Source organism: Pseudomonas sp. NFACC56-3 (assembly GCF_900100025.1).
GTDB lineage: Bacteria > Pseudomonadota > Gammaproteobacteria > Pseudomonadales > Pseudomonadaceae > Aquipseudomonas > Aquipseudomonas fluorescens_AA.
In genome coordinates, this window is record NZ_FMTK01000019.1 from 1 (window position 1) to 57,671 (window position 57,671).

A 57,671-nucleotide genomic window follows, 5' to 3' on the forward strand; every position below is an offset into this window, starting at 1 on the left:
GCTGCCTTGGTGTTGGGGAGCGCTTCCAGTCGATCTGTTTCTGCGTGATAAATCACCAACTCATCTTTGGCGACATCAACACCCACGATCGGCTTTGCGACAGAAACCGGCATTGCCATTGAAAATCCTCCGGGCTAAGGTTTGAACACTTGAAGGGTTCACCCAGAGGCGCAGGCTTGTTCCTATCGTCGGTCTAGGCCAGATGCATTCTTTATCGGCGCTTGGGTGAAAGGAGGAGGGGTGAAATCTCCCACGGTCTGTACTGCGGCTAACAGTCAGAATCGAGCTTTGTCCCTCCTCCCCCCTTCAAGTCCTACCATACAAGCGAGCTTGCTCGCGATGGCGTCAGCCGGAACGCCGCCTTACTTGTCCTGGAACTCCGCCGCGCGCTTGGCCACGAATGCTGCCATGCCTTCTTTCTGGTCCTGCGTCGCAAACGCGGCGTGGAATACCCGGCGCTCGAAACGTACGCCTTCGGACAGGCTGACTTCAAACGCGCGGTTGACGCTTTCCTTGACCATCATGCTGATGGGCACCGACTTGGAGGCGATCAACGCTGCGGTTTTCAGCGCATCGTCCAGCAGTTCATCGGCCGGCACGATCCGCGCGACGATGCCGCAGCGCTCGGCTTCTACCGCGTCGATAAAGCGCCCGGTCAGGCACATTTCCATGGCCTTGGCCTTGCCCACCGCCCGGGTCAGGCGCTGGGTGCCGCCCATGCCCGGCAGCACGCCGAGGTTGATTTCCGGCTGGCCGAACTTGGCATTGTCGCCGGCCAGGATGAAGTCGCACATCAACGCCAGCTCGCAGCCACCGCCCAAGGCAAAACCGTTCACCGCCGCGATGATCGGCTTGCGACGGTTGGCCACGCGGTCACTGTCGCTGAACAGGTCGTCCAGGTAGATCTGCGGGTAGGTCAGCTCAGCCATTTCCTTGATGTCGGCACCGGCGGCGAAGGCTTTCTTCGAGCCCGTCAGCACGATGCAGCCGATCTTCGGATCCGCCTCCAGGCTGTCCAGCGCCTGGTTCAGCTCGCTGACGATCTGCGCATTCAAGGCGTTCAAGGCCTGGGGACGGTTGAGGGTGATCAGGCCGACGCGGTCCTTGATCTCCAATAAAATCGTTTCGTAGCTCATGCAGGACTCCTGTTCAAAGATTGCGCGAAATGACCATGCGCTGAATGTCGCTGGTGCCTTCGTAGATCTGGCAGACCCGCACGTCGCGGTAGATGCGTTCCAGCGGGAAGTCGTTGAGGTAACCGTAACCGCCCAGGGTTTGCAACGCCATGGAGCAGACTTTTTCAGCCATTTCCGAAGCGAACAACTTGGCCATGGACGCCTCCACCAAAGCCGGCTGGCCACTGTCCCGCAGGGCGGCGGCGTAGTGCACCATTTGCCGGGCCACGGCGATCTGGGTCGCCATGTCAGCCAGGCGGAACGCCACGGCCTGGTGCTCGATGATCGGCTTGCCGAAACTGAAGCGTTCCCGGGCATAGTCCCGGGCCGCTTCGAACGCGGCCCGGGCCATGCCCACCGCTTGCGCCGCGATGCCCACCCGTCCGCCTTCCAGGTTCGCCAGGGCGATCTTGTAGCCCTCCCCCTCCTCGCCCAAGCGATTGCCCACCGGCACCTTCACCTCTTCAAAGAGGATCTGGCAGGTGTCGGAGGCATGCTGGCCGAGTTTGTCCTCGACCCGCGCCACGCTGTAGCCCGGCGAATCGGTCGGCACGATGAACGCACTGATGCCACGCTTGCCGGCGCTCGGATCGGTCACCGCAAACACAATGACCACCCCGGCGTTCTGCCCGGAGGTGATGAACTGCTTGCAACCGTTGAGCACGTAATGATCGCCCTCCAAGCGCGCCCGCGTCTTCAGGCTGCTGGCGTCCGAACCGGCCTGGGGCTCGGTCAGGGCAAACGCGCCGAGCATGGCGCCGCTGGCCAGGGGCGTGAGGAATGTCGCCTTCTGCTCTTCGTTGCCGAACTTGAGGATCGGCACGCAGCCCACCGAGTTGTGCACGCTCATGATGGTCGAGCAGGCGCCGTCGCCAGCGGCGATTTCCTCCAGGGTCATCGCATAGGCCAGGTAACCGGTGTCGCAGCCGCCCCACTGTTCCGGCACCAGCATGCCGAAAAAGCCCAGCTCGGCCATTTCAGCGATGGCTTCCCGGGGGAAACGGTGCTCGCGGTCCCATTCGGCGGCGAACGGTTTCAGGCGGTCCTGGGCGAACTGCCGGGCCATGTCGCGGATCTGGGTCTGTTCTTCAGTCGGGAGCATGGTGGTTCCTTAATACAGGCATTCAACGGCCATGGCCGTGGCTTCGCCGCCGCCGATGCAAATGGCCGCAACGCCGCGCTTCAAGCCCTTCTGGCGCAAGGCCGACAACAGGGTTACCAGGATCCGCGCGCCAGACGCGCCAATCGGGTGGCCCAGCGCACAGGCGCCGCCGTGAACGTTGACCTTGTCATGGGCGATTTCCAGCTTGTCCATGGTCACCAGCCCTACCACGGCAAAGGCTTCGTTGACTTCGAACAGGTCGACTTGGTCCAGCGTCCAACCGGTCTTTTGCATCAGTTTCTTCACGGCACCGATCGGCGCGGTGGGAAACAGGCTCGGGGTATCGGCGAACGCTGCATGACCGTGGATCACCGCCAGCGGCTTGAGGCCACGTTGGACCGCTTGGCTCTGGCGCATCAGCACCAGGGCAGCGGCGCCATCGGAAATGGAGCTGGAGTTGGCCGCCGTCACCGTGCCGCCCTCGCGGAACGCCGGCTTGAGCGAGGCGATCTTGTCGATCCGCGCTTTGGGTGGCTGCTCGTCGTGGCGAATGGTCACTTGTTCCTTGCCTGCCATGACCTGCAACGGCACGATCTCGGCGTCGAAACGGCCGTCCTTGATCGCCTGCTGGGCGCGGGTGGTGGATGCAATGGCGAAGGCGTCCTGGGCCTCGCGACTCAGGCCATTGGCCTCGGCGCAATCTTCGGCGAAGGTGCCCATCAGCCGACCTTTGTCGTAGGCGTCTTCCAGGCCATCGAGGAACATGTGGTCAAGCACCCGGCCATGGCCCATGCGATAACCGCCGCGGGCGCGATCCAACAGGTATGGGGCGTTGGACATGCTCTCCATGCCGCCGGCCACCACCACCTCGGCGCTGCCGGCGATGAGCATGTCATGGGCCAGGATCGCCGCTTCCATGCCCGAACCGCACATCTTGTTGAGGGTGGTGCAACGGGTCGACTTGTCGAGCCCGGCCCCCAGCGCGGCCTGACGTGCCGGTGCCTGGCCCTGGCCAGCGGCGAGCACGCAACCGAACAGCACTTCTTCAACCGCACCCGGCGCGATACCGGCCCGCTCCACGGCGGCCTTGATGGCGGCGGCACCGAGTTGCGGCGCGGTGAGGCTTTTCAGTTCGCCCTGGAAACCGCCCATGGGGGTGCGGACGGCACTGACGATGACAATAGGATCGTTGGACATCATGAATCCTCCTTACTTATTTGGCTGCCATACGCAAGGCACCGTCGAGACGGATCACCTCGCCGTTGAGCATGCTGTTCTCAATGATATGCCTGACCAGCGCCGCGTACTCGGAAGGTTTCCCAAGGCGCGGCGGAAATGGCACACCGGCGGCCAGGGAATCACGCACCTCGGGCGTCATGCCGGCCATCATCGGGGTTTCGAAAATCCCCGGGGCAATGGTCATCACCCGGATACCGAAGCGCGCCAGCTCACGGGCGGCCGGCAACGTCAGGCTGGCGATGGCGCCTTTGGAGGCCGCGTAGGCGGCCTGGCCGATCTGGCCGTCGAAGGCCGCTACCGAAGCGGTATTGATGATCACCCCGCGCTCGCCGTCGGCGTTGGCCTCGGTTTCGGCAATGGCCGCGGCCGCCAGGCGCAGCAAGTTGAAGCTGCCGATCAGGTTGACGTTGATCACCTGGCTGAAACTGTCCAGCCCGTGGGGGCCGTTCTTGCCGAGGATTTTTTCGCCGCGCACGATACCGGCGCAATTCACCAGGCCATTCAGACCACCGAACGCCGTGACCGTGGCCTTGACCGCCGCGTTAGCCGCCGCTTCGTTGCTGATATCGGCCACCACGCTCTGGCAACCCAGCTTTTGCGCCTGGGCGGCCACGGCGTCGGCGTTGAGGTCCACCAGCATCACCTTGGCGCCGGCCTTGACCAGCATTTCAGCGGTGGCCGCGCCGAGGCCGGAAGCGCCGCCGCTGACGAGGAAAATCTTGTTGTCGATCTGCATCATGGTTTCCTTGGGTTCAAGCTGAAACGTTCTGCGCCGCGGCTTCTTGGGCCTTGGCGATTTCCTGGTTGCGCAAGATAAAGCGCTGCAACTTGCCGCTTGGGGTTTTCGGCAAGTCGCTGACAAATTCGATTTCACGGGGATAGGCATGGGCCGCCAGGCGCTTGCGCACATGCAGGCGCAATTCCTCGGCCAGCTCCGGTGAGGCGCGATATTGGGGGCTGAGCACCACGAAGGCCTTCACCAACTCGGTGCGCTCCGGATCAGGCTTGCCGATCACCGCCGCCTCCACCACGGCCGGGTGTTCGATCAGCGCGCTTTCCACGTCGAACGGACCGACCCGGTAGCCGGAGGTGGTGATCACGTCGTCGCTGCGACCGACGAAGCTGATGCTGCCATCCGGATTCAGCTCCACGGTGTCGCCGCTCAAGTAGTAGTCGCCAACGAAGGCCTTGGTCGGCGCACCTTCGTAACCGGCGAACCAGCACATGGGCGACTGGCTGCGGTCCACCGCGAGAATGCCCGGCTGGCCCACGCCCAGTTCGCGTTGCTCTTCATCCAACACCACGATCCGGTGGCCCGGCGAGGCGAAACCGGCCGCCCCCAGGTGCACCGGGTGTTCCAGCCCGTGGTGGTTGCACAGCACCATGCCCAGTTCGGTCTGGCCGTAATGGTCGTGGATCACCACGTTCAAGTTGTCGGCGAACCAGCGGATCACCTCGGGGTTCAATGGCTCACCGGCACTGCTGACGATGCGCAGCTTGCCCTTGATCGAGCGGGCAAACTGCTCGCCCCCGGCGATCAACAGGCGATAGGCCGTGGGCGAGCCGGTCAGGTTGGTGATGCCGTATTTGTTGATGATCCGGCAGGTGCTTTCCAGGGTGAACGGGCCATCGTAGAAGGTAATCGGATGCCCCATGGCCAGCGGCCCGGTCACGCCAAAATAAATGCCGTAGGCCCAACCCGGGTCGGCGACGTTCCAGAAGGCGTCTTCAGGGCGCAGGTCCACCGCGTCACGGGTGTAGCTCTGGAACGCCACGATGGCCTTGAGCGGCACCGACAGCGCCTTGGCAGGTCCCGTGGTGCCGGAGGTGAACATCAGCAGGAACGGATCTTCGCCGGTGAGCATCAGCGGTTCGCACTGGCCGGACTGGTTCGCCACTTCGGCCCAGAAACTGTAGTCGCCCCGCACGATGCCCTGGCCCTTTTCGCCGCCGACCGTGACGATGGTGGGGCAACCGGCGACTTCATTGAGCTTGGGACGGTTGACCGCGTCAGTCACGACGATCCGCGCCCCCGAGCTGCCGAGGCGGTGCTCGATGGCCTTGGGCCCGAACGCGGTGAACAGCGGTTGATACACCGCCCCGATACGCCAGGTGGCGAGTACGACGATCAAGAGGTCCGCGGTGCGCGGCAGCAGGCCGGCCACTCTGTCGCCCTTGCCGATACCTTGGGCACGCAGGAAATTGGCGAACCGCGCGGCGTTGTCCTGCAGGTCACAGTAAGTCCAGGTGGCTTCGCTGCCGTCACGGCCCTCCCAGAACAAGGCGATGCGACCCGGCAACGCATGCCGGTCGCAACACTCGACACAGGCATTGAGCGCCTCGAGCGAGCCGTGCAGCGCGGCGTTGACGGTTTGCAGGTAATCGAACTGTGACGTGGCGGACGAATAATCGCGCATGACCAGAATCCCTCTGTACTTTTTATTGGTTGGGGGAACCGTGAAGAGCAGGTAAATACTCGCGCCGAAGGGCGGTGGCGGCAATGGTCAAAGCCATCAAGTTGCTTGACTGGTTTGGCCATGGTTCGAGGGATGTGTTGCCGGTCAGGCCCCTGTGGCGAGGGAGCTTGCTCCCGCTGGGCTGCACAGCAGCCCCAAAGCATTCAACTCAATTAGCCTGACACACCAGGTTGTGCGGTTCTGGGGCCGCTTCGCGCCCCAGCGGGAGCAAGCTCCCTCGCCACAGGGGAGTTTTCAGCCACTACAAAGGATGCGCCCATGTGAACGAATAAACCTTCTCCGGCGCCGGGGACTGGCAGCGCTGGTTGTCCGCGTCAGGCCCCACCAGGAACCATTCGGCCCGCGAGGTATCGCCGACCCGGTGCGCCTTTTGCGGGTCGTAGCAACGCGCCAGGTCCCGCGCGGGCACCAAGGCAAAGGCCTGCGGGTGGCCACGTAGCCAGGTGGCGGATCGTTCCAGGGATTGGCGGTCATGAAAGCCAAAATGCACGATGGGCTGCTGGGCGAACAGCCAATGACCCTCGCGCCACCCGACGAGCACCAACTCGGCATTTGAAGTCAGCCCCGCGACATCACGCATCAAGGTCTGGTGGGGGTTGATGCCTTCGCTGTGGGGCTCGATGAAGCCGCGCACAAACCAGGCGCACAACCACACCACCGTCAACCCGGCGAATACCACCCTGCCCCTCGGACGCCGACTGAACCAGCGTCGCAGCATCCACGGCACAAGCGGTGCCACCAGCAGGATCAAGGCCGGCAACGCGGGAAAGATATACAGCTTGCGCTTGCCACTGCTCAGGCTGAAGAACAACAACACCAGCAGCACCCACCCCAGCAGCACCAGCACGCGACCATCATGCTTGAGCAACTGCCTGCGCCAGGCCGGCACCAGCCATGGCAGCATGAAAAAGATCGGCAGCCAGTATTTCGGTATCACCTGGACGAAGAAATACCAGAAGGGTTCGCGGTGCTCCCAGGCGTTGGCATAACGCCCCGCCGTCTGCTTCAGCAGGATTTCCTGGGCGTACGCCAGGCTGTCGGGGCTGCCCTGCCACACGATCAGCAGCAAAGGCCCAAGCCACAGCGCGATGGCGGCCAGCGCCACAACCAGCCCCAGCCACCAGGCCCCCGCCTTCCCCGGCATGGACACCAGGCCTTTCCAGCCTCGACGCACTCCATAGGCGTAGGGAATCAGCATCAACACCGGCAAAAAACCCACGCCTTTACTGATCACCCCCAGCCCCATCGCCGCACAGGCCACGTAATACCAGCGCCACGCCGGGCCGAGCATCAAATGCCGGCACAAGCCATAGATTCCCAGGATGGTCCAGAGCGCAAGAAAACCATCGATCTGCCCGGTGCGCAGGATGCTGTAGGTCTGGTAAGTGGCGAGAAACAAGAGCGCGGCGATCCTTCCCACGCGTCGCCCCCACAAGCGCCGGCCCAGGTCATACAGGCATGCCGTGGTAACGGCGCCGGCCAACAGCGCGGGCAGGTACAGGGCGACTTTCGGCAGGTGGGTCAATTGCACGAACGACGCCACCGCCCACATGAACAACGGCGGCTTGTCGGCGTAGATTTCCCCGGCGCGGTGGGGAATGAACCATGAGCCGTTCTGCAGCATCTCCAGGGCAACGCCGAGGAAGCGCTCTTCATCGACGTTCATCGGTTGGCGCCAACCCAGGCCGGCGCCCACCATGATCAAGGCCAATACCACCAGCGCCAGAAGCTCCAGTCGCGAGGAAGACAATCGTATCCGCACCGTCTCAGCCCTTCTCGGCCAGTTCGCGGTTTTCCTGCTCGTGGTGCTTGGCGATCAACTGCAAGTTGCGCAGGTAAACGATGAAGCCGAAGGACTGGCCGACAATGAACACCGGGTCTTCACGGTAAATGGCGTAGGCCAGCAACAGCGCGCTACCGACGATGCTCAAGTACCAGAAACCCACGGGTATCACGCTGCGCTTCTTGTACTCGCTGTACAGCCATTGCAGGGCAAAACGCCCGGTGAAGGCCAACTGGCCGCCGAAGCCAACGGCCAGCCATATCGATTCTCTGCCCATGTCACACCTCGGTTTCTTGTGCGTTGATATCCAGGCGGGTGCGTCTTATCAACCACCACACCCCGAACAGATCGACAATGCCCACCAGCGCCCGGTCGAGGTTGCCGTAGTTGGACACCCCGACCCCGCGCTCACGGTGATTCACCGGGTGAACCAGCATCCGGCCGTTGTGCCGACGGATCAGCGCCGGAATGAAGCGATGCATGTGATCGAAATACGGCAGGCGCAGAAACGCCTCGCGCTCGATCAACTTGATGCCGCAACCGGTATCGGGCGTCTGGTCCTTGAGCAGACTGGCCCGCAGTTTGTTGGCGAACCGCGAGGCCCAACGCTTGCTCGCCGTGTCCCGGCGGTTGACGCGATGCCCTGCCACCAGCTTGACACCGGCGAACGTCCCCTCCGAACCGCGCACCAGGTCGAGCATCTTTGGCAGGTCGGCCGGGTCGTTCTGCCCGTCGCCATCGAGGGTTGCCAGCCAATGCCCGCGGGCCACTTCAGCGGCGTGGTAGATCGACGTGCTCTGCCCGAGGGAACGGGCGTGGCTGAGCACCCGCAACTGGCGATAGCCACTGCCTTGCAACGCCCGCAGTTCAGCGGCGGTGGCGTCTGTGCTGCCATCGTCGACCACGATGACTTCGAAGGCCTCGTCCACCAGCGCCGCCCGCACTTCTTCCAGCAGAGGAATGAGGTTGCCGGCTTCGTTCTTTGCCGGAATCAGGACCGACACATAAAGGGTTTCGTGCATGACGCTCCAGTAAAAAAGCTGAGGGGTTAAACGCGGTAATACGCGCGGTACCAATCGACAAACGACTGCACGCCGACGGGCACCGCGACCTGCGGACGAAACCCTATGTGGCCCTCCAGCTCGCGCGTGTCCGCCCACGTGTCGACCACGTCACCCGCTTGCAACGGCAAGAAACGCTTGATCGCAGGAATGCCCAGGGCCTCTTCCAGGCACTCGACGAACTGCAAGAGCTTCACCGGAGCGCCGAAGCCGATGTTGTAGAGCTTGTGGCGCACACCTGTTTCATTGGCCGGCGGCCGCGGCAACAACCGCACCAGGCCTTCGACGATGTCGTCGATGTAGGTGAAGTCCCGCGACATCGCGCCGTCGTTGTAGAGGTCAATGGCGCGACCGTTGAGGATGGCGTCGGTGAATTTGAACGGCGCCATGTCGGGCCGCCCCCACGGTCCATACACGGTGAAAAACCGCAGGCCGGTGGTGGGAATGCCGTAGAGATGCGAGTACGCGTGGGCCATCAGTTCATTGGCGCGCTTGGTCGCCGCATAAAAAGACACGGGCTGCTCCACCGGATCGGTGGTGGCATAGGGCAACTGGTCGTTCAAGCCATACACCGAGCTGCTCGAGGCGAACACCAGATGCGCCGGCCGGTGGGCACGGCAGGCTTCCAACACGTTGAGGAACCCCACCAGGTTGCTTTGCGCGTACAGGTCGGGATTATCGATGGAATGGCGCACGCCAGCCTGGGCCGCCAGGTGGACGACGGACTCGAACGCGTTTTGCGCAAACAACTCCAGCAACGCCGGTTTATCGGCCACATCCAGCCGCTGGAAGCGGAAATTGCGGCATTCGGCCAACTGTGCAAGTCGGGCCTGTTTCAGCTCGACGCTGTAGTAGCTGTTGAGGTTGTCGATGCCGATGACCTGATGGCCTTCGCTGCACAACCACCTGGCGGTATGAAAACCGATGAATCCCGCGGCGCCGGTGACCAATACGCTCATACGCTGCCCAAAACGGTCACGTGCATACATTACCCTGATGGATGGCCCGGCTTTTCCGGCGCCTGCACAGGCTTGTATCAAAGAAGAATGACAGTTTTATGAGCGTGCCAGCTTGCCAAGCGAAAGCCCCTGTGGGAGCGAGCTTGCTCGCGATGAAGGTATGGCAGTCAATGACGAGGCGACTGAACCACCGCTATCGCGAGCAAGCTCGCACACAGGGGGGCTTGGGTAGGCACAAGATTGAAAACCACCCGATGGATCAATCAGGGTCGTTGAGAATCAGGCTGCGATAATGCCCCGGGTTGGACCCGGACCATTTGCGAAACGCCTTGTAAAAGGAGCTGGCATCGGCAAAACCCAGGCGCGAGGCGATTTCGACGAAACTGATGGACGGCTCGGCCAGCCAGGTGATCGCCAGGTCCTTGCGCACGCTGTCCTTGAGGCCTTGGTAAGTCTGGCCCTCCTCCGCCAGGCGTCGGCGCAGGGTCGAGGCGGACACGCACAACTGCTGGGCCAGGGCCTCGGTTTCCGGCCACTGTTCGGCGGGCAGTTGCCGCAGGTCGTGCCGAATGCGGCTGGCCAGGCTTTGCGGGTCGCGGTATTTGACCAGGATGTTGCCCGGGGCCCGGGCCAGGAAGCGCTTGAGCTCGTCAGCGTTGCGCCGGATGGGCAGGTCGAGGCATTCGGCGGCGAAAATCATCCGGGTGCGCGGCCGGTCAAAGCGCAGGTTCTGGGAGAACATCACCCGGTAGTCGTCGCAGAAATCCGGCGCCGGGCAGCGCAGTTCGATGGACAGGATGGGAATGCGCCGTCCGGCCAGCCAGCAGGCGACGCCATGGACGATCATCCAGTAAGTGAAGTAAGTAAAGGCTCGGCGCGGCGCCTGATCGTCTTCCAACAGCACGATCTCCGCCAGGCTTTGCTGGCGCACCCACTGGGCCGGCAGGCGTTCGAGCATCAGCGACAGAAACCCCAGCCCCGCCGTCAAGCCGCTCGCCAGCGTGGGCTGGGCCATCGCGCACTGACAGAGAAACGCCAGGCTGCCGGACTTGAGCTTGCGCGGGTCCATGCCGAAGAACTCGTCATCCAGGCGCTGGGCCAGCAACCGCCAGAGCCGCGCATAAGCCTGGGCCGGGACCCGCGCCTGGGGATCGTCGAGCAGCGCCGGGTCTATGCCGACCTGGCTCAGGACCTCCTCGGTGGCCGCCCCGGGTGCGCAGCTTTGCAGCAACGCCTCACGCACCAGTTGGATGGAGATGGTGTCTTTTTCCGACATGGCGCGGGGGTTCACAGGATCCGGTAAAGCAGCCGTTCTATCCGCACCCGGCTGACCCGCTTCAGGAACCTGGCCACGGCCTCGGGGTAATCCGGCAGGGTTTCCAGGTCCAGGTAACGTTCAATCCGGCGGGTGTGGCAGTAGATCCGCTCAAGCTCGGCCTGGCGCGGCGCCAGCAATTCGCCCTTGGGGTCATCCAGCAACAGCGCGTTTTCCAGGTCCAGGCGAAAGGCCCGCGGGTTGAGGTTGTTGCCGGTCAGCAAGGTGTAGCGCTCGTCGACCCACATGCCCTTGAGGTGATAGGTGTTGTCCCCGTCACGCCACAGGTGCAGGTTCAATTGGCCGCTGTCGATCGCGTGCTGATGCCGTTTGGCGAAGCGTCGCAGGCTGATTTCGTAGAGGTATGGCAGCGCCGCGATGATCTTGAACGGTTCGCTCGGCGGAATGTAGAAGTCGTTGGCGGTCTTGTCGCCGACGATGATGTCGATCTTGACCCCGCGGGCCAGGGCGCGGTTGAGCTCCCGGGTCACGGCCAGGGGCAGGTTGAAATACGGGGTACAGATGGTCAGTTGCTGGCGGCTGCTGGCGATCAGTTCACCGATCACCCGGCTCAGGGGGTTGTTCTTGCCCACGCCCAGCAACGGGCTCACCGACAGGCCGCTCTTGTCGAGGCTGCCGACGCTGGTGTCATAGGTCGCGTATTTGAGACGGCTGCGCAGGTCGCCGATGTCCTTGCGCAAACTGCGGGTGCTGGGCAGGTTCGGCAGGTCCAGGCGATGCACGGCCCTGGAAGTGATCAGGCCATGCTGCACCAAGTGATGCATCGAGTCGGCCAGTGCCGCGTTCTGCAGCAGGTGATAGCGGTCGTAGCGGTATTTGTCGAACTTGTGCAAGTAGACGTTATTCAGGCTGGCGCCGCTGTAGAGCACACAGTCATCGATCACGAAACCTTTCAAATGCAACACGCCGAACAGTTCGCGGGTCTGCACCGGCACGCCATAGATCGGCACTTCGCTGGCATGGGTACGGGTCTGTTCCTGGTACCACGCCGAGTTGCCCGGCTGCTTCTTGGCGCCAATCAGCCCGCGCTGGGCCCGCAACCAGTCCACGACCACGACCACGTCCAGTTCCGGACGCGCCGCTTTGGCGGCATGCAGGGCATCGAGAATTTCCTGGCCGGCCTCGTCCTGTTGCAGGTAGAGGGCGACGATGTAGATGCGCTGGGTGGCCTGGGCGATTTTCTCCAGCAGGCAACGGCGGAATTGGGCAGCGCCATCGAGGATGGTCACCGCGTCGGCGGTCAGTGCAAAGCTGCGCAGCTTGGGCAGCAGGGAGCGTTTGAAGAGCGACGGCATAGGGCTCGCAAAAGGTCGATTCCGAAGAACGGATGAGCTTACACCATGGATGGGTTCGGGTCTTCCTGTCGTCAAGAAAAAAACAACTTGACCAAGGAGAACGATCGTTCTACTTTTACCCCATGAACGAAATCACTGGTAATGAAACACGAGACATCATCCTCGATGTCGCCGAAAAGTTGATCTATAGAAGTGGCATCGCCGCCACCGGCATGGACCTTCTGGTGAAAACCGCCGGCGTCTCCAGGAAAAGTGTCTATCGCTACTTCGCCAACAAGGACGACCTGATCGTGGCCGCCCTCGAGCGGCGGGACGAGCGCTGGATGCACTGGTTCAGCAGCGAAGTGGACAAGGCGCCCACACCGACGGCGCGGCTGCTCAACCTGTTCACCGTGCTCAAGGGCTGGTTCGACAGCGAAGGTTTTCGCGGTTGTGCCTTCATCAATACCAGCGGCGAAACCGGCGATCCACAGGATCCGGTCCGCCAGGTGGCGAAGATGCACAAACAGAAGCTGCTCGATTACGTGACCCGACTGTGCGTCGAACAAGGCGTCGAGAATCCGGACGCCCTGGCCCGCCAGCTACTGATTCTGATCGACGGCGCCATTACCGTGGCGCTGGTCATGGGCGACCACAGCGCGGCTGACCACGCCCAGGACATGCTGAAGATATTGCTACACACCTGACCGTTGAACCCTGCGTCATTCATCAACTTATTGGAGACTCGCCATGTCTGCCTCTTCTGAAGTTCGTCCGCCGTTGCCGCCGTTCACCCGTGAATCGGCGATCGAGAAAGTTCGCCTGGCCGAAGACGGCTGGAACTCTCGCGACCCGCAAAAAGTATCCCTGGCCTACACGCTGGACACCCAATGGCGTAACCGCGCCGAATTCGCGCACAACCGCGAAGAAGCCAAGGCGTTCCTGACCCGCAAGTGGGCCAAGGAATTGGATTACCGGCTGATCAAGGAACTCTGGGCCTTCACCGATAACCGCATCGCCGTGCGTTATGCCTACGAATGGCACGACGACTCGGGCAACTGGTTCCGCTCCTACGGCAACGAAAACTGGGAGTTCGACGAGCAAGGCCTGATGTACAACCGCTACGCTTGCATCAACGACATGCCGATCAAGGAAAGCGAGCGCAAGTTCCACTGGCCACTGGGCCGCCGGCCGGATGATCATCCGGGGTTGTCCGAGTTGGGGTTGTAACCCTCTCGGCTGACCTACCGTTATCGCGAGCAAGCTCGCTCCCACAGGAGGTTGAGGTCGGGCACAGCAGTTGTGTGCGCTGAAAATCCAAATGTGGGAGCGAGCTTGCTCGCGATGACGGCGGCAAATCCAACAGGCGTGCAAACTGACCCACCGCTATCGCGAGCAAGCTCGCTCCCACAGTACTACAGGCCGCGCCAGACCAGCGGCCCCTCCAACAGGCTTGACCCACATGCCGCCAGGTATCACATTGCCCAGGCTGGCGATAAGCTCGCTGTTTCGTTGTGCAGCAGACTTTGTGGAGCTCATGACCGCGTCGATCCCGATCCGTCCCCCCTGCCCGCCCGGCGTCTGCGATTGCGGGCGTGATGCCTTGTTGCAAGCGCCTGGCAGCGACCTGCGCATCCTGTGCCTGAATCGCCAGGAAGAAAAACGCCTGCTCGAGCGCCTGGAGAACATCCAGAGCCTCGACGAACTCCAGCGCCTGCAACAACGCCTGTATGAAAACCTGGGGATCCGCCTGCGCGTCGAGCCCGGCTACAACGAAGTGCGGACCATGCGCGGCATCGCCATCGAATTCCAGGAACAGCCCGGCCTGTGCCGCAAGATTCGCCAGTCGATCCCCGCCGCCATCCGCCGCGGGCTGGAAAAACGCCCCGAGATCGCCTGGCGACTGCTGGATGCCCACGACCTGTTTCGCGATACCTGAACCTGGGCCGCTCCCTCCCTGGAGCGGCACTTCGGCCTAGAAATCAACGGTCGCGGACAGCAGGTAGGTGCGCGGGGTCGACAGCGTCAAGCCCGGTTCACTGTCATCCGATGCGCCGGCCGAACTCCAATAGCGCTTGTCGGCCACGTTTTCGATGTTGGCCCGCAGGGTGATGTGTTTTTCGTCGACCTTGAACGCATAGCGAGCCCCCACGTCGAAACGCGTCCAGGCGTCGATTTCCTTGGTGTTGGACTGGTCCAGGTACTGCGAGCTGGAATAGATGCCGCGACTGGTCAGGGTCAGGCCCTGTACGGTTGGCACGTCCCATTCGGCGCCGAGGTTGACGTTGTACTTCGGCGTGGCCGGTGCGCGGTTGCCGTCGAAGGTGCTGTCGGTGGTGTCAGTCAGTTCACTGTCGATGAACATCACGCCGCCGAGCAAACGGATTCCCTTCAGCGGTTCGCCGAACACACTCAACTCCACGCCGGTGTTTTCGCGCTTGCCGTTCGGGCCGAAGACACGTGTCGTGGCATCGGTCGCATAGGCAGGCTGCTTGATTCGGAACACGGCGGCGGTGACGGCGAACGGGCCAGCGTCATACTTGGCGCCCACTTCGACCTGGCGACTGATGAACGGCGGGAAAATCTCATCCTCGTTAATCGACGTCGATGGCGCGATCTTGCCCTGGCTCAGGCCTTCCATGTAGTTGGCATACAGCGACAGCTTGTCAGTCGCCTTGAACAGGATCCCGCCCGACGGCGAAACCTTTTCCTCATCGTAGGCGGTGTCGCCCTTGACGCTATTCGTCCAGTCATCGACCTTCACCCGTTGCCAGCGAGCGCCGAGAGTCAGCAGCAAGCGATCCTCGAACAGCCCCAGGGTGTCGGACAAGGCCACGCCGCTGAAGCGGTTCTCGGTATAGACCTTGTCGTCCTGTCGGGTCGGATTGCTCGGCGTCGGGGTCTGTACCGGGTCATACAGGTTGCTGCGACCGTTGGCGTAACGGGCGCCGCCATTTTCGAAGTCCATGTAGAAATAACTGGCCGCCAGGTTCACCTCATGGCTCACCGGACCGGTATGGAACCAATTGCGCACCCCGGCCGTGGCCGTCCGGACATTTTCCTCACGGGTAAAGTCACGGGGCTGGACAGTGAAGTCGCCCGCGTCATTGGTGACCGAAACGTTGTGCCGAAGGAAGTCGTGGTCGCTTTTGCGCGCGCCGACACCGCCATACAGCATCACCGAATCGCTGACATCGAACTCAGCGTTCACCGTGCCGAAGGTATCCTGGGTGCGCGCCTTGGTCCACGACTGGGCGTAGTTGTCGCGCACATCACTGGCGTGAGGGACCTGGGCATTGGCACCGACCTGCACGCGTTCCTGGGGCGCGTCGGTGCTGCGTTCGGTGTGGCCGATGTCCGTCGAGAGTCGCAAGCGCTCACCGCGAAAATCCAGGCCCAGCACCGCCATCTCGCGGTCCACGCTCTGGTGATCCCACTCGGTGTCGCCCGCCTGCTTCACACCATTGAAACGAATACCGAACTTGTCGTCTTCACCAAAGCGCCGACCAACATCCACCGCCCCGCCAAGCTGATTATTGGAGGCATAGCTGCCGGTGAACGAGGTGATGGGCGTGTCGGTGGCGCGTTTGGGCACCACGTTGATCCCGCCCCCCACGCTGCCCCGCGGCGAGATACCGTTGATGAGCTGGCTCGGCCCCTTGAGGATGTCGACGCGTTCGGCCATCTCCATGTCGATCGTGTACGTCGGCAGGATGCCGTAGAGACCGTTGTAGGCGACATCGCTGTTGAACAGGCTGAAACCGCGAATGGTGAACTGCTCGAAGCGTCCGCCCGCCGGGTTGGTGGTGCGGACCGAGGGGTCGCTGGCGATCAGGTCGCCCAGGGTGCGCGCTTGCTGGTTCTTGACCGTCTCGCTGGTGTAGGTGGTCATGCTGAACGGCGTCTCCATGAAGTCCCGCGAGCCCAGCAGGCCTTGCGAACCACGCCGTGCCACCTGGCCGCCGGCGTACACCGGGCTGTCCGTCGAAGCCGTGGCGCCGAGAATCGAGGTAGGCGCCAGTTGCAAGCTGCCGCCTTCTGGCGCCGGCATCAGGGTGTAGGCCTGCTCCCCCACCGGCTGCAACTGCAGGCCCGAGCCCCGCAACAGCCGGGCAAACCCCTCCTCCACCCCGAATTCCCCCGAAAGCCCGGCGCTGTCGCGTCCGCTCACCAAGGCCGGATCCACCGACAGGTTGACCCCCGCCAACCCGGCAAACCGGGTCAACGCCGCGCCGAGGCTGCCGGCCGGCACCTGATAACTGCGCCGGGCGGCTTCTTCGGCCAGGCTTGACGACATGAAAAACGGACTGGCACCCAGGCTCAGCATGAGGCTCAGGTTCAACAGCGGACGCCGGCCGGCAAAGGCCGGGCGCAAACGCAAAGGTACAACTGCGGACATTGGAAAGCGCTCTCGTTTTTGTTCAGTTGCCTTGAATGACAAGCGAGACAAAAAAAGGGGACAGGCCCAACCGGCCTCAGGCCATATTCTTGCGAAGCGTCAACGTGACCCAGTAACGGGTGCGCATGTGCACGTCCAGCGGCAGGCTGGCCGCCAGCAGCGCGAGGATCCGATCGGTGTTGTCCAGGCGGAAGCTGCCGGTGATTCGCAGCGGTTCCAGGGTTTCGGCCCAGCGCAGCACGCCGGGGCGATAGCGGCTCAGTTCCCGCAGGAAATGCCCCAGCGGCTGGTCCTGCGCCACCAGTACCCCATCACGCCAGCCCAGCTGTGCCACGTCGAACACCTGCACCGGTCCCGCGCCCGAGGCCTGGACGTTGACCTGCTGGCCCTCTTCCAGACTCAGCGAGGGTCCCCGCAGGGGTTGCAGGTACGCCGAACCGCTGACCACCGACACCCGGCAGTCACCCTCGCCCAAATGCAGGCAGACTTCGCCACGATGGATCGTGACAAGCCCATAGGGTGACTGAACGGACAGCGGCGTGCTCCCGGCGAGTTTGAGGGCCATCTCACCGCGCAGCAGCACCAGGCGCCGTGCCTTGAGGTCCAGGTCGACGGCACTGTCGGTGTTCAGCTGCAGCGCACTGCCATCGATCAGCGACCAGCGCCGCTGCTCGCCCGTGGCGGTGTGCAAATCAGCGCGCCAGACCTCCAGCGGCAGCTCCCGCCCCAGCAGCCAGGCGGTCGGGACCAACGCGGCGACGCCCAATGCACGCTTGAGCACCGCGCGCCGGGCCAGCGTCGGACGGTCCAGGGTTGCCATGCCCAGGGACGCGGGCACCCCGGCAAAACGCTGGCGCAATCGCTGGGCCTTCTGCCAGGCCGCCTCGTGGTGAGCGCTACTGTCGCGCCAGCGTTGCAAGGCCGCCGAGTCGAATGCATCCCCGTCGAACTCCATCAGGGTCAACCAATGGGCAGCCGCCCGTGCCGCTTCACGAGCCTCGGGTGATGGTGCCGATGGCATCAGAAGTCCACCAACAGGCAATGCTCATAGGCCTGGGCCATGTAGCGCTTCACGGTGCGCTCGGACACTTGCAAGCGCTCGGCAATCTCGCGATAGCCCAGGCCTTCGAGCTGGCTCCATAAAAAAGCCCGCCGCACCAAGGGCGGCAGGCCATCCAGCAATTCGTCCAGGGCTTGCAGGGTTTCCAGCAGCAGCCAACGCTGCTCCGGAGACGGTGCGCAGGCTTCAGGCAGGTTCGCCAACGCGTCGAGATACGCCTGTTCCAGATTGCGGCGGGTATAGAAATTGCTCAGCAGGCGTTTGCCGACGGTCAGCAGATAGGCGCGGGGTTCTTGCAGGTCCGTCAAGGTCTGGGAGCTGGCAAGCACCCGCAGGAAAGTATCCTGGCGCAGGTCCGCCGCATCCCAGGCATTGCCCATGCGCCGTCGCAACCAGCCTTCCAGCCAACTCCCGTGGTCACGGTACAACGCATGGAGGGATCGCTCCGTCGGCGTAACTGCATCACACATGTCCAGAAGCCTGCGCAAAGTCTTAAATGAGACTGATTCTAATTAATGTTCGCACAGGAATCCAAGTTGTTTATGCAACGTGAGTCTAAAGGAACCTGCTGGAAACCCGGGCGCTCTATAAAGCGTTGCGCGAGTTGATCCCGTCCCAGCCGATCGAACTGTTGCGCCAGCACCGTTCCGCCGCCGCCCTTGCCTAGTCTGGCGGCCGTTTCATCGAGGCATCGAAGCATGGAAGTCACCGAACGAACATCGGCTAACGGCCTGCAAGGGCACATTCGCGGCGAACGCCTGGCCACCTCCGACGGCGTATCGAGCAAGGATATCCTGGTGGAGATCTTTGTCCGTGAGCGTTGCGAAGCCCACATCGTCGTGCCAGCGGTGGCCGAGCCGTTGCTGGTCTGGGTGTTGTCCGGGCAAGCCATTGTCGAGGAGCGCACCGCCCACGAGCCTTGGGAAGCGAACATGGTGGTCCGCGGGGATTTTTTCCTGACCACCTCCCCTGTGCCTTATGAAATGCGCTGGCAAGTGACCAGTCCTGAGCCGTTCGTGGTCATGCATGTGTATTTGGGCCTGGCGTTGCTGGAGCGCGCCATCGCCGAAGCTGGCGGCGGCGCGATCCAACTGCGGGAAGTCTCTGGCGGGCGGGATGAAGGGCTCTCGGCCTTGCTGGAACAGATCCGGGTGGAACTGACCCGACGCGGTGAAACCAGCGCCTTGCTGGTCCAGGGCGTAGCGCAATGCCTGGCGGTGCACCTGGCGCGGCATTATGTGGATGCCGGGGCCGAAGACATGTCCGGCCGCAACGCCCTGCCCGCCTTCAAACTCAAGCGGGTGATCCAGTTAATGGAACAACACCTGGCCGCCCCCTTCAACCTCGGTGACCTGGCCCGGGCCATCAGCCTGAGCGAATACCACTTCAGCCGCCTGTTCAAGCGCGCCACCGGGCGTTCGCCCTCGCAGTACTTCATCCAGCTGAGAATGGCCCGGGCCCGGCAACTGCTGATCGAAACCGAGCGCAGCATCATCGATATCGGCCTGGATGTCGGCTATGGCAGCGCCAGTCACTTCTCCCAGGTATTCCGTCGCGAAGTGGGCGTGGCGCCGAGTCATTACCGCAAGTAAAGGCCTGATAGCGCCACAATGTGGCCGCACACAAACCACTGTGGGAGCGAGCTTGCTCGCGATAGCGTCAGCCCCGTCAACATTGATGGCAACGGGTCCACCGCTATCGCGAGCAAGCTCGCTCCCACAGGTATTTTCTGCCAGGCCTGTATTCATTTGATCCGGGAGTGAAAGGAATCAGCGGGGTTTAGTGCCCGCGAATGTAGTGTTCCAACTGCCGGATCAGGTCGGCCTGCTCGACAATCGCCTCTTTCACCAGGTCGCCAATGGACAGCAGGCCGATCAACTGCCCGTTATCCAGCACTGGCAAGTGCCGCAAATGACTGTCGGTCATGACTTCCATGCAACGGTCGATGCTCTGCTGGCTGTCGGCGGTGACCACCGGGGCGCTCATGATGGTGCGCACCGTCGTACCCACCGACGACCGCCCCTTGAGCACCATCTTGCGCGCGTAGTCCCGCTCGCTGAACACGCCTACCACCTGGCCGTCCTCGATCACCGGCAGCGCGCCGACATTTTTTTCGGCCATGATCCGCAGGGCTTCGAGCACCGTCTGCTCTGGCGCGACGCTATGGACCTGCTGGTTCTGCACACTCTTGAGTCGCACCAGTTGGGCAGCGGTCTTCATGTTCATCCTCACAAATCTAAAGGCATGTTTGAACCCAGGCCTGTCAGTCAGGCATCACCCTGTGGGAGCCGAGCTTGCTCGCGATAACGTTGGGTCAGCAGCCTCAGGTTTGACTGGTGTACCGTTATCGCGAGCAAGCTCGCTCCCACAGGTTTTCATGCAGTTTTTCAACTCACTCGCAGGCGCGGTTCAGTCCTCGCCAATCTCCACCACATCGCCATTCAAGCGCACCGGCCACACCCGCAGGCTTTGCTCCGGGTACTCCAGGCAATGGCCGTCTTCCAGACGGAAATGCTGCTTGTACATCGGCGAGGCAATCACCAGGTCACCCTTGATGCTGCCCAACAAGCCGCGGCCGATGACGTTCGCACCGGACTTGGGGTCGCGGTTGTCGATGGCGTACAGCGGCTTGTCCTCCTGTTCCGGCAGATAGAGCAACGCCACTTGGCTGCCATCGTGCCAGGCGACCACGCCGGAGTTGGGCACCAAGTCGGCGCGGCTGCACAGGGCACGCCATTGCATGGCTTCTTCAGTGATACGAACGACGTTTGACTGGCTCATCAGAGCACCTCCTCGGTGACGGGAATCAGGTGGAGTTCATGGGCGTGAACCGGCCGACGCTGGCCGCGCTCGCGGACGAAGTGAACGTCCGGATCGCCGCGCTTGTCGTTGACGAAGGTACGGAAACGCTTGAGCTTCTCCGGGTCCTTCAAGGCGTTGGCCCATTCGCATTCGTAGCGGTCGACCACCCGTTGCATCTGGGCTTCAAGCTCGGCGCCCAGGCCCAGGCTGTCGTGGATGATCACGTCCTTGAGGTAGTCCAGGCCACCTTCCAGGCTTTCGCGCCAGACCGAGGTACGTTGCAGTTTGTCGGCGGTGCGGATGTAGAACATCAGGAAACGGTCGATGTAGCGGATCAGCGTGGCGTCATCCAGGTCCGTGGCGAACAGCTCGGCGTGACGGGGACGCATGCCGCCGTTACCGGCCACGTAGAGGTTCCAACCCTTCTCGGTGGCGATCACGCCGACGTCCTTGCTCTGGGCCTCGGCGCACTCGCGGGTGCAACCGGACACGGCGAACTTGAGCTTGTGCGGCGAGCGCAGGCCTTTGTAGCGATCTTCGAGGGTCAAGGCCATCTGCACGCTGTCCTGCACGCCGTAGCGGCACCAGGTACTGCCCACGCAGGATTTCACCGTACGGGTGGACTTGCCGTAGGCATGGCCGGTTTCGAAACCGGCTTCGATCAGCTCGGCCCAGATGTCCGGCAACTGGTGCAACTGGGCGCCGAACAGGTCGATGCGCTGGCCGCCGGTGATCTTGGTGTAGAGGTCGTATTTCTTGGCGACCACGCCGATGGCGATGAGTTTGTCGGCGGTGATTTCCCCGCCGGCGATGCGTGGCACCACCGAGTAAGTGCCGTTTTTCTGCATGTTCGCCATGAAGGTGTCGTTGGTGTCCTGCAGCGCCACCAGGGACGGGTCCATGATCGGCTGGTTCCAGCACGACGCCAGGATCGAGCCCACCGCCGGCTTGCACAGGTCGCAGCCGGTGTGACCGCGACCGTGCTTGGCCAGCAGTTCTTCGAAACTGATGATGCCTTCCACCCGCACCAGTGCATACAACTCCTGGCGGGTGTAGGCGAAGTGTTCGCACAGGCTCTTGTCGACACTGACGCCGCGGGCAATCAATTCGTGCTCGAACACTTGCTTGACCAGGGCCGCGCAACCACCGCAACCGGTGCCGGCCTTGGTATCGCACTTGAGCTGGCCGAGATCGGTGCAGCCGCCGTCGATGGCCGAGCAGATCGAACCCTTGGTGACGTTGTGGCACGAGCAAATCGTGGCGGTTTCGGGCAACGCCGCCGGGCCCAGGGTCGGGGCGCCTTCGGACGATGGCAGGATCAGGCTGGCAGCATCCTTGGGCAAAGCGATGCCGTTCTGCATGTATTGCAGCAAGGTGTCGTAGTAGCTGTTGTCCCCTACCAGCACCGCGCCGATCACGCGCTTGCCGGCGGCGTCCACCACCAGCCGCCGGTAGCTGGCGCTGGTTTCGTCGATGAACTGGAAGCTGCGCGAACCTGGAGTGTTGCCATGGGCATCGCCGATGGAGCCGACGTCCACGCCCAGCAACTTGAGCTTAGTGGACATGTCGGCACCGGTGAAGGCCTCAGCGCTTTCGCCGCACAGCCGGGCCGCAACGCTGCGGGCCATCTGGTAGCCCGGGGCGACCAGGCCGAAAATGCTGCCGTTCCAGGCTGCGCATTCGCCGATGGCGTAGATGTCCGGATCGCTGCTCTGGCAATGATCGTCGATCACCACGCCGCCGCGCGGGCCGATCTGCAGGTCGCTCTGGCGCGCCAGGGCATCCTGGGCGCGAATACCGGCGGAAAACACGATGAGGTCGGTTTCCAGGAAATCGTCGTCGCCGAAATTCATCCGATAACGGTACTGCTCGCCGGCGCTGATGGACTGGGTGCCCTTGGACAGGTGCACGCCGACGCCCAGGCTTTCGATGCGCGCCTTGAGGGCCAAGCCACCCTGGGTGTCCAACTGCACCGGCATCAGCCGTGGCGCGAATTCCACCACATGAGCTTCAAGGCCCAGGGTCTTGAGGGCGTTGGCCGCTTCCAGGCCCAGCAGGCCGCCACCGACCACCACGCCGCGGCGGGCATGGCTGGCAGCGGCGCGGATCGCATCCAGGTCTTCGAGGGTGCGGTAGACCAGGCAAGAATCCCCCTCGGCGCCCTGGATCGGCGGCACGAACGGGTAGGAACCGGTGGCGAGCACCAGTTTGTCGTAGCTGAGGCGCTCCCGGGCAGTGACGACCTGGCGCGCCTGGCGGTCGATTTCCAGCACGGGTACGCCCAGGTGCAGCGTGACGCCGGGGGTCTGGTACAGCGACGCTTCGCCCAGGGCCAGGGACTCGGCATCACGCCCGGAAAAGTACTCGGACAGATGCACGCGGTCGTAGGCACGCATCGGCTCTTCGCTGAACACATGCACGTGGTAATGATTGAGGGCACCGCGTTCGATCAGTTGCTCGACGCAGTGATGGCCGACCATGCCATTGCCGATCACGATCAGCGTTTGCAGCTTGTTCAGAGAAGCAACGTTGGAATTCATAAAAAGCACCCGACAAAAGCCCATCACGATTTTGAAAGCAAAAAAAAGACGCCTGAAACCTTGCGGTTCCAGGCGTCTTTGCCTGTTCTGTGCGGTATCGGCCCGGCGACTGCGCCCTGACCTACCGTTGTCCCCCGGCCTGCTGGCGCTCGATCTTCGTTGACCGACGGGGCTGCCCACTCGGCTGTGTTCACGGTGGGCCTGAATAGTCTCTTGCAGCGAGCGTGCCAAACCTCATCCGCAACCTCGAATTCGCCGACGATCCCCTGTGGGAGCGGGCCTGGCCGCGAAACGCCGGCTCAGTCACCGCAAGCTGACCGGCCTCCTGCGCCGTTTCGCAGGCACCGCCAACTGCCTTGCGATGGTGCGATCACCCCGCCTACGGCTTCATAAAAGTGCAGTCGTTCGAACCCGTCGTTCACCGTCAGACCGTCATCGCGAGCAAGCTCGCTCCCACATAGGGTTGGGCTCAAGTTTGGAATCCACCGCAACTCCCTTGTGGGAGCGAGCTTGCTCGCGATAGCGGTGGATCAGCTCGAAGGGTTATCAGCGGTCCTGGTCACCATCGCCACGATACTGGCCAACAACTCGGCCTTCGCCTCATCAGCGCTGATTTCCCCAGTGGAGGCCGCATCGGACAGTGCTTCCGCCGCTCCCAGCATCGCCCGCAAACCGGCCTGGGTGATGCCCTTCGTGCCGGCGAACGGCTCCAGCACCGCGCGGCACTTGTCGAGAAAAATACCCTCGTATTCGCGCTTGATACGTTCCAGCTCCGGCGAGCTGGTCAACGCTGCAATCACCCCTGGAATCTCTCGCCCTTGCAACAACACACATTCGACGTAGGAAGAAGCGATCACCGCCGCCCGGCTTTGCAAGGTGGCGTCACTGGCATCCAGGGCCGCCTCCATCAGTGCGGTCTGACGGGCATCGAAATCCTGGTAAAGCGCCGCCAGCAGCCCAGACCGGGTAATGAAATGGTTGTAGACGATGGGTTTGGTCACCCCCGCCTGGTCTGCGAGCCGGGCCAGGGTCAGGGCGTCGCTGCCCTCCTCCCGAACCAGTCGCCAGGCGGCATCCAGCAATTGGCGCTGCCGGTCGAGCCGGGATAAACGACGACGAGGTGAAGCCTGCGAATGTTCGTCAGTGCTTGACATGCTAACTTTACCAACCGTAACTTACTAAGCGTAACTTAAGCATACCTGTCATCACGACCTCGTGACCAGAAGGAGTTTCGCCATGCATGCACTCATCGTTGTGGCCCACCACGATCCGCGCTCCCTCACCCACAGCCTGGCCGGGAAAATCGCCGAGGGCATCACCCGCGCCAACCCTGCCGATACGTTCGAGATCGCCGACCTGGCTGCCGAAGGCTTCGATCCGCGCTTCAGCTTCGCCGACCACGCCGTGCACCATCGCGAGGCCTTGCCGCCAGCGGATGTGCTGGCCGAGCAAGCCAGAATCGACCGTGCCGACGCGTTGGTGCTGGTCTATCCGATTTATTGGTGGTCCATGCCGGCACTGCTCAAGGGCTGGATAGACCGGGTGTTCTCCAACGGCTGGGCGTTCGATTTCAGCCTCGACAAGCCGTTCATTCCGAAACTGCAGCACTTGCAGGTCCATCTGGTGGGGGTCGGAGGCGCCGATGCCGACAGCTTCCAACGCCACGGCTACGGTGAGGCGATGACCACGCAGATCGACCATGGCATTTTCGGTTATTGCGGCGCCCGGGTAGTGAGTTCCCAGCGTTTGCTCGACTCGGAAACCGCCGATCCGCAACAGCATTTGCAAGCCGCCGGCGTTATCGGCCAGCGGTTATTCGCAACGCTCGACGAAACCACCCAGGCGCCCGCGACCGCATGCGCCTGAGCTCAGAGCGCACGTCCACGGGCGGCCGACAGCGTCGCGTCACGCCCGTAGATATCCGGGACGTACACCGCCTGGCCCTGGCTGTCCGCTTGTGCCGTCCAGTAGCCCAGCAGGATCGGCACGGGCCGGGCCAACCTGAACTCGTGGGTCGACTCACTGGCCAGCAACGTCTCGGTGCGTGCGCGTTCGGCCGGGCTTACCAGCAGGTCGCGCAGGTGCATCACTTGCTCGATCCGCACGCAGCCTGAACTGAAGGCTCGTGGGCCTTTGCTGAACAACGCCTGGCTCGGTGTGTCATGCAGGTACACCGAAAACGGATTGGGAAAACGGATCGCCATTTTGCCCAACGGGTTGTTCGGACCTGGATCCTGACGCAGCATGAGGTTGCCCGGGTGCTCCCAGTCGATGTCTTCCGCCAGCAACGGCAGGCCATCGCCATCGAGAATCCGCAGGTTGTGGCGGCTGAGAAACTCCGGATCGCGGCGGATCTCGGGCAGTTTGTCTTCGCGCATGATGGTCGGCGGAATGGTCCAGGTCGGGTTGAGTGTCAGTCGGGTGACGTGGGATTTGAGCAGCGGCGTCTGCCGTTGCGCACGGCCCACCTGGGTGCGGGTTTGCCAGACCGGCGCGCCGCCCTGGTAAACCGTCAACTGGGCCGCCGCCACGTTGACCAGAACGCTGTCGGTCTCCACGTCCTGGGCCAGCCAGCGCATGCGCTCCAGGTTGATGCGCAACTGCTCGCGGCGCATGGCCGGGCTGATGTTCAGCTCGGTGACGGTCCACGGCCCCACCACGCCATCGGCCTGCAACGAATGCTGGGCCTGGAAGCTCTTCATCGCCTCCACCAGCATGGGGCTGTAGTGCTCGTCGCTCACCTGCGGCGGCGTACTCAGGTAACCCTCGTTGAACAGTCGTTGGGCCAGGGCGGGTACGCGGGCGTCCTGTTTGTCCGGTTGCAGCAACGGCCCGCCCGGCACCGCTTGCCATTCGGCCAAAGGCTGTTGCCGCAGCCGGGCATAGAGGCCGCGCAGGTTGCGGTAGAGGTCCAGGTTCGGCCGTGCCTGTTCAAAAGCGTCGGCCAGGTTCTGCAGGCCCAGCCCGGCGATGGCCAGCACCACGGCCGGGTGGTCCTGTGGCGGTGGGTTGGCCTTCCACACCGGTTCCAGCCGGTCTTGCGGCAGGTAGCCGAAACGCAGGTCATGCAAGGCTTGCAGGTAGCGTCGGCTGATGGCGATGTCGGCACAATGAGGGCCTTGGGTCGCCCCCTCGCCCGGCAAGCCATAGCGCGCGGGATCGAGGCCGTCATCGGCCAGTTGTTGTAACTGGACCTGCAGCGCCCCCCGTCGTTCGTCGTCCGACCAGACTTCCTGGCCTGCGTTTTGCTGATAGAACGCTTGCAAATCGAGCAATGTCGGAAAGTCGACACCCACCGCGATGTCCGGGCACGCGACCGCCAATTGCGCCAGGGTGGTCTGCACCAGTGCCGGATCGCTGTCTTCGGCTGTGGCGACCAATGGCGCAGTGAGCAATAAAAGGCTCAGGTAACATGCGGACTTTTTGAACAACTGCTTTACTCCAATCCATGGCCGTCTCGTTGACGGTGAATTTTGCGACAGGTACGACCCGCCATCATGCAGACAAACGAAATCGGACGGGATGCCGCGAACGAACACCACGTTGGAACCCCTTCGCCTGTATCGGGCTTTTTGCGCCGATTCTGCCTGGTCATGCTGGGCCTGGGCATCATTTGCAGCCCGGCACTGGCTGAAAAAAAAGCAAAGTCGCAGACGCTTTACCACAGCCTCGCCCAGGCCGCGCCGGAACTCAATCCCCTGGCCCTCAAAAGTGCTTTGAGCGCCATGCAATGCGCGGTCGCCAATGGCGCCGGCCAGGCCCGTCACCTGGCGGTGATCGACTACTCGCAACCGTCCACGGCCCGGCGCCTGTGGATCTTCGACTTGCGCCAGAAAAAACTGGTGCTGCGTGATCTGGTGGCCCATGGGCAGAAATCCGGGGAAAACTTCGCCACGCAATTCTCCAATCGCCTGGGCAGCTATCAGTCGAGTCTGGGCCTGTTCCGTACCCAGGAAAGCTACCAGGGCACCCACGGCTATTCATTGCGCATGGACGGCCTGGAGCCGGGCTTCAATGACCAGGCCCGTGACCGGGCGATCGTGATCCATGCCGCCGACTACGTGAATCCGCTGTGGAGCGTGCGCCAGGGGCGTATCGGCCGCAGCCAGGGTTGCCCGGCCGTGCGTCCGCAAGTGGCGCGGCAAGTGATCGACAAGCTCAAGGGCGGCCAATTCATGTTTTCCTGGTACCCGGACCCGGGCTGGCTCAAGCGTTCGGCCTATCTCAACTGCCAGCCGCAACAGGTGGCGAGCATTCTGGCCACCAGCGGCGGCTGAACAGGACGTCGCTGCGTAACTGAGCGGGAGCAAGCGGCCTCGCCACAGGTTAAAATGCCGGCCTTTCGAATCGCTGGCCTTGCCTGATGACCCCTCAAGTTCTACATGACCTGCAGACCCATTTGCTGACAGCCCTGGCGTCCCCGCCGGAAGAAACCCGCCGCTTGTTCCATGGTCGCGGCCGTTGCTGGCCGGGGCTGGAGCAGATCACCGTCGACTGGCTGCAAGGGATTGTGCTGGTGTCGTTGTTCAAAGAACCGGAGCCAGCGCAGTTGGATGATCTGATGGCCATGCTGCTCGCCCTCGCCGCCTCGCCCCTCTGGAAAAACAGCGGCGCCCATACGCTTGCCGTGCAACACCGCTACCTGCCCCAGAGCCTCACCCAATGGCTGGTGGGCGACCCCATCGACGAATGGACCCTGACCGAAGGTGGCCTGCGCTATCGGATCGACTTGGGCAGGAAACAGAACAACGGCCTGTTCCTCGACATGCGCTACGGCCGTGACTGGGTTCGAGCCAATGCCGCCGGCAAGCGCGTGCTGAACCTGTTCGCCTACACCTGCGGCTTCTCGGTGGCGGCCATCGCCGGCGGTGCGCGGCATGTGGTCAACCTGGACATGTCGCGAGCGGCCCTCAGTCGAGGCCGTGACAACCATCGCCTGAACGGCCATGACCTGGGCCAGGTGAGTTTCCTCGGCCATGACCTGTTCAAATCCTGGGGCAAGGTGATCAATAGCGGGCCGTATGACCTGGTGATCATCGACCCGCCGACCTTCCAGAAAGGCAGCTTCCTGCTGACCAAGGACTACCAGCGGGTCCTGCGCCGGCTGCCGGAACTGCTGACGGCCGACGGCACGGTCCTGGCCTGCAGCAATGATCCGGCCACCGGCCCGGACTTCCTCATCGACGGCGTCACCCGCGAAGCCCCCGGCCTGACGTTCGAGCAGCGCCTGGCCAACCCACCGGAGTTTCCCGATGCCGACGTGCAATGTGGCCTGAAGGCGCTGGTCTTCACAGCGGCTGCACCGGCCACCAGGCGATAACCAGGCTCCTGGTCACCCGGCGCACCAAGGCCTCGACCTCCCGGATCTTGACCGAGCGGTAGATGGCCATGGTGCGGCGCAACTGGTCCTCGTTGAGCGTCACCGGCTGGCCGCCCCTCCAATCCACATCGGCGACGGCTTCGAGCCCCGCGCGCCGCCAGACGATCCGCTCGCCTTCGGTGACCGGCTCCAAGGGGCTGGGTAATTCGGGGTCCGGCAGGACCAGGTTATCCAGCATGACCTGGGGCCAGCGGGACGGATCGATGGGCTCGCTGAAGGCATTCACCAGGTCGTCATCCACCGTCTCCCAGATCGCCAGTCCTTCGGGCCAGTCGCGGGACATCAACCCCAGGTAAGGTCGCCAGGTCATCTCGCCGGTTCGCGGGGTTTGATCGTTGCTGTCGAAGGTATCCTGGGCGTCGCTGAGCCATTCGATGAACGCCTCCCGGCTCATCTGCGCATGACGCTGCAAGGGATCGATATAGCGATCCATCAGCGCGAAGTCCCAATGGGAGAGGTGTTCGGCCAGGAAACTCGCGAACGGCGCCCCGTCCCGTGACAGTCGTGCGCGCATCACCGACTCGAACATCGTGAAGTGCACCTCCAGCTCGCCGATGTCCGGCTGCTCCCGGTCCTGGCTGCGGATTTGCAAACGCGTGCGCAGTTGGCGAAGTTGCACATCGAAATCGCCAATCAAGGTGGGCAGGCGGCCATAGACGTTTCCATAACCGATGAAGTGCTGCAGAACCTCGCCGGCCCTCTGGCGAACGCTAAACGACAGGCCGGCGGGGGAGTCTTCGTCGGCTTCGCGGACGCGGCCAGAAAACCAATCGATGAAACCCCGCATCCCGGGATCGTCACGGGCGACTTCCAGTGCCCTTTGGAGCGAGGCAGAAATATAGAGCCACTCGTCGACGGTGTAGTGAAACGCCTCGGGAAACACATTGCGCAGGGCATTGATCTGGGCGCTGGGCAAGGGATTGTCGTCAAGCCAGACCCCAAGTGTGTCAAGGCTCGGCAAACGGTTGAGCGCCGGGAGCAGGTCATCCTGGATGGTGGTGATACGGTTGCCGCTGAGATCGACGACGAACGTATCGGAGATGAACACATCGGAATGCCTGGCCAGCACCGCCAATGCCAACGAGGGCACCCGATCCAGGCCGGTCCTGCCCAGCTCCAGCGTCATCAGGTTTGCAAGCTCGGGGAGCTCCGGCAGGTCCCGGCAGTTGTTTCCACTCAGGCGCAGCTCCTGCAAAGCGGTGGCGCTGCGCAGGAAGGCGCTGCCCTCCTCGTCCAGCCGCAAACCACAGCGCGCCAGGTTCAGCGCCCGCAGGTCGGGCAATGTGGCCGTCAGGGCCTGCAACTGCTCGGGCGTGAAATCCAGGTTGTCGGTCCAGATGACTTCACGCAGGGACGGTAGCGAAGCCAGGCTGCCAATGGCGGCAAGCACCTCGGCGTTGGTGCCCGAAGCCGCGCCACTGCTGATCCCGGACACGTCCAGGGTCCATAACGGGATCGAAGGATCATCGCCCAGCAGAGGGGCAAACAGGTCCGCGTTCAAGTGCAACGGGTTGCGAGCCAATGACAGATCCACCAGCGCCCGCAACTCACCTACCGCTACGGGGACGGTCGTGAGGTGATTGCCCCGCAGGTTCAGCGATTCGATGCCGGGGAACATGCGCAGGAAGTCTGAAGGATCTTCGACCAGATCCAGGTTGGCCAGCACCACTGATTCGATGTGCTCGAAACGAACCGGGATCGGGGGCAGCCGGCCGACGTTGAGGTTTTCTATCCGCAATACCAACTCCGTGCCCTCCCTGCCCGGGTCCGGCGCGCGCTGCCAGGCCCGGCGAATTTCCCTCGCAATGACCTGGCGCTGCGCGACGAGCGCCTCACGGTTCAGAACCTGTTCGGCGGGGTGGTGAAAGCCTTCCTGGTCGACCCATTGGCGCAGCCCCTCGTCCAGGGTGGTCCATTCGTGCTCCAGGCGGGTGATCACGTCGTTGAGGCTGATGCCCTCGAGCCCGGCCTGTTCGGTCAGGCTAAGCTGCAGCCGTTCCAGTGCATTTCCCGCGTGGGCGGGATAGAGCCGCTCCAGGCGCTGACGCAGGCTGCCTTGCCACTCCTGCAACGGCAGCCGGCCACGGCCACTGAGCGGGTAAACCAGGTGTCCGTTCAGCCATTGCGGACGAGACCCGAGGCTGCCCAGGCGACGCATCGCCAAGTACGGACGCAGGGCTTGCCGGTCTTCCAGGGCCCGTGTCAGCAGTTGGCTGCGCAGCCGCTCCGCCTCCCAGATATTCAGGCCCAAGGCGCTGCGAGCTTCGTCCGGCATGGCCCTTAGCAGCGCAGCCTCCAGGGCCACGGCGTTCGCCAGTTCTTCGCCGGTTTCGTCGAAGGGGCGATACAGTTCGCCTTCCTGGCGGATGACTTTCAGCGGCCCGGCGTCCCCCAATTCGACCGGATCCGCCAGTTCGCGCAACCACAGCCGCAGGTGCAGACGCCCGCGGAGACTGGGCATATCCGCCAGCAGGCCCATGACGACGCGATCCCGATCGGCGCTGCTTTCGCCACGTTCCAGGGCGCGTAGCGCACGGCTCAAGCGCAGCTCACGCAACGCTTCGGCCGCCTGCCTGCCGAGCTGCCCGGCCACCCGCCCCTCGAGCAAGCGCAGCCGGTCTTTGCCTGTCACGTCGCGAACGAGCTCGTTGGCGATGGATTCAGGCAGGCTCGGGAATGCCTGGACCAAGGGCACTGCCAGCGGATCGAGCCGGGTGGACCTGCCCATGGCCATCGTCACCCGCCTGGCGTCACGCTCCAGGCGTGCGGCCCAACGGCCGGCCAACAGGCGACTTCGCTCCAGCGGTTGCAAACCGATACTGCTTTGCCCCAGCAGTACGGTTTGCTCGTCGCTGCTCAGGCCTTCCAGGATGCGAGCGGCCCAGGCGTCATGGGCCAGGTCGGTTTTGGTCAGGAGGATGGAGCGGGTGTCGGCCGTATCGCCTACCGGGTACAGATTGATGCCATCGTGGTAGCGCAAGGTCATGTCTTCCGGCCAGCCCGGCAACTCCACGAGGGTCTGGACAATGCGAAAATGCGTTCCTTGCGGTGCTTCGCCACGGCGCAGGCGTTCGATGGTGTGCCGCACCCATTGCCAGTTCCGTGCCTCGTCCAGGGCGTCGGCCAATATGGCCGGCATCGGCCGCGCCTCCACTTGGAGGTAGCGCAGATGCGCTTCGCCGATACCGACCTGGCGTTGCACGGCCAGGATCGTAGGGTCGTCGAGTTCGACGGGCGTCTCGGGGAAGGTTCGCAACAGCTCCAGGCCACTTCGCTGCAAGGGGTTGCGGTGCGCCCACTGCCAGCCTCGCGTTCGGTTCCATTCCAGCGGCGGTGCAACGCCTCTATGCCCGGGAGGCAGGCGCAGATTCATGTTGTCCTGCGTACCTTGCACTTCGAAGTAACGATCCTCGATTCGCACCCAAGCCTCGTCCGCCGTGCGCCAGACACCCCAGGCGTCCTGCTCGGCGTCAATGGGAGGCAAGCGCTGTGCTTCAAAGGGGCGCACGTCGCCATTCCACAACCGGGTGGTGCCGTCAGCCACGGGCATGGGCTCGATGGCTGCGCCGATGAAGCCCAGGTAAGCGCCCTGGGCAACCCCGAACAACGCGTTGAAGATATGCTCGATACCTTCTTGCGCGTGACCTTCATTGAACGCCTGGATCCCTTCGAAGATTTCGTACACCAGACGCACCCCGCCGACCGCGGCGGCCACCATGCCGACGGGCGCGCAGAACGGGAAAAAGGTCGCGGCGATCATCAGTGAACGCTCGACCAGGCTTTCCCAGTATTCGAGGCGAGCCAGCAGCGCCCGCCAGTCCTGATCCCGGGTCGGGACCATCAATGCCGAGGCATTGGCCAAGGTATGACCGCGCCATTCATGATAGGTGGCGTGCCAGGGATCCTCGCGCAGGTCATCCAGGCCCCAGGCCACCTTGGGCGTGGGGATCCGAATGCGTCGAGGGTTGCCGTCCTCGCCTCGCTCGCCCTCGCGCCAACCAGTGATGCGGGCATGTATTTCCTGGAAGAGATTGGGGTTGTCCGTGACCTTCCACTCCACCTGATCGTGCAGGGCCGACCCCAGGCTGGCCTGTAGACGCAGCGGCAGATAACGCAACAGGGTCTGGCGGTAACTGCGTTTGCGGACTCGCTCGGTCAGCTCGGCCGACAGAGCCTGCAAGCTGGGAAACTGCTTGAGCGGTGCCACTGCGTCATGGGGCATGTGCAGCACGATCGGGCGAACACCCTTGGCATCCCCTGCCAGCCCCCAGTACACCCGTGCGCCGAACAACGGCGCGGACAGCAACGCCAGGGCCTTGACCTCGCAGGCCAGCGGCGCCACGGGTCGATCTTCCAACTGGACGCCGACGTGGGCCAACAAGCGCTCACCGGTGTGGTCCAGACGTCCATCCAGCTTCGCCTCGTAGGCGTCATAGGCGAGCTGGCTGCGTGCATAGGCCATGTAGGCCGTGGCGACGATGGGCACCTGATGGCCGATACGCGGCAGCCGCCATTCGAGCGAGCCCCGATAAGCCCCGCCCACATCCACACTGCGACACAGGCGAGCAAAACTGGCCGGGGTCATGGGCAGCGGCGTGGTGTCCGTCGGGGCGCCCCAACGATAGAACTCCCCGGGCTTGCCCTTGATGAAAAGCTCGCCTTTTCGATCGAACACGCTGCCGGTGACTGCATCGTCGGGAGGATAGTTGCGCATGGCCGCCTCGACGACCGATAGCGAGGGATCCGTGATGAACGAGCTGCGCCGGACCCTTGCCCGACGTAGCGCATCCGCGACATCGCCGCGGCCGTTGACCGGGCTCCAGCCTTGCACCTGCGGCTGCACCTTGAGCAGATCGAGGGTAAAGGCATAGGGCGTGGGCAGGTCCTTGAGCAATGCGTTGAGGGCATCGCTGTCGCGCTGCAGTTGTCGGGTGAGCGCCCTGAAGCGCTCCTGCCGGGGCCGTGGGGCTCGTTTCAGCCAGGCGGGCAGCCTGGCCTGGATAAACTCGACATGGGTATCGAGGGTAGACATGGTGAACCTCCTTCCTTGGGGGCGATTGAGTGCGTTGACGTGGCCGATGCTCTCCAAACCGATCGTTTTTTGAAACCGCTCAACCGTTGCAAGGGGTTGCGGGCGTCAGCGCAGCAAGCGCTCAGGCGCTACCTTCCCGCCGCGGCCTGCGTGCGCAGCAGATCAATGAACAACCCCAGCTCCCGGCTCACCGGCTCCCCCTTGCGCCGCAACAAGCCAAACGGCGCCAATTGCACGTCCAGCGCCACCGGTAGCGCCACCACCAGGCCCATCTTCAGGTAATCGCGCAAGGCGGTTTCCGAGAGCACCATGATCGCGTCGGTCAGTTGAATCAGCTGTTGCATGGAATACACCGAGCTACATTCGATGATGTCTGCGGGCGTCGGCAGCGCAAGACGTTGCAACGCTTGATCGAGGCCGATGCGCGCCGGGCTGGTTTCCGGCTGCAGGATCCACGGCCAGTCGCTGACCAGTTCGGCCAGGTCCAGTTTTTTGCGCCGAGCCAGGGGATGGCCGGCGTGGACCACCACCAGCAGTCGTTCATTGCCCAGTTGCTCGAAGTCATAGTGCTCGCTGTCGGTGGAGGCGTTGCGCCGGGCGATGGCCAGGTCGATGCGGCCTTGCTCCAGCAACTGGATCACCTGGTCGCTGGTGTCCCCCATGATGCGGATCCGCAGCTGCGGATTGAGCGCCTTGATCCGGGCGATGGAGTCCATGACCAGGTCCGGCGCCGCCCCCATGATGGTGCCGATGGACAGGTAACCATAACCGCCCTGCTGACGGGCCAGCAGGTCTTCGGCGCAGCGGTCCAGGCCGCTGAGGGCCAATTCGGCGAAGCGAATCAGCTCCTGGCCCAGGGCGGTCGGGCGCATGCCCCGGGGCATGCGCTCGAACAGGTCGCAACCGAACATGTCCTCGATCTCGTGCAGCATCCGGGTCGCTGCCGGTTGCGACATGTTCAGGCTCTGGGAAGCCCGGTGCAGATTCTGGCTGGCGTTCAAGGCCACCAGCATGTGCAAGTGCTTGTAGCGCAGGCGGTTGAACAGACTGCGCGCCGAGACTGGATGAGTCATGGATAGCCCCTGATTACCGATACCTTAAAGGTATCGATTGTTAGCGAGATTCGATTTGTAACGCATCAATCGCCCGCCGTACAGTCCAGCCCATAAGAACAAATACCTGTTAAAGGACTCCCGCGATGAAGACTCTTCCTGTGTCTGTGCTGGCCAAGATTTCCTGGCGCCTGCTGCCCTTCCTGCTGCTGATGTACATCATGGCTTTTCTCGACCGGGCCAATGTTGGCTTCGCCAAACAGGCCTTCCAGGCCGACACCGGTATAGGCGATGCCGCATTCGCGTTTGGTGCGGGCGTGTTCTTCGCCGGTTACGCACTGCTGGAAGTGCCCAGCAACCTGATCCTGCACCGCGTCGGTGCGCGGTTGTGGATGTGCCGGATCATGGTCACCTGGGGCCTGGTGTCGGCGGCCATGGTCTTTGCCCACAACGAAACCAGTTTCTACGTGCTGCGCTTCCTGCTGGGCGTGGCCGAAGCCGGATTCTTCCCCGGCGTGATCCTCTACCTCACCTATTGGTTCCCCTCGGCGGCCCGGGGCAAGGCCATGGGCTTCTTCTATTTCGGTGCGCCGCTGGCGTTCATTTTCGGCAGCCCGCTGTCGGGACTGTTGTTGGAGCTGGACGGTTTCGTCGGGGTTCACGGCTGGCAATGGCTGTTCGCCGTGGAAGGCCTGATGGCGTCGGCGGTAGGCGTGTGGGCCTACTGGTACTTGGACAACCGCCCCGCCGATGCGAAATGGCTGACGCTCGAAGAGCGCCGCCAGGTCCAGGAACTGCTTGATGCCGAGGACCAGCACAAACAATCCCATGGCCGCAGTCTGCTCAGCGTGTTGTGCCAGCCTTCGGTGCTGTACCTGTGCCTGATCTACCTGCTGATCCAGGCCAGCGTCTACGGCGTGGTGTTTTACCTGCCGACCCAAGTGGCCGGGTTGCTGGGCAGCAAGGTTGGCTTGTTGGTGGGCCTGGTCACGGCCATTCCGTGGGTCTGTGCGCTGTGCGCGGCCTACCTGATTCCCGGTTACAGCGACCGCACTGGCCAGCGCCGCCGCACGGCTGCGTTGACCCTGTTGATGGCCGCTGCCGGGATCGCCTGCTCGGTCAGTGTGTCCAGCCCACTTCTGGGCATCATCGCCCTGTGCTTCGCCGCTTCCGGCTTCATCGCCGTGCAGCCGGTATTCTGGACCTTTCCCTCCAGTTACCTGGCTGGCAGTGCCGCTGCGGCGGGCATTGCGCTGATCAACTCCTTCGGCGCCCTCGGCGGCTTCATTGCCCCGGTGCTGAAGAATTGGGCCGAAGGCGCCCTCCACTCTCCTGCGGCCGGCCTTTACCTGCTCGCCGCCACCACCGTCATCGCCGCGTTGCTGGTGCTGGGCATCCACTTCCCCGGCCAACGCGCTTCGAACACACCGGCCACGGTTTAACTCAAGGAGCTGCACAATGGGTATCCCCACTATCAAACACGTCCGCGCCTTCGTCCTGCGAGGCGGCGGCGCGGACTACCACGACCAGGCGGACGGCCACTGGATCGACGATCACATCGCCACACCGATGAGCAAATACCCGGACTACCGCCAGAGTCGCCGCAGCTTCGGCATCAATGTACTCGGCACCCTGGTGGTAGAGCTCGAGGCCAGCGACGGCACGGTCGGGTTTGCCGTGACCACCGGCGGCGAGCCGGCGGCCTACATCGTTGAGAAGCACCTGGCGCGATTCGTCGAGGGAGCCCGGGTCACCGACATCGAAAAGATCTGGGACCAGATGTACCAATCGACGCTCTACTACGGTCGCAAAGGCCTGGTAATCAACACGATTTCCGGCGTGGACCTGGCACTCTGGGACTTGCTCGGCAAGATCCGCCAGGAACCGGTGCATCAACTGCTCGGCGGCGCGGTGCGCGATGAGTTGCAGTTCTACGCCACCGGTGCACGGCCTGACCTGGCGCAGAAAATGGGCTTCATCGGCGGCAAGATGCCTTTGCATCATGGCCCGGCCGAAGGCGAGGAAGGCCTGCGCAAGAACCTCGAGGCACTGGCGACGATGCGCGAGCGGGTCGGTCCGGACTTTTGGCTGATGCTCGATTGCTGGATGAGCCTGGACCTCAACTACGCCACCAAACTCGCGATCGGCGCCCATGAGCACGGCTTGAAATGGATCGAAGAGGCCCTGCCGCCCGACGATTACTGGGGCTATGCGGCGCTGCGCAAAAACGTACCCAAGGGCATGCTGGTGACCACCGGCGAGCACGAGGCCACCCGCTGGGGCTTCCGCATGCTCCTGGAAATGGGCTGCTGCGACATTATCCAGCCCGACGTCGGCTGGTGTGGCGGGCTCACCGAGCTGGTGAAAATCTCGGCTTTGGCCGACGCCCACAACGCGCTGGTGATCCCCCACGGCTCTTCGGTCTACAGCTACCACTTCGTCGCCACTCGGCATAACAGCCCGTTCGCCGAGTTCCTGATGATGGCGCCCAAGGCGGACGAAGTGGTGCCGATGTTCCACCCGCAATTGCTGAGCGAGCCGGTACCGGTGCAAGGCCGCATGCGCCTGTCGGTCCTCGATCAGCCCGGTTTCGGCGTGACGCTGAACCCTGAGTGCCAACTGCATAGGCCTTATAACCGCTAGAAGAGGAGCCCGCCATGACCATGCCCCACAACGCCTTCAAAGCCGCCCTGGCCTCCAAGCCTACGCAATACGGCATCTGGGCCGGTTTCGCCAGCGGTTACGCCGCCGAAATCGTCGCTGGCACCGGTTACGACTGGATGCTGATCGACGGCGAACACGCCCCCAACACCGTGCCCAGCGTGCTCAGCCAACTTCAGGCTGTGGCGCCCTATGCCACCGCGCCAGTGGTGCGAGCGGTGACCGGCGATGCCAACCTGATCAAGCAACTCTTGGACGTCGGCGCCCAGACCCTGATGATTCCCATGGTCGAGACCGCCGAACAGGCCCGGGCCCTGGTGCGCGCCATGCGTTACCCGCCTCACGGCATTCGTGGTGTGGGCGGGGGCCTGACCCGCGCCACCCGCTGGGATGGCGTCGCCAACTACCTCACCACGGCCCATGAAGAGCTGTGCCTGATCGTCCAGGTGGAGTCGCGCACCGGGGTGGAAAACGTCGAAGCCATCGCCGCCGTCGAGGGTGTGGACGCGGTGTTCATCGGCCCCGCCGACCTGTCCATCGGACTTGGCCATGCAGGCAACCCTGGTCATCCCGAAGTCCAGGAGCGTATCCAGTTCGCGGTCAATGCCACCCTCGCGGCCGGCAAGGCTTGCGGCATCCTCGCACCCAACGAAGAAGACGCCCGCCGTTATCAGGGCTGGGGCTGCCAGTTCATCGCCGTGGCCATCGACATCAGCCTGCTGCGCCAGAGTGCCATTGCCACCCTTGCCCTCTACCGCGAACCCGCCACCGCTCAAGCGCTGTCGCGCACTTACTGAAGGACACCGCCATGTCATCCGTTCCTGTGTTCCAGAACTTCATCAACGGCCAGTTCACCCACAGCGAGGCGCACCTGGATGTGTTCAACCCCGCCACCGGGGCGCTGCTGTCCCGTGTCCCGGCTTCCAACGCCGCCGACGTCGATCAGGCCCTGGCTGCCGCCCGCTCCGCGCAGAAAGACTGGTCGGCCAAACCGGCCATCGAACGCGCCGGACACCTGCGCCGCATTGCCACCAAACTGCGGGAAAACGCCGCCCACCTGGCGCGCACCATCACCCTGGAGCAAGGCAAGATCAGTGCCCTGGCCGAGGTGGAGGTCCATTTCACCGCCGACTATCTCGACTATATGGCCGAATGGGCCCGGCGCATCGAAGGCGAGATCATCACCAGCGACCGCCCCGGTGAAAACATCTTCCTGTTCCGCAAGCCCCTGGGCGTGGTTGCCGGGATCCTGCCGTGGAATTTTCCGTTTTTCCTGATCGCTCGAAAGATGGCCCCGGCGCTGTTGACCGGCAACACCATCGTCATCAAGCCCAGCGAAGAAACCCCGAACAACTGCTTCGAATTCGCCCGGTTGGTCGCCGCGACCGACCTGCCACCCGGCGTGTTCAATGTCGTATGCGGCGACGGCCAGGTGGGCGCTGCCCTGAGCGGTCACACAGGTGTGGACATGATCAGCTTCACCGGCAGCGTCGCCACCGGCTCACGGATCATGACGGCGGCGGCGCCGAACATTACCAAGCTCAACCTGGAACTGGGCGGCAAGGCCCCGGCCATTGTGCTGGCGGATGCCGATCTGGCGCTGGCGGTGAAAGCCATTCGCGATTCACGGATCATCAACACCGGGCAAGTCTGCAACTGTGCCGAACGCGTCTACGTGGAACGCAAGGTCGCCGATCAATTCATCGAGCGGATCAGCGCGGCGATGTCTGCCACCCGCTATGGCGACCCGATAGCCGAAGCCGACGTGGAGATGGGCCCGCTGATCAACCGCCAGGGCCTGGACAGCGTTGAACGCAAGGTTCGAACCGCCCTCAGCCAAGGCGCCAGCCTGGTGAGCGGCGGCAGCGTGGCGGACCGCTCCAGCGGCTTTCACTTCCAACCCACGGTACTGGCCGGTTGCAACGCATCAATGGACATCATGCGTGAGGAAATCTTCGGTCCGGTGCTGCCGATCCAGATCATTGACGACCTGGACGAGGCCATCGCCCTGGCCAACGACTGCGACTACGGCCTGACTTCTTCGATCTACACCCGGGACCTGAGCCGGGCCATGCACGCCATTCGTGGCCTCGACTTTGGCGAGACCTACGTCAACCGCGAAAACTTCGAAGCCATGCAGGGCTTCCATGCCGGCGTGCGTAAATCCGGGATTGGCGGGGCCGATGGCAAGCATGGGTTGTATGAGTACACCCATACCCATGCGGTGTACTTGCAAAGCTGATCTGCGATAGAGCCGAACGGGCCGGGATACCATTGTGGCGAGGGAGCTTGCTCCCGCTGGGGCGCGAAGCGGCCCTGAAACCTGGCGACGCGGTGAATCAGGTTGATTGAGCAGGCCTTGATCGGGGGCTGCTTCGCAGCCCAGCGGGAGCAAGCTCCCTCGCCACAATGTTTCTTTCCGGTCCCTCAGACCACCAACGTCGCCCATGCCGACACCAGCAACAACACCGCCATGGTCCGATTGAACCGGCCCATCGCCACAGCGGAACGGCAGAACCGGGCAGCGCCGAGGCCCAGATAGGCCCACAGGGTCATGCACGGAATGGAAATCGCGAAAAACGCGAGGGATAGCCAGAGCACCCGCACGGTACGGTCAGCCTCGGCTCCGGCAAACACGCTGACCACCGCCAACGCCATCATCCAGGTTTTCGGGTTCACCAACTGCAATCCAGCCGCTCCCGCCAGGCCCAGTCGCGGGCCCTCAACCGGCCTGTCCGGGTCAATGGCCTGGGCCGGGGCGCTGAAAATCTGCCAGGCCATCCAGCTCAACCAGGCAATGCCGGCCCATGAAAGCACGGTCTGCAGCGTGGCGTGGCGCGCCAGCACGTCGCCCAATCCGGTGCCCACCAGCAACACCAGCAAAGCCGCCGCGGCGCAGGCCCCCAGGATGATCGGCAAGGTGGTGGCCAGGCCAAAGCGCGAGCTATGGCTCAGCACCAGAATATTGGTCGGGCCCGGGGTGATGGAGGCGACAAAGGCGAACAAGGCAAACGGCAGTAACTGGTCCATGGAGCAACTTCTCGGTGAATGATCGTCACTCGATCATCCCCACGAAGGCCCGCTCAGTCTGGAACAATTGAGCAGCGTTTGCGGTAGTCCGCCGGGCTCAGGCGATAGGCACGCTGGAACCAGCGCCCCAAGTGGCTCTGGTCGGCAAAACCGAGCATGGCCGCCACCGTCCCGGCACTCTCGCCAGAGGCCAGCAAGCGCCGTGCGCGGGCCAGGCGCAATTGGATCAGATAGGCATGGGGGGCTAGGCCGAAAGCAGCCTTGAATGCACGGCTCAGGCGAAAACGATCCACACCGGTGACCCGCGCCAGGTCGTCCAGACCGATGTCGTCGCTCAGGTGGCTGTGCAGATAATCCCGGGCCTGCTGCGCCACCAATGGCAACCGCGGATCCGGGTTGATCCGTGCCCGCCAGTGCAGGTGTTGGGTCAGGTTGGCCAACAAGGTATCGAGGGCCGTCTGGCGCACGATGCGGATTTCCTGCTCATGCAGGCTCTGGAAGGCCAAGGCCGTGGCACTCGCCAGCCGCGCATCGTCGGTCAGGGTGGCGGCGAATCCCAATTGGGCGTTGTCCGGCGCCCCGTCGAACAAGGAACGCAACTCACGCTCCAGCCATTGAGGTTCCAGGTACAACGTGCGGTAGGTAAAGCCGTGGTCGTGGGGCGCGTTGCCGTCATGCAATTCGCCGGGCTCGAGCAGGAACACCTTGCCCGGCGTGCTGTTGTGCTGCTGGCGGCGGCAATGAAACTGCTGCACACCCTGCTCGGTCACGCCAACCAGGTAGGTGTCATGCCAATGGGGATCATAGGCATGCCCCTCGAAATGCGCGCGCACGGTCTCGATACCGGACGTGGCGTCCTGCTTGAGATCGATCCAGTTGCGCGCCGTCATGAGCCGCCTCGTTTTGTGTATCCGACCGAAGCAGATTAACCGCTCGTAGGGATGACGTCTGGAAGATTTTGTGCAATTCCCGGTGGGAGCGGGCTTGCTCGCGAAGACGGTGTATCAGCCAACCCAGGCATCGACTGATACACCGCCTTCGCGAGCAAGCCCGCTCCCACAGATTATCAGCCTCGTCCTCAGCGTCAGGCTTGCGGGGTGATAGGCAGCACCGCCTCCACCGCCAGCCGCGCCAATTCCGCATCCTGCTCGGCCTTGACCCCGGACACCCCGATAGCGCCGACGCACTGGCCCTCGTGGCGGATGGTCACCCCACCTTCAAGCATGCCCTGCAGGTGCGGAGCGCTGAGAAACGCGTAGCGACCACCATTGATCATGTCTTCGAAAACCTTGCTGTCGCGCCGGCCCATGGCGGCCGTGCGGGCTTTTTCGGTAGCGATATAGGCTGATAACGGCGAGGCATCGTCCAGGCGCAACAGCCCGAGGGGATGGCCACCGTCGTCCACCACGCAGACCGAAACGGCCCATTGGCGCTGGTGCGCCAGTTCCTTGGCCGCCACCAGCAATTGCGCAACGTCCTGCTCAGTCAGTACCGCTTTGGTCTTCATGAATCACTCCGTGTTGTGTAGCAGCAACCCCGCAAGACAATCAGACACCCGCCCGGCAGGTCCAGGAATACTTCGTTCTGCGAACCATAGCGCACCCGCGGCCGTTCAATGAAGCCCCGGGCGCCAGCGACCTGCGATCGTCCATCGACCCACCAATGGATCCACTAAACAAGCCAATTATCCATTTATCCCGCAAAACCGTTGACAACGAAATTAGTTAAGAGAGTTAATGGATCCACAGACAAGAACAACATCCGCCTGGAGATCCATCATGTACCCCAAAAACGCCTGGTACGTTGCCTGCACCCCCGATGAAATCGCCGACAAACCCCTGGGCCGGCAGATTTGCGGTGAAAAGATGGTTTTTTACCGGGGGCATGAAGGTAAGGTCACGGCCGTGGAAGACTTCTGCCCCCATCGCGGCGCCCCGCTGTCCCTGGGCTACGTCGAAAACGGCCACCTGGTGTGCGGCTATCACGGCTTGGTGATGGGCGGTGATGGCAAGACCGTCGAGATGCCGGGGCAACGGGTACGGGGATTCCCCTGCAACAAGACCTTTGCGGTGCGGGAACGGTATGGCTTCATCTGGGTCTGGCCCGGTGACCAGGCGCTGGCCGACCCGGCACTGATCCATCATCTGGAATGGGCTGAAAGCGATGAATGGGCCTACGGTGGCGGCCTGTTCCATATCCAGTGCGACTATCGCCTGATGATCGACAACCTGATGGACCTGACCCACGAAACCTACGTCCACGCCTCGAGCATCGGCCAGAAGGAAATCGACGAGGCGCCGCCAGTGACCACCGTCGAAGGCGATGAAGTGGTCACCGCCCGCCATATGGAAAACATCATGGCTCCGCCCTTCTGGCGCATGGCCCTGCGCGGCAACAACCTGGCCGACGACGTACCGGTGGACCGCTGGCAGATCTGCCGCTTCACCCCGCCCAGCCATGTGCTGATCGAAGTGGGCGTGGCCCATGCCGGCAAAGGCGGTTATCACGCCGCGCCACAATTCAAGGCGTCGAGCATCGTGGTGGATTTCATCACACCGGAAACCGAGACCTCGATCTGGTATTTTTGGGGCATGGCCCGGCACTTCCAGCCGCAGGATGAAGCCCTCACCGCGTCCATTCGCGAAGGCCAAGGCAAGATTTTCAGCGAAGACCTGGAAATGCTCGAACGCCAGCAGCGCAACCTGCTGGACCACCCGCAGCGCAACTTGCTCAAGCTCAACATCGATGCGGGCGGCGTGCAGTCCCGGCGGGTGCTGGAGCGCTGGATCGCACGGGAGCGCGAACCTCAAGCCGGCTTGATCGCCAGCAGCCAGCAGCCACAGCTGGCGGAGCAACGACCATGATCGAAGTCCAGGTCACGGCGCGACACAGCGAAGCTCTCGATATCTGCAGCTACGAGCTGACCCGCGTCGACGGCGAGCCGTTGCCGGCCTTCACCGCCGGCGCCCATATCGATGTGCACTTGCCCGACGGGCTGATTCGCCAGTACTCGCTGTGCAATCATCCCGAGGAACGGCATCGCTACCTCATCGGCGTGCTCAACGACCCGGCGTCCCGCGGTGGCTCGCGCAGCCTGCATGAGCGGATCCAGCCAGGCACGCGCTTGCACATCAGCGAACCACGCAACCTGTTCTCGCTGGCTCCCCACGCCCGGCGCAGCCTGCTGTTTGCCGGAGGCATCGGCATTACGCCGATCCTGTGCATGGCCGAGCACCTGGCCCAGAGCGGTGCAGCGTTCGAGCTGCATTACTGCGCCCGCTCCCGAGACCGTGCTGCCTTTGTCGAGCGCCTGCGCCAGACCCCGTACGCTGACCGGGTGTTTCTGCATTTCGATGAAGAACCAGAAACCCTGCTGGACGCCGCCAGGGTGCTGGCCGCACCCGATAACGACCTGCACCTCTACGTGTGTGGGCCCAGTGGTTTCATGCAGCACATCCTCGACACCGCCAAGGGCCAGGGTTGGCAGGAAGACCGCCTGCACCGCGAATACTTCGCCGCCGCCCCTACCGACACTCGTGCCGACGGCAGCTTTTCAGTCAAGCTCGCCCGCACCGGCCAGGTGTTCGAGGTGCCGGCGGACCGCAGCGTGGTGCAGGTGCTGGAGAGCCATGGCATCGAGATCCCGATCTCCTGCGAACAAGGCGTGTGCGGCACTTGCCTGACCCGCGTGCTGGAAGGCGTGCCGGAGCATCGGGACATGTTCCTGACCGAGGCCGAACAGGCCAGCAACGACCAGTTCACACCGTGTTGCTCCAGGTCGAAGACGCCGATGCTGGTGCTGGATCTCTAACGCCGAATACTGTGGGAGCGAGCCTGCTCACGATGGCGCCGCCTCTGCGGCATGGATGGCGACTGACACACCGCTATCGCGAGCAAGCTCGCTCCCACAGAGATCGAGGTCGACATAGCACTTGTGGGCGCTGGAATCCAAATGTGGGAGCGAGCTTGCTCGCGATGACGGCGGCACCTCCAACAGGTGTGCAAACTGACCCACCGCTATCGCGAGCAAACTCGCTCCCACAAGGAATCTGGGCAAGAGGAAATTTTGACGTTACCTGCGACCGGGCGAGTTACTCAGAACGCAGAATCACCGTCATCCGCTCGTCAGCCAGCGTCGAGCCGAACACTTCGGCGTAACGCAGGGTCGCATTGGCATGCTCACGCATGATCGCCTCGGCACGGCCGCTCTGGCGATTGATCAGTGCGTCGAACACCGAATGGTGTTGCATGTGGGCATAGTTGAAGCGGCGAAACTCGCCGGCCATGTTCTGGCGATCCACCGCCAAGGCGGTGACTGAAGCGAAAGGCAGATGATCGTTGCGAGCCAGGGCGTCGGCGATCGCCGGGTTGTGACTGCCTTCGACGATCACCTGATGAAAGCGCATGTTGAGGTCGTGATAGACCTCCAGGTCATCCTCGGTCACATAACCTTTGGCGAACAGTTCATCCCCCTGCACCAGGCATTGCTCGAGTATCGCGCGCGCTTCTTCAGACAAACCATGCTCGGCCGTCTGCCGTGCCGCCAGGCCCTCCAGCACGCCACGTACCTCCACAGCCCCGGCGATTTGCTCGGCACTGACCGAACGCACCTGAAAACCTCGCCCGCCAAAGCGCACCAACAGCCCTTCCTGCTCCAGGGTGCGGAACGCCATGCGCACCGGCATGCGCGACACGCCGAACAACTCGGCCGTGGGAATTTCCATCAAGCGCTCGCCAGCGGCCAGCTCACCCGAGGCGATCATCTTGCGCAGCGCAACCAGCACCGTTTGGCCGGGCTTACTCATCCAGGCGATTCCAGAGAAAAGAAGCCCTCATAGTAGAAGGCTTGGTGCAACGTGTCACGGCAAGGCACGGGGGCAAGGCCTTGATAAAAGCCGGTGGTTCAAATGCCCGCCAGTTCCCGCAACTGCGCCAAAGTCTGTTCGTCCAGGATAATCCCCTGCTCATTGGCCTTGCTGCGCTCGCGGTGTCGACGGTCTCCCGGCAACCGCCGCAGCCCGACGCCGTGCATCTGCCTGACCAGTTCCCGGCTGCGTTCGGCGAAGTCTTGCCCGGCGGACTTGCTGGGGTCGATCACGATCAACAACTGGCCAGTCCACGGCGTCTTGGCGCCCGGATGATTGTTCCAGTCGAATTCGAAGGAAAAGTTACCCCCGGTCAGGGCCGCCGCCAGCAGCTCGACCATCATCGACAACGCAGAGCCCTTGTGTCCGCCAAACGGCAGGAGCGCTCCGCCTTCGAGAATCGCCTTGGGGTCGCGGGTCGGTTGGCCGAGGCTGTCCACGCCCATGCCCGGCGGCAACAACTCCCCCTTGCGTGCAGCAATCTGTACGTCACCGTGGGCGATGGCGCTGGTGGCCAGGTCGAAGACAATCGGCTCGCCGTCGGCCCGTGGCGCGGCGAAGGCAATGGGATTGGTGCCGAACAGTGGACGATCCGCGCCATGGGGCACCACACACGTCATGCTGTTGACCACGCTCAACGCCACCAGGCCTTCGTAGGCAAACGGCTCGACATCCGGCCAGAGCGCCGCGAAGTGATGGGAGTTGCGAATAGCCAGGACGGCGATACCGGCGCTGCGGGCCTTTTCCACCAGCAATGGCCGCGCGGCAGCCAGGGCTGGCTGGGCAAAGCCATTACCGGCATCCACCGCGACGAACCCTGACGCCACGTCTTCGACCACCGGCACGGCCTTGCCGTTGACCCAGCCGCTGTTCAGCGTCGAGACATAACCGGGGATGCGGAACACCCCATGGCTATGGGCACCGTCGCGTTCGGCCCCGGCGCAGTTTTCAGCCAGGCACCGGGCGACTTCGGTCGACGTGCCATGACGCAGGAAAATCTTCTCCAGCAAGCTCACCAGAGCATCGAAGGACAGGGTGCAAGAAGCGGCATGATCGGATGGTGCAGACATCTGAAGCTCCGGAATGATTGTTGGAGGTAGCAACAGCGTGAAGGACCCGCCCGGTGATTAAACACTGTTTCAGGCGCGCACTGTCAATCCTTCCCCACTGCCGACCGAAGAAGCCCGGTGTGCAATAACTATGTACCACCCTTGCCCATGCATCGCTGCCTAGTCTGAGCGCTTGCGCCCCATTCGCGGCGCCTTGATCGAGAAGCAACGATGACCACTGAAACCACGCCACTGCTATTTCCCGAGGTATTGAACGCCACTCGCGTGGACGAATTGACCGCTCCCCACCGGCTGACCCAGGCCGACCTCGACTGGTTGCACCATGTCTCCCTGCCCAGCCATGCGCAACGCGCGGCGCAGATGCCGCCGATGTCCGCCGAAACGATCCTGCTCCAGGCCAAGAACAAAGCGCCGATTCCATTGGCCGGCTGCTTTACCCTCAAGGCCCTGCCAGATACCGACGCAGCCGACCTCAAGCCTGCGTTCCTTTACACGCCGGACAAGGGGATTACCCGGTTCAGCAACCCGCAAGCCCTCGAAAACAAGATCGATGAAATGCTGCAGGACGCCGCGGGGCGCGACGATCTGTTTCGCTACCTGTCGATCTCCCAGCGCAGCGAACTGAACAGCACGACCGACCTCACACAAACCAGCCGGATCATCGACGAAGACGTTTTCAAGGCGCAGATCGAATCCATCGAATACGCCCAGCGCCTCAATGCCCAGGCCATGGTGGATGAGCTGATCAAACTGCCCACACTGACCTCGATGCTTGACCAGGCCTTGAACGAGCGGCTTCCCGACTTCGATCAACGACAGGCCCGCGTCGCCTTGCGCAAGGGTGTCCCGCTGGGCGCTACCCATGCAATTCCGGTCACTGAGAGCATCGCGCTGAGCGACGCCGTATTGGTGTACTTTCATCATCAGGGTTGGCCTGCCGGGCATGACGTCGACCTGACGCACCCCGGCACGAGCGCACACACCGCGCAACAATGGGAAGGCATCATCGAGGCCACGGCCAGGAACCTGATCCCCAAGCTCAGCCAATGCATCGATGCCTACTGGGAGGCGAACAGCCCCTTCCACCTGTCACGCCGCCGCTTTCTTGCACGCGTCATTCGCGATGCATTGCAGGCCGCGATCCTGATCGAACGTGAAAAAGGGCAACTGACCCAGGCCCAAAGCCAGGAGCTGCTTCGACTGTTCAGGCCTTCGCGCCGGGAAGAGCCACTGCTGTTCATCGAAACGATTCGCCTCTGGGAATATGCGCCGCGTTTCGTCGAACTGGCGGGTTCGTTGATGATCAGCGGCAAGGATCATTATCTCTACACCCCCAGCCATGGCCTGCAGAAGGTCGCCAACTACCGGGGTTTCAAGGATGCGCTGTTCAAGCCCCCCGCCACAGTCGAGCCCGGACAAGCGCTCTACAACCTCTTGAGCCTGGAAGAACGCAACCGTTTTCTGCGCTTCGACCAGCCGCAAGTGTCGGGCGAATCGGTGAACCTGCCAGTGGCCGAGTCCCTGGCTGACGCGATCATTACCAAACAGCTGGACAACCTGCACTACGCCTTGGAAATGTCCCGCCAGGGCGACGTCAACCTCCATTCACTCATCGACAAGGCGCTGGATATCCGCACTTTGATCAACAAAAACCTGTTGGATCAGAAAACCAATGGGCATTGGGGCACACGACCGGCGTTTTACGGAGACTTGCGACCATCCAACTTCATGGCCGACCAACTGGAGAGGAAGATCAAGAGCTACACCGATGTCGAAGACGCTTTTCACACCCACTTCATCAAGCTGCCGCCCGCCAACACGGCCTCGCTGCACAGCGGGCTGGACAAACTACTGCCTGAACTGACCAACGTTTTCTCACTGGGCCTACGGGCCGAGGCCGAACTCAGAGAACGTGACGCAACGCTGCCGGCCGCCGCCCATGACTTGATCAGGAGCGTTTTCGCCTACGACGCCGACTACCCGGACCGCACGCAGCGCCCGGGTGTCAGAGGCTTTCAACCCGATGTCTATTCGTTGAAGCTGACATGCCGTACCGAGGAGCGCGTGACTTCCCTACGCCTGGCCAACTGTTTTTTAATGACCGAGCGCGGCGGCCTGGATACCCCCTACTCGGGCATGGCCATCCTTTGGTCCCCCACCGGCGGCCTACAGGCTTTTGCGAACGTCGAGCTGGCCACGGAGCAATTGAACAAAAACCTGCTGGACACTCGAAAACGCTTTGCCTGGCTCTCGAACCTGGCGCCCACTCAACGCATGCCCCACGGACGCTACCAACTCCAGGCCTATGAACTGCTGGAAGACAATGTGCTGGTGAATCGGATGAATTCGTTCATCGAACAGTTCAAGACCGAGCGCAATTACTTGAGCACGTTGAAGATCGGGGATTGGAAACTCAGCGGATCGGCGTTGCGCAACAGCCTCGACGCCTTGCTGGCCAAAGGCGCGCCCACCAATCTGAAGCGCGCGGCGGACATCGCCCGAGCCAACAGGCGAAAACAGACACTGCCCGCCTGGCTCGGTACGGCATCCCTGGAAGATCAACGCCTGCATATCGAACTGCTGGAGCAGTACAAGAACAGCGTGGTCGATGCCGATGCCAAGGACTATCTCGACGGTATCGAGCCATTGCGCACCTACGTGCATAAAAAGCTCAAAGCATTACTGGACGCACGCTTCCCTGGAAAAAACCTCGATCCCGACACCCTCCAGATCACGCCGAACCTTGCCGTCGTGGGGCCGGCCAACGCTTTGACCGACTTTGCCTTGCATCATGTCGATGTGACCCGAAACGGCTTCAAGGTTTCGTCAACCTCCACGCACAAACTGCCTGACGGTTTGAACGAGATGGCGGTCAGGCAAATATTATCGTCATTGGGTATTTCCACCGCCTATAAAGCACAGGTCATGGACACGCTGTCCGGCTCTGCCGCGCCAGCCTTGCAAAGCAAGCGACGGTTCCGCCGACAACTCCCCTGGCAACTGCTGCAACATGCTCACGCCCGGCACCTGCAGCAACAGCTCTCCAGCAAGGCATTCGACCTGATTCGCCAGGTACTGGACATGCCGGACGCCATCGCCCGTAGCGCGGTCGAAGGCGCCAGCGCAGTGTTTCGCCCAGTGGAACTGATCAAGACCGGCGGCGCGGCAGCGGTCAAGGCCCTTGGGCTTTACCTGGTGGGTTCGAGCGCCCAGGCGACCAATCCTCTTGTCCTGTACTCCCCTTATCATTCAGGTCACTGCTTTACCGAGTTCAAGGACGAAGCGAGTGTGGTCGCGGCATTCAACACGCCGGGCGCGCTCCAGGACTTGCTGATCCGCCGGCTTCCCGAAGACCAGCAAGCCCTCTTCAAGAACCTGTTCGCTTCGACACTCGGGCAGCTTTCGGAAATCACCCTGGGTTCCAACCCTATCCGCACAAACCTGCTCGACACGCTGTTCGATGACAACACGAAATTGCTGGCAGAACTGTTGGGTTCCCAGGCACAGGACAAGCGTCAATTCGACTGGAGTACCGTCTTACACCTGTTCAGCTCGGGCATCCGGCTAGTGGGAAGACAGTTGCCGGGCAAACTGACGTTCATAGAAACGCTGTGGGAAAGCTACCAGGACTTCAAGGCGTCTTCCGAGGCCCTGCAAGCGCGTGACTGGAAAACCGGCTTGCACAACTTCATCGCCGGCGCCGCCGAGATGGTCTCGCTGGGCCTGCTCAATCGCGACGATACATTCGGTCTGCTCGATCCCGTTGAACCCGCCTTGCCAAGTGTCCCGTCGACGCTCGACTGGAAGGACATCGCTTCCACCGGCCAACTGCGTACCGACCTGGGCGTCTTCGAAGCCACGGGCGTCAGCCTGTCCAACCTGCAAAAAAACCTGGTTGATGGAACCTACAAGGCCATGGAAAACGGCAAGCTTTATATCCCCTTGGCCGGCAAAGTCTTTCAAGTGGCAAAAGCCGGCCAAACCTGGCGAATCATTCATGAACACAGCGAGGGGCCGTTATTGAAAAAGTCCCCGGATGGCCGGACATGGGAAATCGACCCACAACGCCAAACCATCCGCTTTGGCAAGGCCGGGTCGAAGATGGCCATTACCTATAACGACTTCAAAGCCAAAGGTTCATTGAATATTGAAGCGCGAGGCATGGCTGAGATACGCCGGAAATATCCGCACCGGGCAAATGCAATCGTGCAAGCGCTGGAGACTGCGCGGGTCTACTCGTTCAATGCCCTCCACAACCTCCATCAACTCAAGCAACAGGTTGTTCCGGGCTCTCGACTGGACAACTACCTTAGATTGTTTTTTGGTGTCAGCAGTGTCGACGCCAGTCTTATCAGCAAAATAGAGACGGCGATCTCGCCGATATGCCAGGCATTGGCCGATCCTTCCTGGGAACTGCAAAATGCGAACCGCATCGTTGTCGGCCACCTCAAGAACCTGGAGGACAGAGCCACTGCATTCGTGCTCGAACCGGCTGCCGTTGAAAGAATCTATCTCACGCAGTTTTTCTTCGACATGGGATTGGATGGGTACAAGGCCGTCGTCCCCGACACCTTTAATGTCGACGCCCACGCCCAGGCAGCGACCTTCATCCATGAAGTCTCCCATCAGCTATTCGCTACCCTCGATATCATCTATCTGGACGCGGTACTGCCATTCCTCGACTTGATTTCAACAGCGACTCATCCAGGGCAAGTGCAATACGCCAAGCAAAAGGACCTGCAACTCAACGGACTTTCGTTGACCACCCCAAAATCCAAACTGTTCATGCACTGGGACAGCGCAGACAACGCCTACAAGAAGTTTGAGCAGCTGCCTTTGTACAAAGAAACAACCCGGGAGATCCTGAAGATCACTGGCGCCAAAACCATGGATATTGCCCGCGATGATTTTCTGGATCCGATTTTGCCGGGCAAGCGCATCGACGTCATACTCCGCAACGCCGACTCGCTCACACTGTTGATTTGTGAATTAGGACGGCAACTCGATGCGAGTCCTTCCCGGCAACTTGCCGTGCCGTGAGCTGCACGAGAGGGGGTATTGATCTTTTTTTCACGCAAAGTATGCGACGGTAGGCTACGACTGTTGTTTGAGCGAAAAAAACAGGCTCATTGATGCGCAAACGCCATGACGGCAGTTCTCGGCAGCTCATGCCGAAGGTTAGAATGCGGCAAACCAGGACGAATCAATGACCGAACATACCCTCTCGGAAGCCGAATACGACGCCATTACCGATGCCGCAGCCCATTGGTGCATGCGATTGCATGCCGTCGACTGCACCGATGCCGAACGGCAGGCATTCAAGCAGTGGCACGATGCCGATCCCCTGCATGCTTTCGAATACGAAGCCATGCTGGAAATCTGGGATGTCGCCGATCATCTGCCGCGCGTCGAGGCCATGGCCGCCACTCCAGCGTCCAGGCCCCGGTCGCGCTGGAGCCGGTTGGCTGTCGCGGCCGCAGTGTTCGTCGTCGGCCTGCCCCTGGCTGCCTACACCGCCTGGAACCTGGACTGGATCGCCAATTCCTACCAGCGGTTCGAAGCCGGCACGAGCGTGAGCCATGTCACCTTGAGTGACGGCAGCCAGGTGGAACTCAACCTGGGCAGCGAGCTGACCTTCGCCAACTACAAGAACGAGCGCCGGGTAACCCTGGAAAAGGGCGAGGCGTTTTTTGATGTCAGCCATGACAAACAGCGTCCGTTTGTCGTGCGCGCGGGCCAAGGCCAGGTGCGTGTGACCGGTACTCGCTTCAACGTCTGGATGTACCAGGACCAGGTGCGGGTCACGCTGGTGGAAGGCTCGGTCAGGGTCACCAGCAACCAAGCGCTCACCCGTAACGGCCTGCAACTTTCGCCGGGCATGCAGGCGAGCTACAAGGCGGGCGACTATCAGCCCCAAGTCCGCGAGACAGCCGCGAACGACAGCTCGCTGGCGTGGCGCACCGGCAAGCTGGTGCTGGATGACCTCGCCCTGAGCGATGCGCTACCGCTGATCAACCGCTACCTCGAGCGTCCCGTCATGCTCGCTGACAACAGCACCGGCGGCCTGCGTGTCGGCGGTGTCTACAACATCAGCGAAGTACAGAACCTTGTGGCTTCGTTGCCCAAAGTCCTGCCGGTCTACCTGACCCAGAACAAGGACGGCAACCCGGTGCTCAATCCCATCGGGCAGCGGCCGGTCCATAACTGAAAGCCTCCCCTGTAGGAGCAAAGCTTGCTCGCGATAGCGGTGAATCAGCCTGACTCGTTCTTGAAGTACCGCCCCCATCGCGAGCAAGCTCGCTCCCACATTGGAAGTGTGGTGGACTCAGGTTATGTGAATGCCGCAACACCCTTGTGGGAGCGAGCTTGCTCGCGATGACGCCTGCAAGCCACAACAGCGGTTATTGCGTCGCCACCCTGCCCGCCTCATCACGCTCACGGATAATCACGGCCTGATAATGCGGATCGGCCTTGATCTGCTGTTCGGTGAAGGGCAGCACACTCCACTGCTTCTGCGAAAACGCCTGGGTCTGGTCGGCCGAATACGGCGAAGCGGGGTCGCTGGAAATGGAGAATGCCAACAATCCCTGGGCTTGCGGACCTTTACCGTCAAACGTCACCACTTGCAGGTAACTGGTACCGCTGACCACCTCCCGCTTGCCGTTCGCCCCCGGCACGCTCTGGATCGCGTTATAGATGCCCAACTCCCCGGGGCCGCCGTGGATCGGCGTCTGTCGGCTGCCGCTACTGGCCACCTGGACGTCCTGCCATCGGCTGTCCTTCGACAACCCCGCAACCTTCACCGCCGCCACCGAAGCCAGCATGGCCTCGCGCACAGCCTTGAGCACCGGCGGTCGCTCGATCGCCAGGCCGCGCGGGGTGCGTTGCGGGTCTTTGGGATCGAACGCAACGCGCCATGAGTCCGGCACCGCCTGCAGCCGTTCCATGATCTGCTGGAAGTACACCAAGCCCAGCCCGCTGTTCAGGCCGGCCTTGCGATCCCAGGCCTTGAGGCTGGCACAGGCTTCGGCCAATGCCGACGCATCGCCCCCCAGGTCACCGGCGCAAACGCCGAGCAGGTCCGGCATCACCTGGTCAGCCAGGTAAACCTGATCGTCCATGACCATGCGCTGCAAATCCTCCACCTTCACCGGTCCATCCTTGGCCAACTGGCCCACCCGCTCCAGCGCAAAACGCGCCCGCAGGCCCAGCGGCTGACCTTGCTGGCTGATCACCGGGGAAAAACCGGACAACGGCTGCGCAGGATTGACCATCCAGGCCGAATCGTTGGAGTTCTGCACATAATCTCGGCGCAGCAACTGCGGGAGCTTGTCGGCGGCATAGATGCCCTTTTGCACGGCGTTGGAATCGCTGCCCCAGGCACATTCGCTGCGACTGCCATCCAGCACGATCAGTTGCAACCCGGCCCTGGGATCGCTGCACCGGGCCAGTTTGTCGGCGTCGACGTTCGGCACCACCGACACGTTCATGTAGAGGCTTTGCCCCTGGTCGTCCACCGCCAGGGTATTGACCCAGGGAATGCCTTGGATCTTATGGACAGCGTCCTGCAAATCCTTGAGGGTGACAGCCTTGTTCATGGCGTACCACTGGGCCAGCACGCGATCGTTTTCCAGGTTCGCGTCCCGCAGGCTGTAGGCGAACCGGTTGTCCCAGTCCAGTCGGCCGGGCCATTGCACGATCGGGCCGAACTGCGAGCCATAGACCACGCGGGAAACCGTCTGCACCTGGCCGTCGGGTTGCTTGATGTCCACCGCGACCGTCTGCTGGCTCATCGGCACGGATTTGCCATCGAGCAGGTAGCGGGTCGGATCTTTCGGGTCGAGCTGCAGCCGGTACAGGGTGAAATGCTTGGAACTGTCGACGGTGTGGGTCCAGGCCAGGTGCTGGCTGAAACCGATATTGATCATCGGCAGGCCTGGCAACGCCGCGCCCATGACGTCCAGCTTGCCGGGAATGGTCAGGTGCATCTGGTAGAAACGCATGCCGCCCACCCACGGAAAATGCGGGTTCGCCAGCAGCATCCCGCGACCGTTGAACGAACGTTCACTGCCGATGGCCAGGGCATTGCTGCCACGCTCCAGGGCAAAACGCTGCTGCCGGGTTGCGGCGACGGCGAAACCGGCGACCGGGGCGTCCGCGCGTGCCGTCGCCTGGGGCGGTTGCGCCCCAGCCAGGGCTTCGGCGAACTGGCCGACGCCACCTTCCACCAACAACCGACGGGTCAATTTGACCAGGTCCAGCGCGGTGATCGGCCGCACCCAATCGCTGGCGCATTGCTCGGGCAGGCCCTTGGCCTTGCGCTCGGCCAACGTGCGGTTGTAACCCGCCGCATAGCCTTCGACCAGCTGCTGCACCTGAGGCGTCTGGGCCTGCCAGAAACCGGAGACCGCTTGCGGCGTGTTGAGCCAACTGAAAAACAGATCGCTGACGCGGTTCTGTCGCTGCTCGATCGTGACCTGCTCGGGTCCGAAATAACGCGAACGCTGGGCATTGACCGTGACGATCTCATTGGCCAGCAGACACAGATTGTCCTGAGCGTAGGCATAACCGATGCCATAACCCAGCCCACGCTCGTCCTGAGCCCGGATATGTGGCACGCCAAAACGGGTGCGACGGATCTCGGCACTGGCCTGTTGCCCATCGTCCTGTGCACTGACCACGGGGCTGAGCCCGAGGGCGATCCCTAGAAAAGCGCCTGCAAGGCCAACCCTCGATAACTGCCCGGACATTCTCACGTTCACTCCTGATGAAAACTGCAGAAACCAGAACGGCTACCGGTGCGCCAGTAAACAAGCACTCGGCCCGCCTGGGAAATCACACGCCGCGTGCTGAACCGGAATGTGCCTACCTTGAAAACGAACCGGATGACAAAAAATTAATGGCCGCACGCCGCTTGAATACGGGGGTTTGACGAAGCAGGGGCAATTTTTTCACATCACCGCCCTCATGATTGCGCATCCTCGTTCGTCCTATAACAGGAGAGCATTCGTGACCTTTTCTGATCTGGCTGGTAAGGAGTTTCTGCATGCGTAACGCGCAACTGCCCATGGAGGGCAAGCCAAGGCCGACCGGCGTCCCGCTGAGCGCCACCCACCGTGAATTCGAGAAGCCGCCAGAGCGCGGCGGCAATGACCATATCAGGCGCCTGCTCAAGAGCTTCGGGCTCAGGACCAGCCTGATTCGCCTCAAAGTCATCGACGCGTTGCTCAAGGCCGCCCACGAAAACCGCTGCCTGGGCGTGCGTGGTGTGCACAGTCAGTTACTGGGGTTGGACATTCCGTTGTCCTTTCTCAGCGTGCGCGAGGTGTTGAAGCGCCTGTGCAGCGAGGGTGTCGTGACCCTCAACCCCGATAAAAGCTACCGCCTGCACCCCAGCGCGCTGGCCGTGCTCGAGGCCGAGGAATGAAGCCGGCGCTCAGGGCTTGACCTTGCGCCGCATCACGCCGTTGATCACCACCACGATGACCGCCACGGCAATGGCGATGTATTGAAACAGCTGCTCGCTGATCATGCCCTTGCCCTGCATCCAGGACAGCCCGAGCATGATTGCCAGGACGACGAGGACGATCAGAATCGAGTATTTCAAACGTTGCGAATGAGTCATTGCCAATTTCCTGAATGTATCCGTTCTGTATCCGAAGGCTTGCCGATCCATACCTCATCTACCGGAATGACGACTCACCAACGGGGCTCCATGGTACAGCCGAAGGCGTGTCTTCGTGCAATCCGCTCGTTTTATCCCTTGGCTGACTGACATCTAAAGCTGCGCCCCCTCAGGCCGATATATACGGAACTGCCCATCCGCCAGCTTCAGAAATCGCCTTCGTGCAAGGATTCCCCGTATGCCCTCACTCCGAACGATCCAGGCTCGCTATACCCTGTTTCTGGTTGTTTTCATGCTGGTGGTGTCCCTCTTGACCGTGGTGGGCATCAGTTACCTGGTCGCGCCCAAGCTGCGCCAGACTGAAGAGGAAGTGGCACTTAACCGCATCGCCGAGGTTGCCGAGCAGATCCAGGGCGAACTGAACAAGGTGCAGGCGCAGCAACGCAGCATTACCCAGACCATCCCGCTGCTCGACAGCGATGCCATCGACAAAGTGTTGCCGGGGCTGGTGGATCAGTACGGCGAGCTGAAAGTCTTCGGCGGCGGGATCTGGCCCTTGCCCAACCAGCGGGCCGAGGGACGCAGCAAATTCAGCACGTTCTGGCATCGCGATGCGTCCGGCAAACTGGTGGTCAATACCTTCTGGAACAGTGACGCCGCGCCCAACTATTACGAACAACCCTGGCACAAGGGCGGCATGGCCACTCCACCGGGCAAATGCGCCTGGGCCGCGGCCTACAAAGACGACGCCAGCGCCGAACCACGCACCAACTGCGCCATGGCCATCCAGAAAAACGGCGTGCCTTACGGCGTTTCCACCATCGACGTGACCTTGGGCTTTTTCAATGAGCTGGTGGCACGCAAGGAAGCCGAGCTGAGCGCCGAGATGCTGATCGTGGAAGGCGACGGCAAGATCATCAGCAACAGTTCGCGCATCAGCGGGCCGATCGTGCTGAAGAACATCAGCGAACTGGCGGCCACCTCGCCATTCGCCGCCCAGGTCAAGGCGGGCCTGGCCAAGCGCGACCAACCGCTGCAACGTGTGGAGTTCGACAACAAGGGCGAGGCCAGTACCTTCTTCATGCGCCCTATCGAAGGTTCGCCGTGGTTCCTTGCCACCGCATTGCCGACCCGCCTGATCACGGCCCAGCGCGATGACGTACTGAGCACGCTGAGCCTGCTGCAGATCCCGATGGTGATCCTGTTGGTCTTGATGCAGCTGTACGCGATCCGTCAGTTGACCCATCGCATGAAGGTCCTCAAAGGCAACATCGACGCCCTGTCCACTGGCGATGCCGACCTGACCCGACGCATCACCATCCGGGCCGAGGATGAATTGGGCGCAATCGGGCACTCGGTCAACCGCTTCATCGCTTACCTGCAAGGCATGATCGGTGAAGTCACCCAGGCCACCGGCGCCATGGCGTCGAGCCTGGGCGATCTGCAGCGGACCTCGGCCCACACCAGCGAAATCCTGATGCGCCACGCCTCGGAAACCGACCAGACCGTGACGGCCATCACCCAGATGAGCTCCACGGCTGAAAGCGTCGCGCATAACGCGGCCGAGACCGCGGCGTTCACCCAACGCGCCAACGAGCACGCCGATCGCTCCCGCGTGGTGGTCGGTGAGGCCTCCAACAGTGTGGTGGCCTTGATCGACGAAGTGGCCAGCGCCACCCGCAAAGTCGAGAGCATGCAACAGGACGCTCAGCGCATCACCGAGATTTTGGGTGTGATCGGCGCCATCGC

At 62.6% G+C, this 57,671-nt stretch carries 44 protein-coding genes and 4 pseudogenes (1 of these 48 running past the window's edge); 19 read left to right on the forward strand and 29 right to left on the reverse strand.

The window, feature by feature from the left end:
• The 12 genes and pseudogenes from BLO80_RS30355 to pssA all read right to left on the reverse strand — a co-directional run.
• A pseudogene (locus tag BLO80_RS30355) lies at positions 1–119 on the reverse strand (IS110 family transposase); the annotation flags it as partial.
• A 243-nt stretch (positions 120–362) separates the two neighbouring features.
• Positions 363–1,136, reverse strand: coding sequence for an enoyl-CoA hydratase (locus BLO80_RS21720; RefSeq protein WP_024617255.1), 774 nt, complete (start codon positions 1,134–1,136; stop codon positions 363–365).
• A 13-nt stretch (positions 1,137–1,149) separates the two neighbouring features.
• Positions 1,150–2,277, reverse strand: a complete 1,128-nt coding sequence (locus tag BLO80_RS21725; RefSeq protein ID WP_092330158.1) for an acyl-CoA dehydrogenase — start codon at positions 2,275–2,277, stop codon at positions 1,150–1,152.
• Between the two features lie 9 nt (positions 2,278–2,286).
• Positions 2,287–3,477 carry an acetyl-CoA C-acyltransferase gene (locus tag BLO80_RS21730; RefSeq protein ID WP_175459536.1) on the reverse strand — a complete coding sequence of 397 codons (1,191 nt, stop codon included), beginning with the start codon at positions 3,475–3,477 and terminating at the stop codon, positions 2,287–2,289.
• A gap of 13 nt (positions 3,478–3,490) precedes the next feature.
• Positions 3,491–4,252 carry an SDR family NAD(P)-dependent oxidoreductase gene (locus BLO80_RS21735; RefSeq protein WP_092330161.1) on the reverse strand — a complete coding sequence of 254 codons (762 nt, stop codon included), beginning with the start codon at positions 4,250–4,252 and terminating at the stop codon, positions 3,491–3,493.
• A 16-nt stretch (positions 4,253–4,268) separates the two neighbouring features.
• Positions 4,269–5,933: an AMP-binding protein gene (locus BLO80_RS21740; protein WP_092330163.1), complete on the reverse strand. Its 1,665-nt coding sequence runs from the start codon at positions 5,931–5,933 to the stop codon at positions 4,269–4,271.
• A gap of 301 nt (positions 5,934–6,234) precedes the next feature.
• A complete protein-coding gene (locus BLO80_RS21745; RefSeq protein ID WP_218189379.1) occupies positions 6,235–7,692 on the reverse strand; it encodes an ArnT family glycosyltransferase in 1,458 nt (485 codons plus the stop codon).
• A 67-nt stretch (positions 7,693–7,759) separates the two neighbouring features.
• The gene (locus BLO80_RS21750; RefSeq protein WP_092199589.1) at positions 7,760–8,053 is read right to left on the reverse strand and encodes a lipid-A-disaccharide synthase N-terminal domain-containing protein; all 294 of its coding nucleotides are present in this window, start codon (positions 8,051–8,053) and stop codon (positions 7,760–7,762) included.
• 1 nt (position 8,054) lies between these two features.
• Positions 8,055–8,798: a glycosyltransferase family 2 protein gene (locus BLO80_RS21755; protein ID WP_092330168.1), complete on the reverse strand. Its 744-nt coding sequence runs from the start codon at positions 8,796–8,798 to the stop codon at positions 8,055–8,057.
• A 26-nt stretch (positions 8,799–8,824) separates the two neighbouring features.
• The gene (locus BLO80_RS21760) at positions 8,825–9,796 is read right to left on the reverse strand and encodes an NAD-dependent epimerase/dehydratase family protein (RefSeq protein WP_092330370.1); all 972 of its coding nucleotides are present in this window, start codon (positions 9,794–9,796) and stop codon (positions 8,825–8,827) included.
• A gap of 259 nt (positions 9,797–10,055) precedes the next feature.
• Positions 10,056–11,072 carry an AraC family transcriptional regulator gene (locus BLO80_RS21765; protein ID WP_092330171.1) on the reverse strand — a complete coding sequence of 339 codons (1,017 nt, stop codon included), beginning with the start codon at positions 11,070–11,072 and terminating at the stop codon, positions 10,056–10,058.
• An 11-nt stretch (positions 11,073–11,083) separates the two neighbouring features.
• Positions 11,084–12,427, reverse strand: coding sequence for a CDP-diacylglycerol--serine O-phosphatidyltransferase (gene pssA, locus BLO80_RS21770; protein ID WP_092330173.1), 1,344 nt, complete (start codon positions 12,425–12,427; stop codon positions 11,084–11,086).
• A gap of 122 nt (positions 12,428–12,549) precedes the next feature.
• Between pssA and BLO80_RS21775 the strand changes: the two genes are divergently transcribed.
• From BLO80_RS21775 to BLO80_RS21785, 3 genes are all read left to right on the forward strand, one after another.
• Positions 12,550–13,113 carry a TetR/AcrR family transcriptional regulator gene (locus BLO80_RS21775; protein ID WP_092164464.1) on the forward strand — a complete coding sequence of 188 codons (564 nt, stop codon included), beginning with the start codon at positions 12,550–12,552 and terminating at the stop codon, positions 13,111–13,113.
• A 43-nt stretch (positions 13,114–13,156) separates the two neighbouring features.
• Positions 13,157–13,636 (forward strand): nuclear transport factor 2 family protein, encoded by a 480-nt coding sequence (locus BLO80_RS21780; RefSeq protein WP_060742285.1) that lies wholly within the window; start codon positions 13,157–13,159, stop codon positions 13,634–13,636.
• Between the two features lie 307 nt (positions 13,637–13,943).
• A complete protein-coding gene (locus tag BLO80_RS21785; protein ID WP_060742284.1) occupies positions 13,944–14,345 on the forward strand; it encodes a hypothetical protein in 402 nt (133 codons plus the stop codon).
• 36 nt (positions 14,346–14,381) lie between these two features.
• Here BLO80_RS21785 and BLO80_RS21790 read toward each other — a convergent pair whose 3' ends face one another.
• The 3 genes from BLO80_RS21790 to BLO80_RS21800 form a co-directional block, all read right to left on the reverse strand.
• Positions 14,382–16,805 carry a TonB-dependent receptor gene (locus BLO80_RS21790; RefSeq protein ID WP_092330176.1) on the reverse strand — a complete coding sequence of 808 codons (2,424 nt, stop codon included), beginning with the start codon at positions 16,803–16,805 and terminating at the stop codon, positions 14,382–14,384.
• Positions 16,806–16,881: 76 nt separating this feature from the next.
• Positions 16,882–17,826, reverse strand: coding sequence for a FecR domain-containing protein (locus BLO80_RS21795; protein WP_092330178.1), 945 nt, complete (start codon positions 17,824–17,826; stop codon positions 16,882–16,884).
• On the reverse strand, positions 17,826–18,335 hold the full coding sequence (locus BLO80_RS21800; protein ID WP_092330181.1) for a sigma-70 family RNA polymerase sigma factor: 510 nt from the start codon (positions 18,333–18,335) through the stop codon (positions 17,826–17,828). Before BLO80_RS21800 ends, BLO80_RS21795 begins: the two co-directional genes overlap by 1 nt.
• A 92-nt stretch (positions 18,336–18,427) precedes the next feature.
• On the opposite strand from BLO80_RS21800, the pseudogene BLO80_RS21805 reads away from it, so the two are divergent.
• Together BLO80_RS21805 and BLO80_RS21810 are read left to right on the forward strand one after the other, a co-directional pair.
• A pseudogene (locus BLO80_RS21805) lies at positions 18,428–18,532 on the forward strand (two-component system response regulator); the annotation flags it as partial.
• A 31-nt stretch (positions 18,533–18,563) separates the two neighbouring features.
• Positions 18,564–19,457, forward strand: a complete 894-nt coding sequence (locus tag BLO80_RS21810) for an AraC family transcriptional regulator (RefSeq protein WP_092330183.1) — start codon at positions 18,564–18,566, stop codon at positions 19,455–19,457.
• 187 nt (positions 19,458–19,644) lie between these two features.
• Here the strand turns inward: BLO80_RS21810 and BLO80_RS21815 are convergent, their stop codons facing one another.
• The 4 genes from BLO80_RS21815 to BLO80_RS21830 all read right to left on the reverse strand — a co-directional run bounded on the left by BLO80_RS21815 (position 19,645) and on the right by BLO80_RS21830 (position 24,361).
• Positions 19,645–20,085 (reverse strand): CBS domain-containing protein, encoded by a 441-nt coding sequence (locus tag BLO80_RS21815; protein ID WP_092330372.1) that lies wholly within the window; start codon positions 20,083–20,085, stop codon positions 19,645–19,647.
• Positions 20,086–20,274: 189 nt separating this feature from the next.
• Positions 20,275–20,646 carry a nitrite reductase small subunit NirD gene (gene nirD / locus BLO80_RS21820; RefSeq protein WP_092330186.1) on the reverse strand — a complete coding sequence of 124 codons (372 nt, stop codon included), beginning with the start codon at positions 20,644–20,646 and terminating at the stop codon, positions 20,275–20,277.
• Positions 20,646–23,207: a nitrite reductase large subunit NirB gene (nirB, locus tag BLO80_RS21825; protein ID WP_092330188.1), complete on the reverse strand. Its 2,562-nt coding sequence runs from the start codon at positions 23,205–23,207 to the stop codon at positions 20,646–20,648. Before nirB ends, nirD begins: the two co-directional genes overlap by 1 nt.
• A 530-nt stretch (positions 23,208–23,737) precedes the next feature.
• A complete protein-coding gene (locus BLO80_RS21830; protein ID WP_092330191.1) occupies positions 23,738–24,361 on the reverse strand; it encodes a TetR/AcrR family transcriptional regulator in 624 nt (207 codons plus the stop codon).
• An 82-nt stretch (positions 24,362–24,443) separates the two neighbouring features.
• Between BLO80_RS21830 and BLO80_RS21835 the strand changes: the two genes are divergently transcribed.
• Complete coding sequence (locus BLO80_RS21835; protein ID WP_092330193.1) at positions 24,444–25,073, forward strand: NAD(P)H-dependent oxidoreductase; 630 nt, start codon at positions 24,444–24,446, stop codon at positions 25,071–25,073.
• A gap of 2 nt (positions 25,074–25,075) precedes the next feature.
• Here the strand turns inward: BLO80_RS21835 and BLO80_RS21840 are convergent, their stop codons facing one another.
• Positions 25,076–26,638, reverse strand: a complete 1,563-nt coding sequence (locus BLO80_RS21840) for a L,D-transpeptidase family protein (protein ID WP_092330196.1) — start codon at positions 26,636–26,638, stop codon at positions 25,076–25,078.
• 162 nt (positions 26,639–26,800) lie between these two features.
• On the opposite strand from BLO80_RS21840, the gene BLO80_RS21845 reads away from it, so the two are divergent.
• Together BLO80_RS21845 and BLO80_RS21850 are read left to right on the forward strand one after the other, a co-directional pair.
• The gene (locus tag BLO80_RS21845) at positions 26,801–27,484 is read left to right on the forward strand and encodes a murein L,D-transpeptidase catalytic domain family protein (protein WP_060743207.1); all 684 of its coding nucleotides are present in this window, start codon (positions 26,801–26,803) and stop codon (positions 27,482–27,484) included.
• A gap of 86 nt (positions 27,485–27,570) precedes the next feature.
• Positions 27,571–28,527, forward strand: coding sequence for a class I SAM-dependent methyltransferase (locus BLO80_RS21850; RefSeq protein WP_092330198.1), 957 nt, complete (start codon positions 27,571–27,573; stop codon positions 28,525–28,527).
• Here the strand turns inward: BLO80_RS21850 and BLO80_RS21855 are convergent.
• Both BLO80_RS21855 and BLO80_RS21860 read right to left on the reverse strand, forming a co-directional pair.
• Positions 28,496–33,619 (reverse strand): dermonecrotic toxin domain-containing protein, encoded by a 5,124-nt coding sequence (locus tag BLO80_RS21855; RefSeq protein ID WP_092330201.1) that lies wholly within the window; start codon positions 33,617–33,619, stop codon positions 28,496–28,498. The genes BLO80_RS21850 and BLO80_RS21855 overlap by 32 nt on opposite strands.
• 128 nt (positions 33,620–33,747) lie before the next feature.
• Positions 33,748–34,692 (reverse strand): LysR family transcriptional regulator, encoded by a 945-nt coding sequence (locus BLO80_RS21860; RefSeq protein WP_092330203.1) that lies wholly within the window; start codon positions 34,690–34,692, stop codon positions 33,748–33,750.
• A gap of 125 nt (positions 34,693–34,817) precedes the next feature.
• On the opposite strand from BLO80_RS21860, the gene BLO80_RS21865 reads away from it, so the two are divergent.
• From BLO80_RS21865 to aldA, 4 genes are read left to right on the forward strand one after another with little or no spacing between them, the layout of a single operon-like run.
• Positions 34,818–36,113 carry an MFS transporter gene (locus BLO80_RS21865; protein WP_092330206.1) on the forward strand — a complete coding sequence of 432 codons (1,296 nt, stop codon included), beginning with the start codon at positions 34,818–34,820 and terminating at the stop codon, positions 36,111–36,113.
• A gap of 16 nt (positions 36,114–36,129) precedes the next feature.
• Entirely contained in the window at positions 36,130–37,314 is a 1,185-nt protein-coding gene (gene rhmD, locus BLO80_RS21870) for an L-rhamnonate dehydratase (protein ID WP_092330209.1), read from the forward strand.
• 14 nt (positions 37,315–37,328) lie between these two features.
• Complete coding sequence (locus tag BLO80_RS21875; RefSeq protein ID WP_092330211.1) at positions 37,329–38,129, forward strand: aldolase/citrate lyase family protein; 801 nt, start codon at positions 37,329–37,331, stop codon at positions 38,127–38,129.
• An 11-nt stretch (positions 38,130–38,140) separates the two neighbouring features.
• Entirely contained in the window at positions 38,141–39,574 is a 1,434-nt protein-coding gene (aldA, locus tag BLO80_RS21880) for an aldehyde dehydrogenase (protein WP_092330214.1), read from the forward strand.
• Between the two features lie 185 nt (positions 39,575–39,759).
• On the opposite strand, the gene BLO80_RS21885 is transcribed toward aldA, so the two are convergent.
• From BLO80_RS21885 to BLO80_RS21895, 3 genes are all read right to left on the reverse strand, one after another.
• A complete protein-coding gene (locus tag BLO80_RS21885; protein WP_092330216.1) occupies positions 39,760–40,362 on the reverse strand; it encodes a LysE family translocator in 603 nt (200 codons plus the stop codon).
• Positions 40,363–40,415: 53 nt separating this feature from the next.
• Positions 40,416–41,252 carry an AraC family transcriptional regulator gene (locus tag BLO80_RS21890; RefSeq protein WP_072405663.1) on the reverse strand — a complete coding sequence of 279 codons (837 nt, stop codon included), beginning with the start codon at positions 41,250–41,252 and terminating at the stop codon, positions 40,416–40,418.
• Positions 41,253–41,446: 194 nt separating this feature from the next.
• A complete protein-coding gene (locus tag BLO80_RS21895; RefSeq protein WP_092330219.1) occupies positions 41,447–41,869 on the reverse strand; it encodes a GlcG/HbpS family heme-binding protein in 423 nt (140 codons plus the stop codon).
• Between the two features lie 271 nt (positions 41,870–42,140).
• Here BLO80_RS21895 and BLO80_RS21900 point away from each other — a divergent pair, with 271 nt between their 5' ends.
• Entirely contained in the window at positions 42,141–43,226 is a 1,086-nt protein-coding gene (locus tag BLO80_RS21900; protein WP_092330222.1) for an aromatic ring-hydroxylating oxygenase subunit alpha, read from the forward strand.
• Positions 43,223–44,173, forward strand: a complete 951-nt coding sequence (locus tag BLO80_RS21905; RefSeq protein WP_092330224.1) for a PDR/VanB family oxidoreductase — start codon at positions 43,223–43,225, stop codon at positions 44,171–44,173. The genes BLO80_RS21900 and BLO80_RS21905 overlap by 4 nt, the downstream gene beginning before the upstream one ends.
• 280 nt (positions 44,174–44,453) lie before the next feature.
• Here BLO80_RS21905 and BLO80_RS21910 read toward each other — a convergent pair whose 3' ends face one another.
• Positions 44,454–45,167, reverse strand: coding sequence for a GntR family transcriptional regulator (locus tag BLO80_RS21910; RefSeq protein ID WP_003202123.1), 714 nt, complete (start codon positions 45,165–45,167; stop codon positions 44,454–44,456).
• A gap of 98 nt (positions 45,168–45,265) precedes the next feature.
• Positions 45,266–46,297 (reverse strand): Ldh family oxidoreductase, encoded by a 1,032-nt coding sequence (locus BLO80_RS21915; RefSeq protein ID WP_092330227.1) that lies wholly within the window; start codon positions 46,295–46,297, stop codon positions 45,266–45,268.
• 210 nt (positions 46,298–46,507) lie between these two features.
• Here BLO80_RS21915 and BLO80_RS21920 point away from each other — a divergent pair, with 210 nt between their 5' ends.
• Together BLO80_RS21920 and BLO80_RS21925 are read left to right on the forward strand one after the other, a co-directional pair.
• Positions 46,508–51,337 (forward strand): dermonecrotic toxin domain-containing protein, encoded by a 4,830-nt coding sequence (locus BLO80_RS21920; protein WP_092330229.1) that lies wholly within the window; start codon positions 46,508–46,510, stop codon positions 51,335–51,337.
• 166 nt (positions 51,338–51,503) lie between these two features.
• Positions 51,504–52,505 carry a FecR family protein gene (locus BLO80_RS21925; RefSeq protein WP_092330232.1) on the forward strand — a complete coding sequence of 334 codons (1,002 nt, stop codon included), beginning with the start codon at positions 51,504–51,506 and terminating at the stop codon, positions 52,503–52,505.
• A gap of 193 nt (positions 52,506–52,698) precedes the next feature.
• On the opposite strand, the gene BLO80_RS21930 is transcribed toward BLO80_RS21925, so the two are convergent.
• Positions 52,699–55,047, reverse strand: coding sequence for a bifunctional acylase PvdQ (locus BLO80_RS21930; RefSeq protein WP_092330235.1), 2,349 nt, complete (start codon positions 55,045–55,047; stop codon positions 52,699–52,701).
• Between the two features lie 296 nt (positions 55,048–55,343).
• Between BLO80_RS21930 and BLO80_RS21935 the strand changes: the two genes are divergently transcribed.
• Positions 55,344–55,724 carry a fe2+ zn2+ uptake regulation protein gene (locus BLO80_RS21935; protein ID WP_092330237.1) on the forward strand — a complete coding sequence of 127 codons (381 nt, stop codon included), beginning with the start codon at positions 55,344–55,346 and terminating at the stop codon, positions 55,722–55,724.
• A 9-nt stretch (positions 55,725–55,733) separates the two neighbouring features.
• Here BLO80_RS21935 and BLO80_RS21940 read toward each other — a convergent pair whose 3' ends face one another.
• Complete coding sequence (locus BLO80_RS21940) at positions 55,734–55,922, reverse strand: hypothetical protein (protein ID WP_042731964.1); 189 nt, start codon at positions 55,920–55,922, stop codon at positions 55,734–55,736.
• Between the two features lie 292 nt (positions 55,923–56,214).
• On the opposite strand from BLO80_RS21940, the pseudogene BLO80_RS30720 reads away from it, so the two are divergent.
• Both BLO80_RS30720 and BLO80_RS30725 read left to right on the forward strand, forming a co-directional pair.
• Positions 56,215–57,294, forward strand: a pseudogene (locus tag BLO80_RS30720) (cache domain-containing protein); the annotation flags it as partial.
• A 333-nt stretch (positions 57,295–57,627) separates the two neighbouring features.
• Positions 57,628–57,671 (forward strand): annotated as a pseudogene (locus tag BLO80_RS30725) (methyl-accepting chemotaxis protein) (its annotated part continues 484 nt past the right edge of the window); the annotation flags it as partial.

Coding starts and splice junctions, on each gene's coding strand:
- BLO80_RS21720 (WP_024617255.1), bottom strand. CDS start 1,136: ATGAGCTACGAAACGATTTTATTGGAGATCAAGGACCGCGTCGGCCTG.
- BLO80_RS21725 (WP_092330158.1), bottom strand. CDS start 2,277: ATGCTCCCGACTGAAGAACAGACCCAGATCCGCGACATGGCCCGGCAG.
- BLO80_RS21730 (WP_175459536.1), bottom strand. CDS start 3,477: ATGATGTCCAACGATCCTATTGTCATCGTCAGTGCCGTCCGCACCCCC.
- BLO80_RS21735 (WP_092330161.1), bottom strand. CDS start 4,252: ATGCAGATCGACAACAAGATTTTCCTCGTCAGCGGCGGCGCTTCCGGC.
- BLO80_RS21740 (WP_092330163.1), bottom strand. CDS start 5,933: ATGCGCGATTATTCGTCCGCCACGTCACAGTTCGATTACCTGCAAACC.
- BLO80_RS21745 (WP_218189379.1), bottom strand. CDS start 7,692: ATGGTGGGCGCCGGCCTGGGTTGGCGCCAACCGATGAACGTCGATGAA.
- BLO80_RS21750 (WP_092199589.1), bottom strand. CDS start 8,053: ATGGGCAGAGAATCGATATGGCTGGCCGTTGGCTTCGGCGGCCAGTTG.
- BLO80_RS21755 (WP_092330168.1), bottom strand. CDS start 8,798: ATGCACGAAACCCTTTATGTGTCGGTCCTGATTCCGGCAAAGAACGAA.
- BLO80_RS21760 (WP_092330370.1), bottom strand. CDS start 9,796: ATGAGCGTATTGGTCACCGGCGCCGCGGGATTCATCGGTTTTCATACC.
- BLO80_RS21765 (WP_092330171.1), bottom strand. CDS start 11,072: ATGTCGGAAAAAGACACCATCTCCATCCAACTGGTGCGTGAGGCGTTG.
- pssA (WP_092330173.1), bottom strand. CDS start 12,427: ATGCCGTCGCTCTTCAAACGCTCCCTGCTGCCCAAGCTGCGCAGCTTT.
- BLO80_RS21775 (WP_092164464.1), top strand. CDS start 12,550: ATGAACGAAATCACTGGTAATGAAACACGAGACATCATCCTCGATGTC.
- BLO80_RS21780 (WP_060742285.1), top strand. CDS start 13,157: ATGTCTGCCTCTTCTGAAGTTCGTCCGCCGTTGCCGCCGTTCACCCGT.
- BLO80_RS21785 (WP_060742284.1), top strand. CDS start 13,944: ATGACCGCGTCGATCCCGATCCGTCCCCCCTGCCCGCCCGGCGTCTGC.
- BLO80_RS21790 (WP_092330176.1), bottom strand. CDS start 16,805: ATGTCCGCAGTTGTACCTTTGCGTTTGCGCCCGGCCTTTGCCGGCCGG.
- BLO80_RS21795 (WP_092330178.1), bottom strand. CDS start 17,826: ATGCCATCGGCACCATCACCCGAGGCTCGTGAAGCGGCACGGGCGGCT.
- BLO80_RS21800 (WP_092330181.1), bottom strand. CDS start 18,335: ATGTGTGATGCAGTTACGCCGACGGAGCGATCCCTCCATGCGTTGTAC.
- BLO80_RS21810 (WP_092330183.1), top strand. CDS start 18,564: ATGGAAGTCACCGAACGAACATCGGCTAACGGCCTGCAAGGGCACATT.
- BLO80_RS21815 (WP_092330372.1), bottom strand. CDS start 20,085: ATGAAGACCGCTGCCCAACTGGTGCGACTCAAGAGTGTGCAGAACCAG.
- nirD (WP_092330186.1), bottom strand. CDS start 20,646: ATGAGCCAGTCAAACGTCGTTCGTATCACTGAAGAAGCCATGCAATGG.
- nirB (WP_092330188.1), bottom strand. CDS start 23,207: ATGAATTCCAACGTTGCTTCTCTGAACAAGCTGCAAACGCTGATCGTG.
- BLO80_RS21830 (WP_092330191.1), bottom strand. CDS start 24,361: ATGTCAAGCACTGACGAACATTCGCAGGCTTCACCTCGTCGTCGTTTA.
- BLO80_RS21835 (WP_092330193.1), top strand. CDS start 24,444: ATGCATGCACTCATCGTTGTGGCCCACCACGATCCGCGCTCCCTCACC.
- BLO80_RS21845 (WP_060743207.1), top strand. CDS start 26,801: ATGCTGGGCCTGGGCATCATTTGCAGCCCGGCACTGGCTGAAAAAAAA.
- BLO80_RS21850 (WP_092330198.1), top strand. CDS start 27,571: ATGACCCCTCAAGTTCTACATGACCTGCAGACCCATTTGCTGACAGCC.
- BLO80_RS21855 (WP_092330201.1), bottom strand. CDS start 33,619: ATGTCTACCCTCGATACCCATGTCGAGTTTATCCAGGCCAGGCTGCCC.
- BLO80_RS21860 (WP_092330203.1), bottom strand. CDS start 34,692: ATGACTCATCCAGTCTCGGCGCGCAGTCTGTTCAACCGCCTGCGCTAC.
- BLO80_RS21865 (WP_092330206.1), top strand. CDS start 34,818: ATGAAGACTCTTCCTGTGTCTGTGCTGGCCAAGATTTCCTGGCGCCTG.
- rhmD (WP_092330209.1), top strand. CDS start 36,130: ATGGGTATCCCCACTATCAAACACGTCCGCGCCTTCGTCCTGCGAGGC.
- BLO80_RS21875 (WP_092330211.1), top strand. CDS start 37,329: ATGACCATGCCCCACAACGCCTTCAAAGCCGCCCTGGCCTCCAAGCCT.
- aldA (WP_092330214.1), top strand. CDS start 38,141: ATGTCATCCGTTCCTGTGTTCCAGAACTTCATCAACGGCCAGTTCACC.
- BLO80_RS21885 (WP_092330216.1), bottom strand. CDS start 40,362: ATGGACCAGTTACTGCCGTTTGCCTTGTTCGCCTTTGTCGCCTCCATC.
- BLO80_RS21890 (WP_072405663.1), bottom strand. CDS start 41,252: ATGACGGCGCGCAACTGGATCGATCTCAAGCAGGACGCCACGTCCGGT.
- BLO80_RS21895 (WP_092330219.1), bottom strand. CDS start 41,869: ATGAAGACCAAAGCGGTACTGACTGAGCAGGACGTTGCGCAATTGCTG.
- BLO80_RS21900 (WP_092330222.1), top strand. CDS start 42,141: ATGTACCCCAAAAACGCCTGGTACGTTGCCTGCACCCCCGATGAAATC.
- BLO80_RS21905 (WP_092330224.1), top strand. CDS start 43,223: ATGATCGAAGTCCAGGTCACGGCGCGACACAGCGAAGCTCTCGATATC.
- BLO80_RS21910 (WP_003202123.1), bottom strand. CDS start 45,167: ATGAGTAAGCCCGGCCAAACGGTGCTGGTTGCGCTGCGCAAGATGATC.
- BLO80_RS21915 (WP_092330227.1), bottom strand. CDS start 46,297: ATGTCTGCACCATCCGATCATGCCGCTTCTTGCACCCTGTCCTTCGAT.
- BLO80_RS21920 (WP_092330229.1), top strand. CDS start 46,508: ATGACCACTGAAACCACGCCACTGCTATTTCCCGAGGTATTGAACGCC.
- BLO80_RS21925 (WP_092330232.1), top strand. CDS start 51,504: ATGACCGAACATACCCTCTCGGAAGCCGAATACGACGCCATTACCGAT.
- BLO80_RS21930 (WP_092330235.1), bottom strand. CDS start 55,047: ATGTCCGGGCAGTTATCGAGGGTTGGCCTTGCAGGCGCTTTTCTAGGG.
- BLO80_RS21935 (WP_092330237.1), top strand. CDS start 55,344: ATGCGTAACGCGCAACTGCCCATGGAGGGCAAGCCAAGGCCGACCGGC.
- BLO80_RS21940 (WP_042731964.1), bottom strand. CDS start 55,922: ATGACTCATTCGCAACGTTTGAAATACTCGATTCTGATCGTCCTCGTC.